Genomic DNA, 57,671 nt, shown 5'->3' with positions numbered 1-57,671 from the left:
TAAGTGAACTGCTCGTGCTAATTCCTAAACCTTGTTGAGCCTTTCCTCTTTTAGTCGTGATTAAAACAACACCATTTGCCGCTCTGGAACCATAAAGGGCAGCAGATCCTGCTCCCTTTAAAATAAATATTGAAGCAATATTTTCTGGATCAATTTCAGCACCACCATTTCCCCAGTCCACTTCTTGTAATGATCCGTTGTTTACTAAATCGCTGGTGATTTGTTCGTTACTGATAGGTACGCCATCAACCACAAATAATGGTTGATTAGTGCCAGTTAAAGAATTTTCACCTCTGATTATAATTCTGGAAGAGGACCCCACTCCTGAGGAACCATTGGTAATTTGGACACCAGAAACTTGACCTGCCATACTGTTAACAAGATTTGTCATGGGTACATCTGTTAGCTGCTTGCTGTCTATTTTTCCTATTGATGAGGCTAAAGACTGCTTCTCTCTTTCAATCCCTAATGCAGTTACAACCACTTCATCGAGCTGCTCCAGATCTTCAGTCAACATGATGTTAGCAGGGATATTTCCATTTCGAATATCTATCTGCAAATCCTCAAAGCCTAAGAATTGAATGTTCAGTAAGAAGTTCTCAGACGGTGTTTTCAGTTGAAAACTACCATCTTTTAAAGTGACTGCAAATCTTTCAGTACCCATTTCATTTACAACTGCCCCGGGAATAGGCTCTCCTCTTGAGTCGATGACTACAGAAGAATAAGTATTGCTATTTTGAGCAGATAGATGGAAACTCAGCAAATAGCATAAGATTAGTATTAATTTCTTCATTGTATAGTGTTTGGTTTTTAATATTTAGTCAGCATCATGACGCCTCTTTCCACTAGTGCTTTCCTTTCTTCCAGTGTTTGACTGATCGGTAGTTGAGCTAATCCTAAGATTCTTCGCATCATTTCCACAGCCATGAATTTCATCATTAATACATCATCGAAGGGCGCTTTTTCTTTGTAGAAATCCATTGCTTTCTGGATAATAGGGTAGGGTTGTTTTGCCAAATATAAATGTGCCATACATACTCCTATTTCAAATTCCTTAGGACCAAAAAAGCAAAATTCAGGATCGATGATTTTTAAGCCTGATTTGGTATTGAGCCAGCTTCCCGGAAAGTAGTCTCCATGTAGTAAGTGCTTGCCATCAGATAAATACAGATCACCAAGCTGCTTGAGTGCTAAATGAAGTGCTTCATTACGAATTATACTTTGTTTCACAGCTTCCAATCCTGGCATAACATCATCCAAATTCATCCCGTTATCTTTCATAAAAGGGAATTTGAAGATATGCTCATGATTAAGCTGCCGCATTTCCTTATTCTGAATGGTTTTCGAGCTACTGTCAGTTGTAAAATGGGTGTGTAAATCGGCTATGAAGTGCATGATTTCTTTGAGCTCGGTTTCAGATAAGTTCTTACCCTCCTGATATAAAAAAGAGTAATCACTACTCTCGCCCAGATCTTCCATCAGGATGATATGGTTTTCTTCATCGACCGCTATAATTTCAGGAGTTCTACGACTTAAATCGGGGTTCTTTCTAATAATTTCATAGAATTCAGATTCTCTTAGAACCCGTTCTGCTGGAGCGGGTACTTGTGGAAACTTTTCAACAAAATCACGACTTTGTTTTATGATGAAAGAGTGGTCATTTGAAGTTCTACATCTTAAGGTAAAGTTCATATTCCCTTCACCAGGCTTTTCAACTGAAGCTACTTTTTCATTTTCTTCTAACCATTTTTTATCGCTTAAATAACTATCGATGGTTTCTAATTGATTGTCAAGTTTAATCATAGTGCTAGCTTTTTTTGGTTAAAGAATCCATTAATTTTTCATGATAGTCTGATACCACATCATGGCAGTATTTTACAGGAAATGATCCCTCACTACGACACAGCAGGTAGTTCTTGAATACTAACTTGTCATTGTCCTTTACTGTATCGTCTGGATGAATTTCTAATTGTGCTTTTAGGTCTTCACTGATAATATCTTCGGGTGATATGATGTAGTGGCTCGCCAAAACATCAAAAGGATTAAAACCACTAGCGCCTTGATTGATCCATTGTGCTAACCATGGCTGAGAATGCTCTGCTAGCCATTTATTTCCGGCCTCGCCATTATCTAGTTTTTTTAGATCATCTGATCCAATCCATACTTTGCTTGAAATTTCGAAAGGACATAAAGTGACAGGGACACCTGCTTCAAACATGATGTTAAAAGCTTGATTATCTAAATCGAAATTTAAATCCCTTGCATGATTTCCTTGATTGCCAATTTTGAAATAATCAGTTGGTTTTCTTCTTCCAGCCACTAGAACTACTTCTTTAATTTGGTTTTTCAATTCAGGATATTGCAAAAGTAATATTCCCACATTGGTAGCTGGACCGATAGCTAAAATGGTCAATTGAGTTTCTTTCAAGGCTGTTGCCAAAGCTTCCACAGCATCATTGGTTTCTACCTTGCTAAGATCAATTGCTGTCCCAGCTCCTTTGTAAACAGGGATTTCATTCTTAGCAAATTCTTTACTCATTTGCTGACAAAGTCTGTAGGCGTCATCAATTAGAGTATTTCCAAATACTGCACTTATCCCCTTTATATGGATATTTTCAGCTTTAAATAATTGTAACAGTGCGTATCCGTCATCCACATCGCAATATCCTTCTCTGATGTGTCTTTTCATGCCTACAGAGAGGTCGGTATCAATCCAAATATTTTTCGTTTCCATATATTTTTGATTTAAATTATGTCTTGTTCTTTTGGGATTAGATTTTCCCAAAAGCCGATTTCATTTTGCACACCAGTTGAAGGGTCTGCTATAAATTCTTCTTTATTTTTATATAATTTGAGTTTTCCACTTTGCATAAAGGCAATTTCATCCCCCATTAGTATAGCTTCTTTCAAATCGTGGGTGACAAAAAGTGAGGTGATCTTAAATTTATGTGCTATGTCTTTAAATAATTGTTGCATTCTTTGCCGAGTGCCGGCATCTAGGCTACCAAAAGGCTCATCTAATAGAAGCAAAGCAGGGTTGATGATGATGGCTCTTCCAAAGGAAACCCTTTGTCTTTGCCCCCCTGAAAGCTGATGAGGCATTTTTTGGCCATGATTTTCCAATTCCAAAAGCTCCAGCATTTCCTTGACCTTGCTTTGAATATGCTCTTCTTTTTGTTTTTTTATTCGAAGACCAAATGCAATATTTTCGAATACATTTAAGTGTGGGAAAAGTAAATCTTCTTGGTAGAGGTAAACGATATTTCTCTTCTCAGCTTCCAATTCGCTGATATCATTCCCATCCAAAATTATATTACCACTGTCTGCCTTAAGCAAGCCACCAATTATTTTAAGCATGCTGGTTTTTCCACAACCAGATTTACCCAAAATGCTTAAGGTTTTTTGCGGAGCTAGCGAAAAATTCAGATCCTTTACGATCTGCTCTTTGCCAAAGCTTTTATTAATATGTTGAATTTCTAAAAACATCAGGTCAGTTTATTAAATACATATTTCTTGTTGATATACATCAGAACTAATGGCGGTAAAATCAATAAGCAGCAGCTTAAAGCACCATAGAAGTAGTTGGCCTCGCGGATGAATAAAAATACTTTGATGGTGAGGGTTTGCACTTTGCCAACTCCAATTACAGATGTTAAACCATATTCAAACCAAGAAATCAGGAATGTTTGAAAGAAGCAGACCAAGAGCATTCCTTTGGCCAATGGAAATAAAACTTTCGTGAAACTATACAGTCTATTTCCACCTAGTGTCGAGACTAAATCTTCCATATTTTTTGTTTTTTGCCCCCAAAAACTATTAAAGAAAATCAGTGCATAAGGAAAGCTAATCATGAATTGAGCTACAATCACGCCCGTCATTTGACCGAAAATCCCAAGCTTGAGGAAGAAATAACTTAAGCATGCCCCAAAAACAACAGGGGAGATAATGTAAGGGAAATAGCTTAATAAGGTGAAGGTGTTCTTTCTAGGATGATAGGCAATATTCCGGCTGATAATAAAACCACTAAGAGTGGCAGTAAATCCTACGGAAACAGAAATGATGATAGATTGTAGAAAGCTCCACAATAAGCCTGTTTCTGAAATCAATAAGGCCTTCCAGTTTTTTAACCCGAAATACTCAGGCATAACATTTGGGAATGACCATTCTGCAGAAAGAGACAGCCAAAGTAGATACACAAAGGGAAACAGTATCAGCAATACCATGATCGATAAGAAGAAAGGCTTTAAACTAATACGCATTGTTTCTCAGTTTTTTTCGTGAAAAAATGAATATAGTCGCTGACATAATGACTACTGTGTAGACCACCGCCATTACATAACCTTCTGAGGTTTTAGTAAGGTCAAATTGTTTTAATTCTCGTAAAATCAGCACCGATAGCATTTGAGGAGATTCTTGACCTAAAATTAGCGGTACTTCATAAGCGCCTAATAAGAAAATGAAGTACAGCACAATTAAAACCCAAGACTTTTTGAGCATAATCGGTAAGCTCACTTTGAGTGCTATTTGTTTTTTGTTTGCTCCCAGTGCTCTGGATAATTGGCTTAGCTCTTCTATTCTTTCATCTTTATATATATTTAAATAAAGCAGAATGAAGAAAGGAGTTAGCAGACTAATGAAAGTAATGATGATGCCAATGGCCCAATTATCATTCACTAAATCAGGAAATTGCTGTGCTGTTTCAATCCAATTGAGCTGATAGCTTAATCTTGCAAAAAATCCTGATTGAGCGAATAATTGATAAGTAAAAAATGCGGAAACGATACCGGGAACTGCCAAGGGCATATAAATAATAAAAGATAAGTACTTATTATTGAAGCCTTCTTTGAATTTCAAAACTACCCATAGTGCCAAACTAACGGATAGAAATACACCTACTGCAGCAATAATTCCACTGTATAAAAAGGAGGTTCCTAGAGTGCCTGATGTAAAAACCTCTTTCCAAAACGATAAAGTAAAGCCTTCATTAACTACCCCAATGATCCCGAAAGAATAGAGCAAAGCATAGCCAAATGCGAGCGTAAATGGTAGTACAGCAAATACCACGAATAGCACAAAACCGATATGTTTTCCCTTATTTTTCAATCACGTAGGTTCTAAAATCTTCGTAAATATTAAGCATATACTCTGGAGCTGGCTCTTTTATAGCATTCTCAGATAATTCGTCCAAAGAAGGGCCGTATTGCCTTGCAGTAATTTTTTCAAATTTGTCTTTGTACTCGGTAGGAAGCTTTGAAATATCCAATACTGGATTGGCATTCATACCTGAAGGTTCCGCTCTCTTCAATTGAGCTTCGGGTGAAATCAGGAAATTAATGACTTGCATAGCCCCCGCTTTATTGGTCGCGTTATAGGTGATCCCTAAATAATTAGAGTTTAGGATAGTTCCGTTTTTCCAGGCATAACCTTTTGTACTTTCTGGAAATAATCCTTGTAAAACTTTTTCTTCAATTCCACCTTCACTGAATCCATAAGTGAGCAGTATTTCTCCAGATGAAAACATCTGATCCATTTTGCTGTGTTCTTTGGGAAATGTCTGTCCTTCTTTCCAGAAGTATTTTCGATTTCGATTGATGTATTCCCAAAGTTGAGTGGAAAGCGTATCATATTTCTGTTGATCAAATTCACCATCCAATCCATCAGGACTGCCGCTCAATTCGGCCATATAGCATTTTAACAAGGTCATGCCTGAGAAATCATTGGATATAGTGAAAGTGCCAGGATTTACTTTTACAAATGTTTCTAGTTCAGCAAGTGTCTTAGGTGGGGCAGGGGTTTTAATAGAATCATAAACAAAAGCAAATTGATTGATCCCCCATGGGCATTCCATCCCGTTTATTTCTTGCTGAAAATCTATCCCGATAAATGGATTATTAAAGTCAATATATTGTGAATTAGGAAGTTTCTCTGTGAATGGACCCCAAAGTCCTTCTATTTTTCTAAGTTGAAAGAATGTTTCTCCATTAATCCAAACCATATCTACTTGTCCCTTTTCAGAACCCGCTTGCTTTTCACCCATCATCAATTGCACGATTTCCGGCCCTTGACCGCTGCTAATATTCAGTGTGATGTTGTGCTTTTCTTTTAAAGTAGGTTTTACATAATTGTTGATATAATCATTGACGATCGGGCTTCCTTGCCACATCATAAAATTGACAGTGGTACCATTGGCCTGTTGTTCTATTTCTTGCCACGAAGCTTGCTTCCAGTTTCTGGATTCTTTAGGGTTTTCACAACTCATCAAAAATAGGGTAATAGCAAACAGCAAAAAGAATAAAAATCTTTGCATCATAATTTTGTATCGTGTTTTAATAATTAATAGGAACAAGCAAACTCGTGAGTTGTGGATCTTTCATTCTCCAAGAGATGCTATAAAAAGAAGCGGTAAATTTATGTTATTGGGGGTGCTCGTAAAGGGGAGTCTTTGAAAATATAAAAGTTGTGCGATTTTATTTGAAATTCAATTGCTATTCCTTTAAATCCTTGAAGCAGTTGAGCAATTAATTTCAAGAACGACTTTGTAAATGATTTCTGCCTGGATAAGAATCGGATATCGTGAAAAGAATTGATATCTCTATATTGGTTTAATTCTACTAGTTCGGTCGTTTCTTCACAGAGTTGCGAAAGCTCCTCATAAAGTGTATTTTTTTGCCAATTTAGTTTTTCAAATTGTGACTTATCGAAAGATTTTTTCTGAATAGCTATCAAATAAGCGCCCCCTCTTGTATCTGGGCCTAAAGCTGATTTGCCACTTTGGAGAGATTGAGATAATTCAATCCAATTAATGTTTTGTAGGTCAGGACAATCATTACCAACGGAAATTACTTGTTCATAGCCCAAATCAAACATTGCCTGATAGGCATTTGCAATTCTTTCTCCAAAGGAATTCCCTATTTGCTTTGCTTCGTTGAAATGATAAACAGGAATTCCAGATGATTGAATAGCAGTACTAGCCCTCGTAATCAGCATTTCAGCAAGCATTTGATTTTTGGATTGCTCCTTAAACCATGATTTTTGCTTTGCCTCCTCGGCTTTATTTCGGCTGAAGAAAATGAGCGCTATGTTGTTCTGCTTTTTCAAATTGTAGCAATGATAAATCCAAAGTTATAAATGTATTGTCAAACTAACGACTTTTAAGACAATAGCGGATTTACAAATTGTCAATTTTATCAAATAACTTGAAATAATTACAATTGTTTTAGTTTTTGAATGCTCAATCCAATGTTGATTATCTGTTCAATTGTTTGACTTTATTTCAAATGAAAATCTAAATAGAAATACGAGGTTATTGAATTTCCATTCTATTGGGAAGTTATTTAAAATTGTTTACGAATGTTTCGTATTTGTTTAATAATTGTAGAAGTTTCCGAATAAAATACTTCACAAAAAGGATTATTTTTCCACATTTGTCGATTTATTTGTTAATTTCTATGAGTACTTATGAATTACTTCTAATTTTATGAACGAAACATTAGATTTGCTCGTTTAGCAAGTCAATTATTGAATTAACTATGCAAGAAGTATCAGCAACAAAAATCACTGACAACAACTTTTTCCCAACACTGAAAAAGAAGGTTGACGCCTATTTCAAACAAAACGATTTGAAAACCTGGGGTAACAGCAAACTTTATACTAAAGCCACTATTTTATTGGTTTCTTTTGCTACCCTTTACAGCTTAATTGTATTTGTAAGCATGCCAGTATGGCTTTCTATTACATTGTGTGCAATATTTGGTTTGAATTTAGCCGCAATTGGTTTCAATGTTATGCACGATGGAGCTCATGGTAGTTTCTCTAATAATAAGCATGTAAATTATATGATGGGACTTACCTTAAACTTAATGGGGGGCGTAGTTTTCATTTGGAAAAATAAACACAATAAGAATCACCACTCTTTCACTAATATCGAAGGAATGGATGATGATATTAATATTGGTCCTTTTATTAGAGTATCAACCCATCAAAAGAAAAGATGGTATCATAAATTTCAACATGTTTATGCATATCCTCTTTATGCTACTTCGTACGCATTTTGGGTTTTCTTTCAAGACTTTAAGAAGTATTTCACAAGAAAAGTTGCCAATACAGAATTAGCAAAAATGAGTGCAAAAGAGCATATCATCTTTTGGGCTACAAAATTAGCGTATATCACAACATTCTTTGTACTGCCAATCTTAATGAAAGGAGTTTTAGCAACTGTACTTGGATATCTAATCGTATCAGTTGTAACTGGCTGGACTATTGGGGTGGTATTTCAATTAGCTCACGTAGTTGAATCTACTGATTTCCATGATGCACCTGTTGAAGGAGAAAAAATCATTCCTACAGAATGGGCTATTCATCAAATCAGAACTACTGCTAATTTCGGAACAAAAAGTAAAGTTTTAAATTGGTATACAGGCGGTTTGAATTTCCAAGTTGAACACCACTTATTCCCAAGAATTAGCCATGTGCACTACCCGGCAATCAATAAGTTAGTGAAAGAAACTTGTGAGCAATTCAATATTGCTTATAATGAATTTCCATCCATGATGGCCGCTATGGGGTCGCATACAAGGCACTTAAAATTAATTGGGCAAACTGCTTAATTATTAAAAAGCATTAAATTAAAAGCAACAGACCGGAAGGTTTGTTGCTTTTTTTGTTTTAGGAATAAAAACTATTCCGTTTAGTAGTCGTATCTAGTCAAAAATCTTAAACTATGAAAAAATTAACATTCACATTGTCTCTTTTAGTCGTATCGGCTTTTTTGTTTTTTCAATTCACCCCAAAGAATGACAACAGTCAATTTCTTAAAACTAATTTAAGGATTGTAATTCAAGATGATTTAGGGAATATTCAAGAAGGTGCAACAGTGACACTTTATGGAAATAATGACGATTACAGAAAGAGTGAAAATCCTGTAGCAGAGTCTCAAGTTACCGACAAGAAGGGAAGGGTCACTTTCAAAGATTTAGAGCCAAAAGTTTATCATATCCATGCTGAAAAAGGCAAAATGAATAATAATAATTTAGGAGTTCAAACAGACACCCTGGAAGGCGGTAAGTTAAATAAAGTGGCTATTGTGATTCAATAGGGTATGACTTCAAAAGCCTGTCAGGTTTTACCATTGATTTTAAAACCTGACAGCCAATACCTCTTAATTACAGAGAAGAAAAATTGCTGACTAGATGATCTATTTAAGCATCGGAACTGGATGTTGCATTATGATAGATTAGTTATAATGCTCAAAGGCGTGATAAAACAGTCTAAATGAGAATAAAATGAGTGCTACTCCTACTATTTTATTCATAATATTTAATTTCCTGGGCGTCACCCATGCCCTTAAGCGGTGAGAAAGCGCCACTTTGGAAAAATCAGTAATTAATAAAGTGGCAATAATTCCAGTAAAAAATACAATAATTTCAGCTTGATCATATTGATAACTTTTGGTGACTAGTGTCATTACGCCAAGCCAATAAAGTAGTACGAAGGGGTTAATGCCATTTAAGATAAAGCCTTTTGCAAATTGCTTGAAGAAATTAGATCTTTGTGTATTGACTTGTTGTTCCTCTAGTTTTACACTCTTTTTCCTAAGACTCATTATTCCTGTAATCAAGATAATAAATCCGCCTGCAGCACCCATCCAAAAAGAAACAACATCATTATTTTCAAAAAGCTTCACACTAAAATACATTAGGAAAATGTAAGCGGTATCAGCAATAGCTATACCTAAAGCCATGTAAATTCCCGCCTTGAATCCTTTGATAATGCTATTTTGGATCAATGCAAAAAAAACTGGCCCTAACATTACGGCCAGTAACAATCCGAACAATACACCATTGGTGATAACTGAAATCATATTTTATTGAATGCTTTTTTCGGCTAAATACGATAACCAATCTTTTTGCTTATCGCCTTTTAATACTCGGGGAAATTTATTCTGGCCGCCCACTTTTCCGTTTCTTTCCATAAATTCAATAAATACATCATTGGGTAGCACTTTAACACTTATATCTTTCAAGGCAGCAATTCTTTCTACTTTGTAATCATCATTTAAGTCTTTCAATCTAGCATCTAATTTGTCTTTCAAAATAGCTTCATCAACTTCTGTATTATCTGTTCCAACATACCAATCATGTCCGAATAAAGATCCATGCTTAACGCCTAAGACAGTAAATTCTTTTAAATCAAATCCTAAGTCATTAGAGACATCTAATAATGCATGGTTCATATTATCAACTGATAAATGCTCACCGCAAAGGCTTAAAAAATGCTTGGTTCTACCCGTTATTATGATTTCTGAATCCGCCTTAGAAACAAACTTTATCGTATCACCTATGAGATATCTCCAGGCACCGGAGCAAGTTGTAATCAGAAGTGCATACTCAACGTCTTCCTCTACATCATCTATCATTAGGGTTTTTGGATTCCCTAACATATTGCCGTCTTCGTCAAAGTTATCACCTGGAAATGGGATAAATTCATAGAATATCCCGTTGTTTAAAACCAATTTCATACTATCAGCTCCTTGAGACCCTTGAAAAGCAATAAATCCTTCAGAAGCCAGGTAGGTTTCTATGTAATTAATATCTCTTCCCAAAAGTCTTTCAAATCCTTTTTTATAAGGCTCGAAAGCGACTCCACCATGAACATAAATTTCAAAATTGGGCCAAATTTCATGGATATTATTAAGATTATAGTGCTTAATGATTTTTTCTATTAATATCGTTATCCATGCAGGAACACCAGCTATAATGGTGATATTCCAATCCTTTGCCTTTAATGTCATTTGCTCCAGTTTGTCTTCCCAATCTTTCTTTCGAGAAATAGCTTTTCCCGGCTTATAAAAGCGCTGAAACCAAAAAGGAATCCTAGAAGTAGTAATTCCACTCAAATCTCCTTCAGCATAATTTCCGTTATCTTGCAGATCAGTACTTCCTCCAACCATTAGTGTACCTCCCTCAAATACTGAAGAAGGCAAGCCTTCATATCGTGATAGAGACAAGATCTGACGGACACTGGTTTTTTGGATGGCTTTCACCATCTCTAAAGATACTGGAATGTGTTTTGAGGAGGATCCTGAAGTTCCTGAGCTTAAAGCAAAATATTTAATGGCCCCATGCCAAGTTACATCCTTTTCGCCCTCAAGGCATTTGTGCCACCAGTTTTTGAACATTTTATCGTAGTCGTGAACTGGTACTTGGTTCTTGTAGTCTTCATAAAAACTTTTATTGTCATGTTTTTTTAAAGATTGCAGAATCCCAGAAAAATTATGAGCCTTACCAAACTGCGTATTTCGAGCGGCAATGATTAATTTGCGAAATTCAGTTTTTTGTAATTCAAATGCAGGAGTGAAATCCTGATCCAAACTCTCTCGAATACGTATGCCTTGTTTTATAAGATTACCTAAGAGTGTCATTTATGATATGGTTGATATTCAAAAATTAAAATTTAAGTGAATGAAAAATCTTAAACTTTTACCTTTGATTTTAATTATTAAAAAATAGTTCAGAAGGCAAATATATAACATTCAAAATACATAAAAATAAATTTATGTTAAAGTGATTTTTTTATTTACTTTAATCAGATCCTAAAAAAAGAGTTTTCATGAGTATAGCAGATAAATTAAAAACAGTTAAAGAATCCTTGGGGAATTGCCAACTGGTTGCAGTAAGTAAGACAAAGCCCAATGAAGATTTGATTCAAGCTTATGAAGCTGGACAAAGAGCTTTAGGTGAAAATAAAGTTCAGGAATTGACCGATAAAGCTGAAGCCTTACCGAAAGATATTGAATGGCACATGATTGGGCATTTGCAGAGAAATAAAGTGAAATATATTGCTCCATTCGTGCATTTGATCCATTCAGTGGACAGTGTTCGTTTGCTAAAAGAAATTAATAAACAAGGTAGAAAAATTGATAGGGTTATTCCTGTACTGCTGCAAATTCATATTGCGGAGGAAGAAAATAAGTATGGCTTAGATGAAGAGGAGCTGCATGAATTATTATCATCGGAAGCCTTTAATGAAATGAATCATGTAGATGTGCAGGGTTTAATGGGTATGGCAACTTTTACAGACGATAAAGATAAAATTAGGCGAGAATTCAAAAGTCTGAAAAAGTTGTTTGACAAAACTGCGAAAGACTACAATGATGAAAAACTGAACCTAAAGGAATTATCGATGGGAATGAGTGGGGACTATGAAATTGCCATTGAAGAAGGTAGTACGATGGTGAGAATAGGTAGTAAAATTTTTGGGGAAAGGTAATATTGGGAATTCCATTTATTTCCCATAGTAAAAAGTGAGATTAGAATTTTACTATTACTATGTAGTTTTTCAGTAGAATACTCCCTCTACTATCTTTAAAAACCGTTAAATTTTAAAATCTCCAAAGGACCTTAAAACATGGAGATGGCTATAGAATCTAGCCATTAAGTATCAAAATTTAAACAACTTTCTTCTATCTTTGCAGACTAAAATAGTAGAAAGGCGATTCCAAAATATATTAGCAAAAAATGATGCATTTAAGCGAACAGGAAATTGAAAGAAGAAAAGGTAGGGAAGAACTACAGAAATTGGGGATCAATCCTTATCCCGCAGAAACATTTGATATTAATGTGACCGCTAAAGATATCAAACAAAACTATGATAGCGATAAGCTGAATTATAAAAACATTAGCATTGCTGGGCGTTTGATGAGCAAGAGAATCATGGGAAAAGCGTCTTTTGCTGAGATTCAAGATAGTACGGGTAGAATTCAAGTGTATGTGAACAGAGATGAAATCTGTCCAGATGAAGATAAGACATTTTATAATACCGTTTTCAAGAAATTATTAGATATCGGTGATATCATAGGTATCAAGGGCTATGTTTTTACCACGCAAGTCGGTGAAATTTCAATACACGTAAAAGAATTTTTTGTATTGAGCAAGTCTTTACGTCCATTGCCTATCACTAAAGAAACTACTGACGAGCAAGGAAATGTAAAAAGACACGATGCTTTTACAGATTCGGAGCAAAGATACCGTCAGCGTTATGTGGATATGATTGTGAATCCTGAAGTTAGAGATACTTTCAGGAAAAGGACTCAATTGGTAAACTCTATGCGCTATTTTTTAGGCGATAAGGGATACCTAGAAGTTGAGACTCCTATTTTGCAACCACTTTATGGTGGAGCAGCAGCACGGCCATTTAAAACTCATCATAATACCTTAGATATGACTTTATATCTAAGAATTGCCAATGAATTATACCTAAAAAGATTAATTGTTGGTGGATATGATGGCGTATTCGAATTTGCAAAAGATTTCAGAAATGAAGGAATGTCCCGTTTTCATAATCCCGAATTTACACAAGTTGAGTTGTACGTTGCTTACAAAGACTATGAGTGGATGATGAATTTGGTAGAAGAAATGGTGGAGAAAGTAGCCATGGATATTCACGGAACCACAGAAGTAAAAGTAGGTGAGAACATAATTAATTTCCAAAGGCCATGGAAAAGATACACCATGTATGAAGCCATTGAGCATTTTACTGGTATTGATATCTCGGAAATGAATGAGGAGGAGTTGAGGAAAACGGCCGAAAAGCTGCATGTTCCAATTGATGACTCTATGGGTAAAGGGAAGTTGATCGATGAGATTTTTGGTGAGAAATGTGAAGCGCAATTAATTCAGCCAACTTTCATAACAGATTACCCGATTGAAATGTCTCCCCTGGCTAAAAAACACCCAACTAAAGAAGGTTTAGTGGAAAGGTTTGAAGCCATTTGTAATGGAAAAGAAATTTGTAATGCATTCTCCGAGTTGAATGATCCAATTGATCAGCGCCAACGATTTGAAGAGCAATTAGAATTAGGTAAAAGGGGAGATGATGAGGCTATGATGCTGGATGAGGACTTCTTGCGTGCGCTGGAGTATGGTATGCCACCAACAGCAGGTTTGGGTATCGGAATTGATCGTCTAAGTATGATTATGACCAATAGCAACTCTATACAAGATGTTTTATTCTTCCCTCAAATGAAGCCAGAGAAAAAAGCTAAAGTAGCAACAGAAGCTGATTTTGTTGAAGCAGGAGTTCCTAAAGAATGGGCTCCAGTAGTGATGGAAGCAGGAATCAAAACGGTAGAAGAACTAAAAGAAATGAAGCATACTAAATTACATCATCAAATTTCAGGCTTGAAAAAGAAAATGAAGCTCGATATTCCGAGCGTAAGCCCTGAGGATGTAAAAGTGTGGACTAGCTAAGCACCACCTAGGTTGGCACTAGGGAGCAGGCCGCTTTTAGCTTTTTTGAGAAAAAAGGAAAATTGACATTTGAAAGTAGAGAAAAGAGCCGGTTTATCTGGCTCTTTTTGTTTTCTAAAATAGATATTATTACAACCAGAATGAGTTTTTTAGTGTCTATGTTTTATGAAAAACATCCTACTCTTTGTTGCTACAATCATTGTGGTCTTTGGTTGTTCAGAATCTAACATCAACCCTGCAGCGGTAAATATTCGTTTGGTGAATAAAAGTGATTTTAATTTCCAGAACATTGTCGTGAATACCTCAACTGGAAACGTTGATTTCGGAGATTTGAAAAGTGGCAAATCCTCTGACTATAAAGTATTTGATACGGCCTATCGATATGCTTATGTTAAGTTAGAAATTAAGGGAAACACTCTTACAATTCAACCGTTTGATTATGTTGGAGAAACTCCCTTAAAGAACGGTAAATATTCCTATGAGCTGTATACTGACAATCCAAATGAAGAGTTTGGGTCATTAGCAATTGAACTTGTTGAAGAATAAAACATAAGATTATCTTTTTGGCTTAAAAATCGTTATTTTACAAACTAGTATCTAACTAAAAGCCTTATGAAAAATATATTTGTATCGATCGATTTTAAAGAGCAGGAGCAACTATTATTAGATAAGGCATTTGAACTTGCGAAAGCTTTTGATGCTAAAATCTGGTTGGTACACATAGCTGCACCAGAGCCTGATTTTGTAGGGTATGGAGTTGGTCCACAATATGTGAGGGCAATGCGTGCTTCCGAGCTTAGAGAAGAACATCATTTGCTTCAAAAGTACTCACAGAAACTGATTAAAAAAGGAGTAGAATCGGAGGCTTTATTAGTTCAAGGAGCTACGGTAGAAATGATTATTAAAGAAGCCAAGAAATTAGATGCGGATTTAATTATTACGGGGCACCATGATCACAACTTTTTGTACAAGGCATTTATGGAAAGTGTTTCTAATGGATTAATAAAAAAATCAAAGATACCCTTACTACTGGTTCCATTGATTTAGATCTTAGCCTAAGGGAATTATGAGGTTTTGTGCAGTGGAATACGCACAGAGAACAATGTTCCCTTACCCTTAGTACTTTCTACAGACATTTTGCCTCCTATATTTGTAAGCAACTCATTTGAAATTCTTAAACCCAAACCAGACCCTGAATGCTCTGTTCCACTCTCTTGCGATAATGATTTTAAAGAAAGTATCTTTTCTAAATCAGACTTTTTCATGCCAATACCTTCGTCTTTTACCGTGATATTTAAACGATCAGATGATTCCTCCGAAATAATTTTTATTTCGGTATTCTTATCAGAAAATTTTATAGCATTGGAAACAAGATTGTTTAGTATTATAAAAAGTAACTCTTTATCCGAGTAAAACATTAATTCCTCGTTAATATTTGTCTTTATCTTTATTTGTTTTTTTTGTAATTCGCTACTATGATAACTTTTAATTTCATTAACAAACTCACCTAATTGAATCACTTGCCTTTGAACTTCGTAGCCTTCAAGTTGAGTTTTAATCCATGCTATCGTATTGTTGATAGCCAGTTTTGATTTTTTTAATTTTTCAAGAAGTGTTTTTGAATGCTCTGAAGCTTCTTCAGGAGTCAAGTATTTCTTGATTAGCATATTTAGCATGCTTTCCAAAGTGTTCATTGGCGTTTTAAAATCATGAATAACTGCCGAAAAAATCTTGTCTTTGATTTTATTTAGATTATTTAATTCATCTCTTTGGATGGCTAATTGAGAATTGGCTGTATTAATCGTTTGATTACTTTCCTGTAATCTTCGATTCAGTCTTTTGGTGTTCCTATAAAACAAGAAAATTGAAATAAATAAAAGAAAAAGTAAGACTGCAGTGATGATACCTAATGTGGTGTAGTATTTTTGCTTCTCCGCCTCCTTTTCTTTTTCCGTAATTTGAATTTCCGCTTGCCTCATCCTGAATCTATTCAGTTGACTAAGGTTTTCACTGGGCTGAATTCTCTTTTGAAGTAATACCAATTGCTCTAGATAGTGATAAGCGCTATCTTTTTGATCCGATCTCTTCCACAGTTCGTACAAAAGTTTCGCACTGTTTTCAGCTATCTTTAAGTGTTCATCGAAAATTGCGAGTTGGAAAGCCTTTCTTCCAAATTCACGCGCACTCACATATTGTTGAGTCATAAATTTTGAGCTAGCTATGCCATACAAACAATTAGATTCGATATATGGATTTAGTAATCCTTCTTTTCTTCCAAGTTCCAACACCCTTTCAAACTCTCGTTCCGCTTCACTATAGTTTTTCTGCTTAAGTTGAATTTCTGCCTTAGTTGATAACGCATGAAGCAATGTGCTACGATCCTGTTCTTCTGTTGACATTTTGATAGAGATTTCAGCATATTTAAGTGCTGAATCATTCATTTGTAGTTCTAGATAGGAACCTGCTAAATTGTTGTATAATTCTCCTAAAAGGTCAAACTTAAGGTTCTCTTTCGCAATTCTTATCGCTTTTAATGTGTTTTTGGCACTTATATCATAGTCCCCTAACAGATAATAACACCCCCCAATAATATTCATTGCTAATATCTGTTGGTTTGGCATGCCATTGGCGGCAAAGATTTTTGCAGCTTCGTCAAGGTATTTTACTGCCTGGACCAATTGATTAGAGTTGTGATAGATAGTCCCCAACTGCAAGTATATTTTACCCTTGCAAGAAACGCTTAGACTTTTCCCTAATCCCTCTTGCAATAGGGCTATTGCTGTTTCAGAATTTCCTTCTTGAGCTTTTTCAAGTGCCAGTGATAGGATATCTTCCGTTTTTGAGCTACACTTTTTATTATCCAATTCCTGACAGTGAGTATAAAAACTAGCTGCTGCAAATAAAAAAAATAAGCAGATGGTACTCTTCATTCAGTCTCGTTAAATGATTCTATTTAATTTAATAAGATTACTCTTTAAAAGCAATATGTTTCAATTTTGAGATCCATTTAGGCCTAGATTAAAGATGGTTTATACAATATTGAAATATGCATAAAACATTAATAATAAAGAACTGTGAATCTTATGATTTGTTCACCGTGGGATGTCCTTTGAAAGCGAACGTTCAATTCTGCAGGCGTTATGACATAGACTTGCTTTCATTGTAGTTTGGTAGCCAGGATCACTGCATCGGTCTACAGATCTAATCTTGATTGAGTGGACTGAAACCAGAAACATCAGATTGAAGAATGACGTTAACTAAGTATGAAAATTGTGTTTATTGTAATAGCAGTACTTGTTTTAGTCTTTATTTTCGTACAGGTATTTGCAATATATAGTCAAAAAGGTATTGAAACCTATGATTATGAAGTGGTTCGTAAGTTCGAGAACTTTGAGATCCGCTCTTATGAAAAGAGTCTTTTCACATCTGTAAAGCTTCCAGGTAGTAGTTATAAGAAAATGTCTAGCAAAGGATTTTCAATGCTTGCAGCATACATCTTTGGAGGAAATGACAGTAATGAAAAAATTGCTATGACCTCTCCTGTAAGTATGTCGTTGGAGGACTCTATGACTATGGGTTTTTTGGTTCCTCAAAAGTATGAGAAAGAAGATTTGCCAAAACCCAATCAGTCAAATATTGAAATTAAAGAACAAGCTCAGAGAAGAATGGCAGCCATCACTTTTGGAGGATGGGCTGATGATAGCAAAATTGAAAAGAATAAAAAGAAGCTGATTGCGTCATTGGAAGAAAATGGTATAACTTACACTAATAAGTTCTATATGTTTGGTTACAATGCTCCATATGAGCTTTTTAATCGGAAGAATGAAATTGTGGTAGAATTACCAGAAGAGAAATAAATGCATGTTTTGCCCGAACTGCTAAATCCTTTCTTCGTTATCTTGAATGCTTTACCTATATGATGTTATTTGACCAACCTTTTGATGCTGGTAAAAATCTACTTCCTTTTGATGGCACCGTGAATTACCATGGTAGAATCTTCAGTGATAATGAATCTTCCCTTTTCTACCATAAGCTCTTTGATGAAATAGAATGGGAGCACGATAAAGCCATTATTTTTGGAAAAGAAATTATCACCAAACGAAAAGTAGCTTGGTACGGAGAGAAACCTTTTTCCTATACTTATTCTAAAGTTACAAAATATGCGAAACTCTGGACACCTGCTCTCCAAGAAATAAAGCAGGAAGTGGAGAAGCGATCAGGAGAAACCTATAATTCTTGCTTATTGAATTTATATCACTCCGGTGAGGAGGGGATGGCCTGGCACAGCGATGGAGAAAAAGACTTGAAGAAAAATGGTGCTATTGCTTCTGTCAGCTTTGGAGCCGAACGGAAATTTGCCTTTAAACATAAAGATTCAAAAGAGAAAGTAGAAATTTGGCTTGAGGACGGAAGCCTTTTGGTCATGAAAGGCACAACTCAATTACATTGGCTACATCGATTGCCACCGACCAAAAAAGTACTGACTCCTAGGGTGAACCTCACTTTTCGCACTATTGAGGATTAATAAATTATTTGTATTACAACCACTAATTACTTTGCAGGGTCTATTTCAAAAACATTTTCATGCTTAGAAAACTCTTATTAATACTTGTTGGTGGGTTTGCAATCCAATTCCTACTTTCTTGTGAGAAATGTGGGCCAATCCCTACATTTGAGATGTTTTACACCGGTTTAAGTTTAAGGACTGGTGCTGAAATAGATAGTCGATTGAATTTGGATGAAGATACTATTCGAACAGAGAATTTCAGACTTGAAATCTATTTAGAGCACGAGCAAGTCGCACTTTCAGAACAAAGATCATCCTTTCATTTCGGTTTTAACAAGGCAAATGCTTTAGATTGTCCCACTCCGCTTTATAATTATTCTGACAAATTAAAAGATTTAAACATCCTGATGATTAATCAAGAGGATAGGAACCAAATGATAGATGTAACTACTAATTTTGGAAGCAATTTTAATTCTGAGATAATTAGTGTAAAAGATTTAATAGAAATACAGAATGAATATCAAGACCAGTTTTCTTTAGATTTATTGCTAGTAGATTATGATAGTATCTATGAAAAGGCAAGCTTTCAAGTAACTGCAACTTTGGAATCTGGTGAAACTTTTACAGAAGAAACAGAAGAAATTATTTTTGTAGACTGAGTAATTCTCTATATTTCACCAAGATTTATCATTACATGATAGCAAATGAAAACGAAATACCCCTCTAAAGTATCTTACGGATTGTTACTATTTATTTTCGTGATCTTTTTCGCTCCATTTTTAGTTAATGGTAGTACAACAGAATGGAGTCAGACGGTAATAATTGCGCTTGCGTTTATGATCGTGATGTATGTCTTTATATTGTATATTTTTATGCAAACCGTGTATACTATTGCAAATAAAACATTAAATATTAGAATGGGATTTATCACATTTAGGGCAATTAAGATTGACGAAATAAAGAAAATCTCAAAAACTAATAGCGTCTTTTCCTCGCCAGCTCCCTCTTTTGATCGAATTGAAATAGAGCATGGTGAATTCGGTAGTGTTATCATTTCTCCAAAGGATAAAACCTCACTATCAAAAGCTCTGGTGCAACTTAATCCTAAGATTGAGAACAGGCTAGAGGAATCCTAAAAATATCGATATACATTTGTATGGATCAAATTAATCTCCCATAACAGTAATCGTAATTCTTCTCCCACTCGCATGATTTCGGTGCTCGCAAAGATAGATACCTTGCCAAGTTCCTGTTAGAAGTTTGCCCTCTTGAATCGGTACACTTACTGAACTGCCTAAAAGAGAAGCTTTGATGTGAGCAGGCATATCATCTGCGCCTTCTTGAGTATGTTGGTAATAATCCATGTTCTCGGGCACCATCTTATTGAAATGTCGCTCAAAATCTCCTCTAACGGTGGGATCAGCATTTTCATTCAAAGTAAGCCCAGCAGAAGTGTGATGAATAAAGACATGGGCGATGCCAGCTTTTATATTTTTTAGTTGAGGCATATTTTCTTCAATTTCTCTTTCTATCAGATGAAAGCCTCGAGGGTACGGGCGAAGTGTAAATGTTTTTTGTAATGTATTCATTTCGGTGTTTGCTTTAGTAACAAGAAAGATCTAAAGTTTAATAATGGAAATAAATGAAAATTATAGACAACACTGCAGTTTAAAGACGAAAAGAGTAACCTTTGGTTTATTTGTACTCTAATCACCTGAAATAAGTAATTGTTGATTCTGAAAAGCCTGTGCCAACAGTTATTGATTGACCGTAGCTATTACACGGATGGGAAAGGAATATTATACTTGCTTTAGGCAAACTATTGAAAAAATCGTCCCTTTCTTCATTTCACTTTGTAGATGCAAATCGCACCTATTTTTGATTAACAATTCTTTTACCATTGAAAGACCAATACCTGAGCCTAATTCCCCTGCTGTCCCGTAGTTGGGTTGCATGCTGTGCCGCTTTTAATTGCATCTATTTGTTCGCTTGATATTCCAATCCCCTCATCTTCAACAGTCACAAATAAGTTTTTAGTGTCTTGATATTGATTAATAGTGACGGTAGCGCCAATATTTGAGAACTTAATTGCATTCTGAATTAAATTTCTGAGCGCTATCTTAAAATGGTCGGGATCCATTTTCAATTTTAAGCATTCACCTTTAATTTCCACTTTAATTTCTTTTTGATTGGCAAGTGAACTGCTACCTTCAATCATTTCTTTAATTATTTTATCTGAGTCAAATTCTATTATATTAGCTTCAATATCTTCCATATTAGCCTTTGCCCAGCGAAATAAATCATCTATAGTCTCTTTAATGGGAGTAAATTCACTTTTTAGCTTTTCAATGAATTCAGCAAAGTTTTCGGAAGTAATGATTTGATATCTTGTACTATTTAAGATTCCTTCAAACGTATTTAATGGACTTCTGATGTCATGCGTAACGATAGAAAATACTCTATCCTTTGACTGATTTACTTCTTCCAGTTTTTGCCTTATATTTTCTAGCTCGCTGATATCATTAATGTATCCAGCTACAGCAATTACATCGCCATTAGCATTTTTTATGGGGTTTGCTCTTCCAAAACCTACAAAAGAACTGTCATTTGGTAATAGAAAGGACTTTTTGGTTTTAATGGATTCTCCTGTTCTCACTGCTTCTTTAACTACATCGCTTTGCCAATTGGCAATATCTTGAGGAAATACTTCTTGCGCACGCTTTCCTTGAATCTGTTCTTTTTTCAGATTCAAAGCCTTTTCATAATGCCGATTCACCACTTTGTATGTCCCATCCGGATTGAATAAAGCAACGAAAAGGGAGACATTATCAATTAAATTGTAAAGCGTTTTTTCAGATTCATCTAAAGCTTTCACAGAACTTGTAAACGCGCGATAAAAATAGACGAGGAAAGAATATAGTAAAATTGCAAGAACTGTGGTGTTTTGTATTAAGATATAGAAGGATAGGTCTAACACCTGACTACTATACTGAGCCTTAAGGAATTTTAAGTAAATGATGATGCCAAATAGAACCCAATAGCGATAATGTTGAGAGGGACCACTGAAAATTAAGATAGATAAAGCCATAAAGGCAAATAAAATATTTTCAGTGTCAGTATATAATTGATTACGATAAGCATTAACTGCCAGGCCGATAATGAGGAGAGATCCAACACTTACTAGGTAGCTTCTGCCTTGAGGATGTTTATGATAGTAGCTAAATATGAAGGTGACTGCAAATAGCACACCTGCCGTAAATATGAAGACCGATTGAACCAGTAAACCCTCGAAAATAGTTAATATTCCAATTACCAAGCAAGTAGCTGTAGAAAAGAAAGCTACAGAATTAATCAGCTTAATTCGATTGATTTCCAGCTTATCTAATTCTGGCTGCATCCCCAGATTTATCAAATAGTTATAATACTCCCCCATTTTGTATTATTAATAGATGATTTGCATTTTTTAAATATACAAAAAAAATACTTACGGTATTTTTTAGCAATGCATCTTTCGATGAAGCGTGGAAAAAAATTAGTGACAGACCGATGCCTTGGGTGAGGCATAGACTACAAAATATTTGCAGGAAGTAGTTTTTTAAAGTAAATTCTCTAGACTGTCTCCATCATTAATCACCAAATTGTTGTTAATAATAATAGGAATCCATCTTTCTCCCAGTTAATTTTTGACCTTTCGCAATAATAAAAACTAATAAACCTACTGCGGTTGCAAGGATAGAAATACTGGATAAGTTAGATTTAATGGGGATTGCTGTAGGAGTGATTTCATTTTCATTGATAATTATATTTAACTGGTTGTTAGTTGCAGTACTGACAATGAATTCTTGATTTGCAAGCCCCAGTTTACTGATAATAAAAATAAATTTGTCACTATTTATGTGAGTGAAACTTTCATTTTTTAGATACACTTGCTCGATATGGTCAGGAAGCCCACCAAGTTTGAAGGCTACAGTGGTCGTTTTATCAACCATTACTTTTCCTTCTAAAAGTATAGGTTTGATTCCTCCATTAATAGTCAAGTGTATACTTTCTTTGATATGCTTAAGTAGTACCTGTTTAAATTCCTCAATACTAGTATAGTTAGTTGCACGCTCTTGAAACTCTAATTCATATTGGAAGGCGGTAATAGATGCGTTTAGATTAATTATCCATTCGCCAGTCACATTTTCAATAAGTGAAAATGAAGATTTCTTGGGCTCGTTCGCGCTTAGTTTAAAAGTTGAAAATATTATCAGTACGAGCGATAGGGCTTTAATTAAATGTTGCATGTCTTTTTATTTTTCTCTTTAGACGCAACTGCTTTAGTTCTCCCTCGCAGCATTATAATCTATACGTCATAATTATTTTTTTATAGACACCGTGGGATGTTTTCTTTTTCCCGTCTCATTTTCAATTAAATGGAACCCACGAGGGTATGGGCTGAGTTGAAAAGTCTTCTGTTTGCATGGCATATTTGATAGTCTTAAAAGATTAAGTAAAACCAATTTTAATTATTCATTGCAAAACATATTTTTATACTCTTTATAAATTCTTCTGAGAAATCAACATTGATTTTTTGGGTTGAGATTGAATATTTTGAGTTGAAGATACATTTCCAATACTTGTTTCTAGCATTAGTATGCTGATGATTTGCAATTGTGTCTTCTGAATTAGGTTGCTTTAGTTTTCAGCCTAGCACGGCTCAAGTGTGTAACTTAAGTTACTTAGTGCAAATTGTGAAATTGCTACTTTTAATAATCTGGAGTTCAATAGTCTGGAGTTTATCTATATATTGTTAGTTGTAGCGATCTATTTTTTTGGTTTATTCTGAAGTTGCGCTTAAACGTTTATTTTACTGGATATAAAAATATAATAATTTTGAAAAGAAGAGATTTTGTTAAAAAAGCAACCTTAAGTTCGTTTGCTACCATTATAGGAGCAGATATTGTATTTGGTTCTAATATAATTGAAGGTTATAAGCCAGTAGCACTTCAAGATCCTGATCCATTTAAAATGTTCAATAAAAGCAACGAGATGGTTGTTTTAAATGATAAACCTTGGAATATTGAAGCTCAGGCTCATTTATTAGATGACAAAGTAACACCTGAATCGAAAATGTTCATTAGAAATAATGGATTGGTTCCAGAGGATATAGATGCAAGTACTTGGACGCTGACCATTGACGGTGAGTCTGTGAAAGAAAAAAAGACGTACACGCTTGCTGAGCTGAAATCTAAATTTCAAAAACACACTTATCAGTTAACATTAGAGTGTGGAGGAAACGGAAGAAGTGAGTTTAATCCTCCGGCAAAAGGAAATCAATGGACCGTAGGTGCAGTGCATTGCGCTAATTGGACAGGTGTCCGTTTGAAGGATGTGCTAGAAGATGCTGGAATAAAGGATGATGCAGTCTACATTGGCTTCCACGCTGCAGATATGCATTTGAGCAGAAATCCTAGTAAAGAACCTATATCCAGAGGAGCACCAATGGCAAAGGCACTTCAAAATGAAACATTATTAGCATTTGAAATGAACGGAAAAGATATCCCATTAGTACATGGATATCCGTTGCGTTTAGTTGCAGGGGGATGGCCTGCTTCTGTTTCAGGCAAATGGGTTAATAGAATAAGCATTAGAGATCAGGTACATGATGGTACAAAAATGTTGGGGCAGGCATATCGGGTACCTTGTGAGCCTGTTGCCCCTGGGGAAAAGGTGAAAGATGAAGATATGTGTATCATCGAATCTATGCCGGTGAAATCTTTAATTACCAACCCTAAAACTGGAGTAATGATTGATGAGGGAAATTCTTTACAGATTAGAGGACACGCTTGGGCTGGAGAGTTAGCCGTTTCTGAAATGGAATATTCCATAGATTTTGGCTCAACCTGGAAAGAATGTGCAATTGAAAAACCTGTAAATCGATTAGCATGGCAACAATTTTCTGCCACAGTTGAATTTCCGAAAAAAGGGTATTATGAAGTTTGGGCAAGAGCAACAGATGAAAGAGGTCAATCGCAGCCAATGCTTTTACCTGGTTGGAATCCTAAGGGTTATTTAAATAATGCTTGTCACAGAATTGCAGTTAAAGTGAAATAATTTATGAAGGACGAAGAATTGTTTAAAAAAGTTAAAAGATTATACCACTTAACACTTACGGGCCTTAGTTTTATTGTAGTGATGGGTGTTTTTATAACTATTTTATATCAAAACCCTAATATTTTTACTTTTGAAGAAGAAGCGCCTGCTGTGGCAGTTGTTCAAGAAACAGATCAAGATCTAATTAAAGACGGTATTCACGTTCGAACCGGCTTAATTGATGCACCAGGTTTGATGTTAGTGGTCAATAACTGTACTGGATGCCATTCTTCTAAGTTAGTAACTGCAAATAGGATGAACGAGGAGCGTTGGAATGCAACAATAAAATGGATGCAGGAAACACAAGGATTATGGGATTTAGGGGAAAATCAAGAAGCTATTGTTGAATACTTAGTTTCAAATTATCCTGTTTCAGATAAAGGAAGACGCGAGAATTTAGCAAATATAGAATGGTATCAATTGGAGAATTAAAATAGTGTTTTCAGTGTTATTTCTCTCCGTTTGTAGAGATGGTAAACCTAATACACGGTGGACCAATGAGTAAAGCATTGAAAATACCCAAAGTGAATCCTTCATAGAATTTTAGCAAAACTATTTCGATAAACAAGTGGTCTTTAAATATACTCAAGCACTGCTAATGAAGAACACGGAAAAAAGGAATAGTAGTAGCATGAAATAATGTAAAATGCTTTGATTGAGGCATGCTGTAAATATAAAATGAGATAAGGGTTTAGGTTGAAAATGCGAATTAAATAAAGTAGATGTTGTATTGATTGATTAAAATAAAATGAGGATTAGTGATTAATTCCTTTTCCATAGAGGCACGTTTATTTCATTTACATGCTTTAAAAAAAATAAAATATAAAGACTAAAAAAATATTACTGTTCTTAGACATAATGGCGTATCCTAAATGATTTACCTTATGAACAAGACAATATTCAAACTTAACAACTTAGTAATTTTAATAATCTAGTTATGGAGAAATATATAGATGCGTTTGTGAATTCATTTATGGGTACTTTGGATTGGACTTGGAAGTCGATCTTATTCGAGGTGCCATGGTATACCAATTATTTTTGGGGTCTTATTGTGATTTCCCTTGTAGTGTGGGGCTTGGAGATAGCTTTTCCTTGGAGAAAAAATCAATCCATTATTAGGAAAGATTTCTGGTTAGACGCTTCTTATATGTTCTTTAATTTCTTTGTTTTTGCGATTGTTATAAGTGGTTTTTACAGAATTTTACAACTTGGATTCGAAGACCTAGGGATATCCGAAAGTTCACTTGCGCTATTTGAACCAGCAGGTTGGCCGATGTGGGCACAACTTCTTATCTTTTTTGTGGTTCTAGATTTCGTGCAATGGTTCACTCATGTCTTATTACATAAATACCCGTTTTTGTGGAAATTCCATAAGGTTCATCATAGTGTGAAGGAAATGGGATTTGCTGCACATTTACGCTATCATTGGATGGAAAATATATTATACAAACCTCTAAAGACTTTCGGGGTGATGATATTATTTGGCTTTGAGCCAGCGCAAGCATATATTGTCCACTTTGCAGCTATAACGATCGGACACCTTAACCATGCGAATATAAAGCTAACATGGGGTCCTTTGAAGTACATTTTTAATAATCCTGTGATGCATTTATATCATCATGCTTATACATTGCCGGAAGGAAAATACGGTGTAAATTTTGGTATAAGTTTGAGTCTGTGGGATTATATTTTCAAAACAAACTATGTTCCTGAAGATAGCGGTACAATAGATTTAGGTTTTCCTGGAGTAGAGGAATTCCCAAAAGATTTTGTTCATCAGAATACTTACGGATTTAAAAAAGGTCAAAATTAATCAGTAACCGAAAATTATCATACCTCTATTTTTTTCCTGTGTTGGGATGGATATTTGAATTTCTGTAGGATATCCATCCCATCTTGGATTTGAACCTCCCCTTTTATTGCGACAAGGTATTAATAATACTACAAGGCCTGAATTTCCAAGGAAATTTTTGATTTATGGGTATGGGCAGGAGTGATGTGAGCCAGAGAAGAAGTGACTTGACCGGTCAGCAGATTTCCTAGATTTTCTCATAGTAATGCTTTTGACTTTCTCTTTCATTAAGAAAAACAAAAGGAAAAGTGCCACAAGATTTAATTTTGGATAGAAAAACTCCCGCTCCATCTAAAACCTCAAGTTCCAGGATTTGACATTCTTGCATGTGATTAAATTGCAAAAATCACATCTTCATTTACTCTTAGCTTTTTTAATACCCTAATTGTTTAGCAAGAAAACTGTACTACCTTGTCTATTAATAGGATGATGTGGGCTCTTGCTTGTAAATGAGAGTGCCAATTGTCGTTTACCGAAAACAGGGGGAGATTCCAGTATATGGTGGTATTGTAGATTTTGGTTTATTTGCTATTAACGAATTCCATAATAATGTGTACCTACGAATTTTTAAGACTTAAAAAAGCATCGGTAATTAACCGCCAATAGCTATCATACTCCTGTTTTGTCCGTGTTGGGCCGGGTCTTTAAATTTCTCTAGGGTATCCATCCCGCCTCGGCTTTTAAACTTTCCTTGTATTGCTTTCTCAATTAAGGGGGTTATAGATTCACCTCCCCTTAAAGTAGAAAGCAGGTCTGTTTCGTTAGCCGAAAATAGACAGTTTTTAATTTGACCATTTGCTGTTAGCCGTATGCGATTACATGAATCACAGAAAGGATTCGTAACTGTACTAATAATTGCAAATGTGCCCTTGTAACCTTTAATCTGATAATTTCTCGAGGTATCATTGGGTCGGTCTGCAATGCGCTTTATTGCTTCTCTCTCGAATACATTTTCTACACAATTTAGTATCGCTTGCTGCGAAACTAGTTTGGACATATTCCATCGGTTGCCATCAAAAGGCATAAACTCAATAAATCGAATGTGGAGTAAATGCTTTTCTGAAAGTTTTATGAAATCAATAATTTCATCATCATTGACTCCCTTCATCAGCACACAATTGATTTTTACATTAAATCCATGCTCTAGCAGTTGAAAAATGTTTGAATAAACCTTTTCAAAGTAATCTCTCCGCGTAATTTGCTTAAAACGTTCTGGAATTAATGTGTCAAGACTAATATTTATATTTTGGATACCTAATTTTTTAAAATCTTCAATATGTCTGTCTGTAGTAACTGCATTTGTGCTTATCGCAAGTTCTACGGGTAATGAAGCCAATTTCTTTAGTATGTCCCTGGCATCTTTTCTCACCAAGGGTTCTCCACCTGTCAAACGTATTTTTGTTACACCAGCCTTTACAAATGTGCTGGCTATGGAATATATCTCATCTGCGTTCATTAAGTGCGACTTGGGAGAAAGCGGTATGCCGTCTGCAGGCATACAATAGTTACATCTCAAATTGCATCGCTCTGTAAGCGAGATACGTAAATAAGTGTGTTTCCTTCCAAAACTATCTTCTAGCATATATTTTCCTTTAAATCGTTAGTCATGCCTAGCACCTTGGGCAACTTTAAAAATGTGAAGGGCGGCAGGAAAGATTGCATCCATAGATTCTGTTGCCCCTTTTGTTGATCCTGGCAATGCAAGCACTAGCGTGTTGCCTATCATTCCAGCTGTGCTTCTTGAAAGCATCGCGTAAGGAGTGCGTGATTGTCCATAACTGCGTATAGCTTCTTCTATTCCAGGGACGGAGCGTTGCAATAATGGTTGTAAGCTTTCTGGAGTCACATCTCTAGGGGAAAGTCCTGTACCACCAGTAAATATTATTAAATCTAGTCCGCTTGATTGGTAAGTATTTGTCTTTTCCTGGATAAGGTCTTTTTCATCGGGTATTACCTGATAGTCTGTAATAGTAACACCTACTGCTTCTAATTTGGCAATGATTGCTTTACCTGCTTTATCCTCTTTCTTGCCTGCTGCAATTGTATCGGAACAAACTACAACGGCAGCTTTAATAGCAGGCTCTAGGTCTTTTTTAAAATCACTTTTACCACCGCGCTTTTCCAGCAATTTTATCTGCTGTATTTCTATACCCTTATCTATTGGCTTCAGCATATCATACATGTTAAGCGCTACTATACTTGCACCGTGCATTGCTTCTACCTCTACACCAGTTTTATAAATCGTCTTAACTGTAAAGACTATAGTAATCTCTAATCCGTTTAGTGCGTATTCTATGCCAGTGAATTCTATTGGCATGGGGTGGCAGTCAGGAAGTAACTCAGGTGTTTTTTTTACAGCCAAGAGACCAGCCGCTTTGCTCATAGCAAAAACATTTCCCTTAGGGACCAGGTCATCATTAATGGCATTGATTGTCTCTTGTTTACTCACCTTCACTGTTGCCTGAGCCGTTGCAATACGTAGTGTGCTGCTTTTATGCGTGATATCTACCATTTTAATTGTTCACTTTCCATTGATGTGTTCCGTTTTCAAATAGTTCTTTTCCAAATACAGGAGCTTCTTGCTTGATCGCTTCTACAATTTCTTCCAAAGCTTCAAAAACAATTTTCCTGTGTGGGGCAGAGACAAATACAAAAAGACAAACCTCTCCAACGTTTACAATACCTAAGCTATGGTAGATATGCATACAGGTGATATTGTGTTTTTCAAATATGGCCTCTCGTATATCATGAAAGGTTTTATTAGCCATTTCTTCATAAGCACTATAATCAATGGCCTTAACAGTCTTTTTATCTATTGTATCTGCACGGACTTGCCCTAAAAAAATATTATGAGCACCAATGCTCGTTTTAGATTGGTGTTTTGCAATTGAATTTGCAATAAATTCTGGTGTTATAGCTCCTTGAACAAATACATTTTTTGGTTTACTCATTATATTAATTGTTTTATATGGTCTGCTTTCTCGAAAGTTTAATATGTTCCCATTGCATTGTTTTTATATCAAATAAGCCAACAGTGCCAGATAATGGGTTGCCTAATCCTGTGATGATTTTGATCGTTTCTGTTGCTTGCATCAGCCCAATAATGCCAGGCAGTACAGGTAGAATGCCACTCTCATTGCAATCTTTAATTTTTGATATTGGAGGATTTGGAAAAAGACATCTGTAGGTAGGTCCATTATTCAGATTAAAGACAGACACTTGACCTTGATACTTATATACAGCCCCATAGACAAAAGGCTTTTGCATCTCTAGGCAGGTATCATTTATTAAATAGCGGCTTGAAATCATATCTGTTGCATCAATGATAATGTCATAATCATTTATGATAGTTTTTGCATTTTCAGTAGATAACATTACGTCATACTTCTTAATGATACAATTTGGATTAATTCTCTCTAATTGTCTTTTTGCTACATCTACTTTGGGCACACCTACATCATCTATCGAATATAAGATCTGCCTATGTAGATTGGAAGCAGAAACCTTGTCAAAATCTACAATACCAATTGTACCTACACCTGAAGAAGCTAGGTACTGCATAGCAGGACACCCCAATCCTCCGGCTCCTACCACTAATACTTTTGCAGTACTTATCTTTTCCTGTCCTTCTATTCCTATCTCAGGAAGTAGGATTTGTCTTATGTATCTTTCGTTATCGATCACTTTGTTTTAGCCTCCCGCAAATGGTGGTAATAATGCGAGTTCTACATCTTTCGAGATTTCTGTTTCCCTATCCACGATCTTATGATCGAGAGCTACATTAAATTCTTGAGAGACTAAAGCAGGATAGGAGTTGTTTAACTGACTGATTACAGCTTCTACACTACTTTTCTCTACATCAAGATATTCATTTGTCTTGTTGGTCGCTTCTGCAATTTGACCGAAATATTTAATATGTATTTTATGCTTCATTTTACTTCTTATTAAAAGGGTGATGATCAATGAAATCAGCGGTCTGATTTTGTAAATGCTCAAATTGACTAATCATTGTTTTTGCATATGGTGTGAGTTTCATGCCACCACCAGTATTTCCTCCCGTTGTGGTGATCGTCATTTCTTCTTCTCCTGCATCATTGACACTTTTAATGAGATCCCACGCTTTCTTGTAAGATATATTTAAGTGCTTAGCGGCCTTGCTCAAAGAGCCAAGTTCGTCTACTGCCTTTAACAGTTTAATACGACCATTGCCTAAAAAGGAATATTCATCTGCTTCAATCCATAATTTGAATTTTATCTGATAGCTCATAATTTATTGAGGTAATAAAAGTACATTAACTTCGCTTCCTTTATTTATTGTTTGTTCACCTTCTGGCAAATAAACTAATGCGTTTGCTACCGCAAAAGACCGAAGCATTGACGATGCTTGACCATCTAATATTTCAACCTTTTCTGCTGTTGCAAGCGCTTTAAGAAATTGCGCTCTAGTTCCATTTGAAGTAAAACTGTTGACAGCGGTAAGCCTCTGACTAAGTACATCAGACCTTTCCTTTCCCGAATACCTGGTAATTGCCAAAGCCACATATACGTAAAAACAACTTAGTGCTGAAGCAGGATTACCAGGCAGAGCAAAAGCAAAACGATCATTCTTTTTACCAAAGTACAGCGGTTTACCAGGCTTTTGTTTGACTTTATAGAAGACTTCATCAACACCTATGGCTGCAAGGGCATCGCCCACAAAATCATAATCACCCACTGAAATACCACCGGAGACGATTGTAAAGTCGTAATTGTTGAGCATTTTATTTAAAATCGTTTCCGTTTCATGGTACTCATCAGTTACTTTTTGAATTATAACTTCCTGAATACCCAAGCTGGCTAGTGCATTTTTAAGCATTATAGCATTACTCTCATATACTTTACCATCCGACAGGGGCGTGCCTATTTCTACTAATTCATTACCTGTTACTACTATAGCAACGGTTGGTTTTTTGTAGGTAAGTACTTGCGTTATGCCCAGACCGGCCAAATAACCTAAAGTGCTTGGAAAGAGTGTTGTTTGCTTAGGGAGTGCGAGCGTGTCCTTTTTAATTTGCTCGCCAATCGGGCGAATATTGCTTCCTGAAGTAATTTCACCTTCAATTCTGATCGTATTTTTTTCTTTGGTTATAAGTTCTTGCTTCACAACTGTATCTGCTGTTGTTGGAACTTGAGCTCCCGTAAAAATACGAACAGCTTCTCCAGCAGAAAGATCAATTGATGGTACATCACCTGCCTTTATTTCGCCTCTAACAGTATAAGTATCCGTATCGCTTAAATGCAAAGCGTAACCGTCCATGGCTGATTGTCTAAAGGGAGGAAGGTTTATAGGTGCAGCAATATCTTCAGCCAGTACATATCCCTTTGCTTTTTCAATGGAGATCATCTCCGTTTTAGAAGTGCATTGTACGTTTTCTTTAATTAGCGATATGGCTTTTTCTACAGTAATCAAAATTTCCGTTATATTCACATAAATATAACGGTTTGAATTAGAAGTTGCCTCATATATTTTTAAAAAACACTATGATTTTAAGCTTAACGAGTATAATATTTTTATGTATTCTTTTCTTCGTGATAGCAGTATTATATGGTTCAGTCGGCTTTGGCGGTGGTTCTAGCTATTTAGCGATTCTTGCCTTATTGGCTGTTTCATTTTTTACAATGAGGTCATTAGCTTTGGTATGCAATATTATTGTCGTGGTTGGAAGTACCTATTGGTTTATAAAAAAAGGGCATTTTAAAATAGCTGATTTCTTTCCATTTGTAATCACTAGTGTACCTATGGCCTTTGCTGGAGCCTCGTTTAAACTAGAAGAGCAAGTGTTTTTTGTGATACTGGGTGGCGTGTTAATAATTGCTGCGATTTTCCTGATTTGGCAAGCCAAAAACTATTCAGGCTTTGAGCGAGAAGTAACTAAGAAGTATCCTGCTTTCATACACTATATATTGGGTGCTGGTATAGGATTTGTGTCTGGTATGGTTGGCATTGGGGGTGGTATTTTTCTTGCACCTATTTTATATTACTTAAAATGGGGGACATCTGTTAAAATAGCTGCACTGTCGAGTTTTTTCATTTTAGTTAATTCAATCTCTGGCTTAGGAGGACTTTTCTACTCTCAAACTTTTAATGCACCTGTTTCTATGCTTATAGCTCTTGGTTTAGCTGTTTTGACAGGAGGGCAAGTAGGTGTTCGATTAAGTTTTAAAAAGCTTTCACCTAGCGGGATGAAAGTAATAACTGCAGTGTTAGTGTTCATAATAGGAGTGAGGGTGCTTTTGGTAAATGCACTCAACATACTTTAATGAATAGTTTAGCATTGAATCTCTTATGAAACCATCTTGCAGTGCGCTCACTATTGCCCGTCATGGGATTTCTATATTTTCATTAGTTGATAGTATTTTCAATCTGTTATTTTTGCCCTCCCCCGTATCAAAGGATTTCCCCTTCTCACTAAATAACTATTGCATTTACTTTTTTGGCAATAGTTTTCAAATATTAGCCACCACATGATTTTAATAACAAATATTTTCAAGTAAAGAAACCTGCACATATCCCATTATATGTAGCATTAGTTACAGTGTGATTCCTGAGATTTCTTTTTCTTGTAGTTTATAATGGTCGAAATGTGTAAAATTTCTGACCGTGACTTTATTTAATGAATTTTAAAAAACAAATAAGTAGAGTAACAATGGTTTTGGTGCTTTTGACTGTACTAGATACTCTCAGTTCTTACGGTCAGGCAAAAAAACCGACTTGGATTGAAAAGAATCCTAATTTCAAGATCGATCCGTTTATGATGGTACAGCTTTGGGGTGTTCAGACAATAGGCATGAGAGCAGATTTGGATGGAGATGGCACTTTTGAGGATGTAGAAAATCGCTTCAATATCCACTTAAGGCGTGCTCGATTAGGTTTTAGAGCTAATCCATACTCTTGGCTCAACTTCACTTTAGTTACATTTTATGATGGTGTAGGTAAAGATGAGCTTAATGCAAGTTTTGGTCCTAGTGAAGTACATGATGTAGGATTTGGTATTTGGGATGCCTTTTTCCATGCGAAATTATCAGATAGTGAGAGCCTAATCATAACGGGGGGTTATTTTAGACCGCAACTAGGTAGGGAAAGTATTACTTCAAGCTTTGCCACCACTTCCGGAGACAAGGCTATTCAGCAAAATTATATTAGATTTCACTTGACAGGTATTGGGTCTGGGCGAACACCAGGTATCAATGTCGGGGGTCTTCTATTCAATGACACGGAAGGTTTTCAGATCAATTACAATGCGGGAATTTTTAATCCTGTAGTAACAACCGATCTACCTGGTGGACAAAATTCAGTCGGTACTTCTGCAGCTCCTCTATTCGTGGGCCGGACAGTGTTTAATTTCGGTGATCCTGAAATGAGTAAATATACAATAGGATATAAGTCCAATTATTACAATGAACGATATGGTCTTTCAATAGGTCTCGGTGGTAGCTATCAGGGCGAAACAGGTCTCTTTGATCTAAACACTTCTCTTAGTGCCGACTTCCTTTTAAACTGGGGTCCATTAAACATTGATGGGGACTGGCATTTACTCAGCCGCGAAGGAGGAGATAAGGGTGTTGGTGGTCTGAATGTGTACAACGCTAACACAGGCCATATTAGGGCTTCATATAACATACTTGTAGACGGAAAAATTTTAGAGCCGACAGTAATGTGGATGCAATACAATGGTGCTGAAGAGGCGATGGCACAAAAAGAAGCACACGCAGTAGGATCTTTTTCTGGAAGCAATGATACTTATAATGTAGGTTTTAATTTTTACCAGAATACACACAGACTTAAATGGATCGCCCATTATGTAATTCAGCAAGGTACACCTGGAAGAAATCAGTGGACTGGACAGCAAGGGCTTTCAATCCAACGAGGAAATTACTTTGTAATCGGCTTAAACGCCATATTTTAAAAAAGAAAGTTTAATCAGTAGCAAAACCAAAATAAAATGAATTCATCGATAAAATATCTAATAACGCTTTTTGCCCTGATGATCATCGTGGCATGTGGAAACCAAAAATCTTCGCAGGAAGATAGTTCAGCTCAAAAAGAAGCTCCAAAAATTGATTATTATAATGATGCTTACCTTGTAGAGGCAACTGATGTAAAACAAATGATTGAAAATAGTGCAACCTTTACTTTAATTGAAGTATCCAAATTAGAAGATTACGAATCAAGCCATGTCCCGGGTGCGCTTAATATTTGGAGATCTGAATACGAAAATCGAGAAGACTACGATTATGGAGGGATGATAGCCACTAAAGAAAAAATGGAAACTTTATTAACTCGTCTTGGTGCTTCTTCCGATCACGAGATTATTATATATGATACGAAGGGTAATGTAGATGCACTGCGCTTCGTTTTTATTTTGAGAAGATATGGTCACGATAAAGTACGCATTATCAACGGTGGAAAGAACGGCTGGACTGATGCAGGTTTTTCGCTTGATACTACACCGGTACAGTTAGTAAGCATTACTACTCCTTTTGTATTTGATTCAACAAAGGAATCTATAGCGCATTATGCGTCCAAAGAGGAAGTAATAGCTGCCTTAGATGATCCGAATGTTATCTTGTTGGACGTCAGAACTTTGGATGAATACACTGGAAAGATGCTAAAAAATGGAGCAGCAAAAGCTGGAAGACTTCCAAAAAGTATTCATATTGATTGGGCAAATACCATAGATTACGATGAATCATTTCGTTTCAAAGAAGCGGCTGATCTCATGTATTTGTACGAATCAAAAGGTGTAACAAAAGATAAAAAGATTATAGCCTACTGTCACACTGGAGTTAGGTCAGCGCATACTCAGTTTGTCCTGAGTGAGCTTTTAGGATACAAAAATGTCAAAAATTATGATGGATCATGGACAGAATGGAGTCATGACGATAATCTTCCTTTCGAAATCGATCCGAAAGAAGAATTGGTTGGTACCCCAACAATCGATTAAGGAAAACAAATGATCTATTTGAGGGTGTCGAAGTCTAATTCGATACCTTTTTTTGGCATTTATCTAGTCTTAAAATACCCTGAAAAAGAACAAAATTAACATTATTTTCCAGACCACTTACTCCTTAGGTAGTTTATAATGTTCTGTTTGTAATAGGTGTGCGGTATCGCTAATTCGAATATTAAAAAGCAAGCTGTCAACGCTAATGCAAGCATTTTCTCTACGTCTATAAGTGATAGTCACTGTTTATATTACGTGTTTTCGTAGAGAATACCTAAGACTTGACCATCGAACTATGATTAGTTCAGTAGCTCTACAAGCAAACATATTTATAGCACATTATGAGTGCTGAATAGACAGTAAGATCAGTTTTTCATATGAATTTCTCTCTAACTTCAGATCCCAAAAGATTAATGATAGCACTTCATACTCCTTGCTGTTAGATCTTGATACAGAAGCTGGCACGGGAAATATAATGCTAGAAATTCAAATATTGAAAGCAAGGTAAAGGTTCTCTCTATTGCTAAAAATGAGTGCGAAAAAAATCATTAATGGGATCGAACCATACTGCATAGGTCGAACCATAGTAAAGTAATTTTAGGACGATACACTCTTTTCTTCTTTGGACGCTACGCATTTTCTTCTCCCTCGCAATAGATCCATATTGCTATAAAATTATTTTTTTCGAGGGTGGCGAGGGATGTTTTCTTTTTTCGCGTCTAACCATTGAATCAAATAAATAATAGAATGAAAACGATAAAATTTTTAGCAGTAGTAGCATTCTTCACCCTTAGTTTCAGTGCCTTTTCACAAGGGCCCAGAGGGGGTAGACCCGGGGGAGGACCAGAGGAAATGATCAAAAGAGAGAAGCAAGCTTTGTATGAGAAGGTTGAAGATCTAAGCAGCGATCAAAAGCTCTTATTAGATGGTATTTATGAGGAGTTTCAAGTGACGCTGGAGGAAACCATGGAAGAGTTAAGAAGTTCTGGAGACCGAGAGAGTAGAAGAGAAAAAATGGAAGCCATTAGAACAGAAAAAGACACACTTGTTAAGGATGTCTTAAGCGAAGAACAATATAAAATCTATGAAAGTATTTCTCAATCAAGAGCCAAGAGAAAGAGCAGAGATTCAGAGATGGAAACTGAAGACCAATGAAAAAGAAGCTGTTATTTGTAGTAATTTTACTATCAATTAATGCCATAAATTTAAATGCTCAAAGTCAGGCACAGACAATCTCTGTGTCTGGCTTATTGCAGGATAATTCAGATGGTTTGCCGCTTGTCGGTGCCTCAGTATTATTGGTGAATGTAAAAGATTCAGCACGCTCCAAATATGCTGTAGCTGATGCAGAAGGAAGATTTCAAATGAACGAATTGGAGCAGGCCTTTTATAAATTAAGAATATCCTATGTGGGTTATAAGACTTTCGCTAAAATTATTAGAATATCATTACCTGATACTGATCTAGGACTTATCAAATTGGAACCAGATGTCACCTCTTTGAATGAGGTTGTAGTAAAGGGAAAAGTGGTAGCGGTTCAGCAGATAGGAGATACAACTCAATTTAACGCTTTAGCTTATAAAACCAATCCAGATGCATCGGCCAAAGACTTAGTAAGCAAAATGCCTGGAATTGTTATTAGCAGTGATGGGGTCACTGCAAATGGTGAAAGTGTACAACAGGTCTTACTGGATGGAAAGAGATTTTTTGGACAAGATCCTTTACTCTCTCTCAATACTATTCCAGCTGATATAGTGGATAAAATACAAGTTTATGATGAGGAAAGCGACCAAGCTAGGCTAACCGGTTTTGATGACGGTAATACCACCAAAACCATGAATGTGGTTACCAAAGAAGACAAGAGAAATGGTCAATTTGGAAAACTATATGCTGGATATGGAGAAAATGGATTGTACAAAGCTGGAGCCACTCTTAATTTCTTCGATGGAGATCAACGAATAACTTTCTTGGGAATGTCAAATAATATCAATCAGCAGAATTTTGGAAGTGAGGATCTCATTGGAGTCAGCGCTGGTGGAAACAGAGGTGGAGCGCGCAGAGGAGGAGATCAGACCTTCATTACTGGGACACAAGATGGAATAACTTCGACTCATTCCTCTGGTCTAAATTTTAGTGATGAATTATCGACAAGAACGACTTTCGAAGGAAGTTACTTTTTTAATAACTCCATCAATAATAATGACGCACTATTGAGTCGAGAAACTTTTCTTACTAATGGATCTCAATTTTATTCTGAAGAGCAACAAACGACTACTAACAACACCAGTCATCGATTGAATTTGAGGCTTAACCATGATTTTAATGAGAATAATAGTTTATTGCTTAGATCCGCAATTAGCTATCAGGATAATGAAAGCAATGAAACTACCTTTGGTAAGACTTTGACCGATGAGGAAGAGCTATTGAATGAAACTTCAAATAGCTACAACAGCTTTAACAATTCTTTGAATTTCACCAATAACCTGATCTTCCAGCATAAATTCGAAAAGGTAGGTAGAACAGTATCCCTTGATCTAAATACTAAATATCAACCGACCACACGTGAAAGTTTATATGAGGATTTAGTACTTGATTCACTGATTGATTACAATACTGAAGAATATGAATTGTCAACAGGAGCAACAGTCACTTATACTGAGCCTGTGGGGTTGACGGGCCAATTAGCAGCTAGCTACGCCTTTAATAATTCAGTGAGGAATATCGACACAGAAACCTTTTTTGTGGAAGAGGACGCTTCAGCTAAAGTGTTTAGTAGTGAATTGTCAAATACGATGGAAAGTGTTTACCAAACCCATTTACCAGGTATTAGCTATTCAAATAATAAATATGGTAATATCTTTGATATCGGGCTTTCCTATCAATATGCTGCTTTAAAAAATAGCAACTTATTGTCTCTAACTAATGAGCGGTCAAATCAAGCTTTTGGTAACTTTTTACCTTCATTGCTTACCCGCTTTCAATTAGGTGAGGACGGTAACTTCTTTCTAAGATATGCAGCCACTACCACAGTTCCCAGTGCTAGCCAACTTCAGACGGTAATAGATAATAGTAATCCTTTGTTCTTATCAGCTGGTAATCCTAATCTAGATTTGTCATACAATCATAATTTAGATTTCCGACTTCAAAAGAATTATTTTGACATAAACGCCACGCTATCAAATAGAACGAGTATAAAAACCAGCAATAATTATATTGGGAATAGTACAGCCATCATTGCAGAAGATTCTGTCTCTGCTGGAGGAGTTGTTTTGACAAAAGGTGCTCAGATTACAAGTCCAACCAACTTCGATGGTTATTGGTCAGTCCGAAATAATACAACCTACGGAGTGCTCATTTCTCCTATTAAAAATAACTTGAATCTATCGGCAGGGCTTGGATATGTTAATTTACCAGGATTGACCAATGGGGTAAGTAATACAGCTGAGACGTATTCTGCTGATTTAAAGGTGGGCTTAGTGAGTAATATTAGTGAAAATATAGATTATAATGTCTATTATCAGGTCGCAGGAAGTCGTGTTCTAAACTCCTTACAATCCAAAACAAACAATCAATATTACACACAGACTGTTGGGTCAACGGTCAATTTGATATTTCCAAAGGGATTTGTATTTCGAAATGAAGCTTCTTACCAGAAATACACAGGAATAAATAATAGTTTTGATACAAATTACACACTGTGGAATATGGGCCTTGCAAAAAAGTTTTTGAAAGACGACAGAGGAGAATTAGAATTATCTGTTTTTGATTTACTAGGTCAAAATCAAAGTTTTAATCAAGAAGTGACTTCCCAATATCTGGAAGAAAGCCAAACGCAAGTTCTTCAACGCTATTTTATGCTAACATTTACCTATCAACTTCGGAATTTTAGATAATGGTGTTCAGATAAGAGATTAATCATGTACAAAATTACAACAAGCAAATTTTTACTTTACTTGTCCATTGAAAATATTTTTAGGAATGAAAAATTAAAGGGTCAGATATGGTTTGCCACTCATATAGCTTAAAAGTGTATTTGTTGCAGTTTATAGCAGTTTACAGATTATTTATAACTGGAATCTCAAAATATTCGTCAGTATAAGGATTAGAAAATGGCTCACTAAAAACTCTAGATAACAAAAAAATAAAGATGGAATACAATAGAATGGTAATTTCGGAATATGGGGCACCAGATGTCTTGAAGAAGGTTACAGAAAAGGAGCTCCCGATTCCTCAAGCTGGCGAAGTAAGAGTTAAGGTACTGACTACCAGTGCCTGCTTTACGGATACATTAATTCGTAGAGGTATTTATCCAGCGGTTAGAAATAAACCACCTTTTTCACCAGGCTACGATTTGGTTGGTGTGATAGATGCTTTGGGGGAAGGAGTAGAAAATGTAACTGTGGGACAAAAAGTAGCGGATTTGACCGTTATTGGAGCCTACACTGAATACATTTGCCTGAAGGCAGAATCTATTGTAGTTGTCCCCGAAGAATTAGATAATGCAGAAGCCGTAAGTATGGTTTTATCTTACCTAACTGCATATCAAATGCTGCACAGATTTACTAAGTTGAAAAATGGAGACACTGTTTTAATTCATGCTACTTCAGGAGCTGTAGGTACCGCACTAATACAATTAGGCAAACTCATGAATTTGAAGATGTACGGCACTGCTTCTAAAGGTAAAAATGAGTTAGTAGAAAAAATGGGGGCAATTCCCATTGACTATAAAAATGAAGACTTCGAAGCGATAATCAAGGAGAAAGAACCGAATGGTATCGATGCTGTATTTGACCCAATTGGTGGAAGTTATTTTCCGAAATCTTTAAGACTTTTGAAGAAGAAAGGAACCTTAGTCGCCTATGGTTACCAAAGTTCGGCAGACGGGAATGGGGGTAATGTAATCCTCGATTTTTTCAAGGTCCTGTTTTGGAATTTGCTTCCTACAAAGCCCAATGCTAAATTTTATGTGATCACTTCGGAGAGAAAAAAACACCCTGATTGGTTTCAGGAAGATTTAAAAGCTTTATTCACGCTTTTGACGGAAAAACAAATCAAACCACTTATCGGAAAGATTATGAAATTAGAAGAGGCAGCAGAAGCCCATAAACTGGTCGAGAATTACATGGTTGAGGGAAAGATTGTTTTGAAAGTTAATAAGTGACAAATGTCGCTTTGTTGTAAAAATGTTGAGCTATACATTGTAAATTATGAATCCATAAGCTGGATTTTTTAAACCTATGATTAACGAAAAAAACTGTTTAGAAGCTATTGCAAAAGGAAGTGAAGAAGCTTTGGAACAGTTGTATAATGAGTATGCTGACCGGGTTTACAATACTTTAATTAGCTATACCAAAAATTCGGAAGATGCAGAAGAACTGCTCCAAGATGTGTTTGTGACCCTTTACAATTCTGTAGCAAATTTTGAGCATAACTCTGCTGTTAGTACATGGATTTACCGCATAGCTGTGAATAAGGCATTAGATTTTATACGGAAGAGAAATAGTAAAAAGCGCTTTGGAATTTTCACTTCTCTTTATTCAAAAGAATCTGGTGAAATGAAATATGATTCCATTGAATTTGTGCATCCTGGCATACAAATGGAAAACAAAGAAGATGCAGCTTTTTTATTTAAAGCAATAGAGTCACTGCCTGAAAACCAGAAAACTGCATTCATTCTAACTCAAATTGAAGGCTTACCACAGAAAAAGGTGGGAGAAATAATGGAGCAAAGTAGGAAATCAGTAGAGTCTTTAGTGCAAAGGGCTAAAGCAAATTTAAAAGTAGAACTAAAAAAATTCTTCCCAGAGCGAGGGAAAAAATAAAATTTTACGTCAAAATGGATATGAAGTCTGAAGATCGAATAAATAGGGCATTAAAGAGTGTTGAAAACATTGAAAGAGCTAAAGCTCCAGAAGATGGGTTTCAAAAAATTCAAGCGAAGATTGCCGCTCAGAAAAATGTAAGCAAGAATACAAAGGGGGTTTTAGGAACGTCCATGTTAAAAATGGCAGCGATGATTGCCATTATCCTGAGTTTTAATATCTGGGCAGCTTCTAACTATTTAGGAAAAGATAATGTACACCTGGATAGCTCAGCATATTCACAAATAACCACTGACTATAACTTATACGAAAATGAACAATAAAATATATAAAATCGGATTTTTGGTATTATTGGTGATTAACATCGCCATGCTAGTACTTTTTGTACTGAAACCAGACAGAAGCAGATCTAAAGAGGGGATGAAGGAAAAAATAGCTATGCAGCTTGATTTTACGGACGATCAAAAATCTTCTTTTGGAGAAATGGTTGATAAGCACAGAAATGCAATTAGAACGCTTAACGATCAAGAGCGTAAATTAACTGATCAATACTTTAGTCAATTGCAGTCATCTTCATCAGCTACAGAAAATATGGCCAAGCAAGAAGAAACTTTTCAAAAAATTATGGATGTAAAATCTAAGAAGTTAAGTACCACTTACCTTCATCTAGACGATGTGAAATCGCTTTGCAATGATGAGCAGCTTGAGAAATTTGATGCATTTCTGAAGCAAGTCATACCTCGTTTGACAGGTGCCCCTGATCGTGATAGCAGAATGGAGAGAAGGATTCGTTGACAAAAAAAACCGTAATGCATGAGGTTTAATGCTATTTGCTTTTATTGTAATCAAAAAAGCAATCCCGCCAGATTGAAGCGCGCTGAACTTTGAAACAACTACATAATGTACAAGTCCTTATTAGTACTAAGCTTTTGGAGCCTCTGAATTCATTTACGCAGTTATTTTGAAATTGAGTATTGATAAACTGAAAACTTGCTAAGTAGTATTACAACTGTTTTTTACCTTGGTTTTTGAAGATTTCAATCGTTGTTTGGTGTGGTTTACTCGGGGGGGTAAATTTTTATTTGCTCAAGTAATAAGGAAATCGCCTATTGGTGGACTGCTATCCTGTAGAGCATCTTTACATATACTTTAGTATTTACATCTTAAGAAGGGGTCCCAAAATCCGATATGAATCTAGATTTTCCAGACAAATTTTTTACAGCCTAGCTTTTAAGGATTATATTAATAATGTGTATGCATTTGATATCTTCGTTGATATTCATTCCTGTTTGTTTTATAGGTGATACACCTAAATTTGTATTTCAGTAGTTCACATAATCTTAATTCTTAAAGAGTGTGGTTTTTTGTGGTAATCAAAAATAGAATTACCATGAAAAACAAATTATTACTTACAATTATCCTACTTCTTACTTGGGTAGGAGCACAAGCCCACTCAGGTGGGGTATGGATAGCCAATGATGGATGTGGTCATTGGTACGCCATTGTATTTCACTATCATAACAATAGTAGTGGAGGGTCTGTTTCTGGCTCTGCAAAAGCTGGACTTTATATTGACTACGACCAGGATGGTGTATTCAACGTGAATGGACAAACATACGCCTATACCAATGCTGCCGGTTTTACGACTAGCGATGGAGACTTTCAGAGATTTACTGATTGGATTAACCTTTCTGATAAGTCAATGTCAGCTAATGCATTTGCAAATAATGCAGCTACTCAAACTGAGGTGCTAAATTGGCTCAATGCTAATAAAAACTTTGGAAAAAATTACTCTTTAACTGTAGCCATAGATGCGGGAAACTATTCTAGTACATGGTACGAAGCATTAGTCGCACCAATTAAGCCCTTATCGCCTGGAGTTTATAAAACATCGACTTCAACCTCCTCAATGGTGGAAACTCCTGTTGGTTATACTAACCCATTTAACTTAAAATATACTCCTACTAATTTCACTGGAACTCTAACAACTCAGAGCACCTGTGGAGAGACTTTACAAATTGAAGCAAGTTTAACACAGACTTGTGTTGAAGAATATGGTTTGGTTTATTCCTTGACTAACCAATTACCTTCAGTAGGGGATGCAGACGCAACAAAACAAGTATTATGGAATGGTGTCGCCACTGATTTTACCAATGAGGCACTTGACTATACCGTAAATGTAGATGCAGCAGATGAATTTAAAGATCATTACCTAAGAACATACTATTTACAAAATGTGTCGGGGACTTATTTTTATGTTTATTCACCATTGATTACTGCCATGCCTTTGGATCCCGACTTAGATTGTGACGGTGATGGAATATCAAATGGCCAAGAGTTAGATACATCTGATACTAATAAAGATACTGATGGTGATGAAATACCTGATTACCGAGATCAAGATTCCAATAATGATGGGACTTCCGATAGTGAAGATACAGGAGCTCCCGATTGTGATGAGGATGGTGTTAAGGATTTTCAAGATTTAAATAATGATCCAGAGATTCAGTCACAGCCTTCCAATGCTTCTGCGTGTGACCTCAGCAACGCAACTTTCAGTGTAACTGCTACGGGAGGAGGATTATCCTATCAGTGGCAAGTGAATGAAGGGTCGGGTTTTGTGGATTTAGTAAATGATGACACTTACAGTAATACATCAAGCAGTACATTGAATATCTCTGCGGCCACCGTGGGTATGGATGGCTTCCTCTACAGATGTGTTATTAATTCTTCTTCATGTAATACTTCTTCAACTTCCGAGAATGCAAGCTTAACCATCAATTTTGCTAGTGCGCCTGTATCAACGGATATCACATATAATCTTGATGAAACAGCTGCCGCTTTAAGCACACATATTACAGGTCAAAATTTGACTTACTATGATGCTGAAAACGGAGGTACTGGTGTTGTTCATGAAATAACTCCTTCTACAAATAATGTTGGAGTTAGCGAATACTGGGTAAGTCAGACTGTTGATGGATGTGAATCCGCAAGGTCTAAAGTAACTGTAACTGTGGAATTTCCCTATGCATTAGGAGGTTCTGCTAGCGCAAAAAGCAGCTTGTTTGCTCTCAATAGTAAAGTTGATGAGTCTGTCACAATCACTGGTAGTGGTGATATAACAGACCCAAAAGTTTATGTTAACACGGGCTATCAAACTGGTGACAAGCTGCAATCAGGAATTGATTTGCCTTCAGGTATTTCAGCTAACTTTGACGCTAATAGCGGTAGTTTGAATTTCACCGGAACTGCTAGTGCAGCAGTTTGGCAAGAAATATTTAGAAATGTGATGTTCTCTTCTACTTCTTCAAATACGGATGACAGAACAATTGCATTTATTTTAGAGAATAGTATCAGCCTAAAAGTAAATGGCAAAGATCACTATTATCAATATATATCAGGTAGCAAAACGTGGGCTCAGGCAAAGACAGAAGCGGAAGCTATGACATTCTTAGGATTGCCGGGATACTTAGCGACAGTCACTTCGCAAAATGAAAATGACTTTATTGAAAATAAATTAGCTAGTGATGGGTGGATTGCAGGATCAGATGACCACAATTTCATAAATGCTGCAGTTGGTTCCACATTGTATGCAAGTCAAGCTAGTGCAGAAGGGAAATGGTATTGGGTGAGTGGACCAGAAAAGGGAGTAGCTATTTCAAACGGCAACGCTTCTCCAGTAGCAGTAGGGGATGCTTTTATTAATTGGAATCCAGGGGAACCAAATAATTCTTCGGGCGAACACTATATGCAATTATATTCCACGCAAAATGGAAAGTGGAATGATCTGCCTGGTGGATATAGCCTTAATGGCTTTGTGGTAGAATATGGAGGATACGAAGATGAAGAGTCGCCAAGTATCCTGCATAGCAGAGTTTTTTCATTTGACCAAGATGCAGATATTTCTATTACTGTAAATGACATTGATGAAAATAGTACAGCTGGTACAGTCTTAGATCAATTACATGTTTCCGGAATCGATGAGGACATGAATATTACTTTCGCATTGACCAGTGGCGAGGGTGATACTGACAACAATCTATTTTCAATAGTTGATGGCGAATTAGTTAGCAGCAGCAGTTTCGACTATGAAAGCAAATCAAGTTTAAGCATAAAAGTAAAAGCTTCAGATGAACTTGGAGGCAGTTTTGAAAAAGTATTAGTTATTTCGGTCAATAATCTTAATGATAATGCACCAATAATCGCTGCTAATCAGTCATTTGATATTGATGAGAATAGTGCAGAAAACACGGTAGTAGGAACTGTTTCAGTAAGCGATGCAGACGGCAGCACTACTTATGAAAACTGGACGATCACATCAGGCAATACGAACGAAGCCTTCCAAATAGATGAAAATACGGGCGAAATCTCAGTAAAGTCTACTGACTTGGATTATGAAGCAGTAGGTAATTACACTTTGACGGTAACTGTTCAAGATGGAGGGAACACTTCTGAAGCAGTTGAATTATCAATTGACATCAATAATTTGAATGACAATGCACCGGTAGTAGCTGAAAATCAGTCATTTGATATTGATGAGAATAGTGCAGAAAACACGGTAGTAGGAACTGTTTCGGTAAGCGATGCAGACGGCAGCATTACTTATGAGAACTGGACGATTACTGCTGGGAATACAAATGAGGCTTTCCAGATTGATGCCAATACAGGCGAGCTATCAGTAAAAACTAACGACTTGGACTATGAGGCAGAGGGTGCTTACACTCTTACAATAACAGTTCAAGATGGAGCTAATACTTCAGCAGCAGTTGATTTGACCATTGACATTAATAATCTTAATGATAATGCACCAGTAATTGCTGCAAATCAATCATTTAATATTGATGAGAACAATGCTCAAAATACGGTAGTGGGTACAGTTGCAGTAAGCGATGCAGACGGAGCAACTACTTACGAGAATTGGACTATTACGGCTGGAAATACGAACGAAGCCTTCCAAATTGATACCAATACCGGAGAAATCTCAGTAAAGACTACAGACTTGGATTATGAAGCAGTAGGTGCTTATACCTTAACTTTGACAGTTCAGGATGGAGCGAACACTTCTTCTGCGGTTGATTTGAGCATAGACATCAATAATTTAAATGACATTGCACCAGTAATTGCTGTAAATCAGTCATTCAATCTCGATGAGAATAGCACTCAGAATTCAGTAGTAGGAACAGTTGCGGTAAGCGATGCAGATGGCAGTACTACTTATGAAAACTGGACGATCACAGCAGGCAATACGAACGAAGCATTCCAGATTGATGCTAATACAGGCGAGATTTCAGTACAAACTACTGATTTGGATTATGAAGCAGTAGCTGCTTATTCTTTAACAGTATCAGTTGAAGACGGAGTAAATACTGCAGCAGCAGTGGATTTGACAATAGGGATCAATAACCTGAATGATAATGCACCGGTAATCGCTGCTAATCAGTCATTCGATATAGATGAAAATAGTGCTCAAAATACAGTAGTAGGTGCTGTTGCGGTAAGCGATGCAGATGGCACGACTACTTATGAAAACTGGACCATCACAGCGGGCAATACCAACGAAGCCTTCCAGATTGATGCCAATACCGGTGAGCTATCCGTAAAAACTACTGACTTGGATTTTGAAGCAGTGGGAGCTTATACTTTGACGGTAACAGTTCAAGATGGAGCAAATACTTCTGAAGCAGTAGAATTGACCCTTGAAGTGAACAATCAAAATGACAATGCCCCGATAATCTCTGCTAATCAGTCATTCGATATAGATGAAAATAGTGCTCAAAATACAGTAGTAGGTTCTGTTTCGGTAAGCGATGCAGACGGCACGACTACTTACGAAAACTGGATCATCACAGCAGGTAACACCAACGAAGCCTTCCAGATTGATGCAAGTACTGGAGAAATCTCAGTAAAGACTACTGACTTGGATTATGAAGCAGTGGGTAATTACACTTTGACGCTAACAGTTCAAGATGGAGCGAATACATCAGCAGCAGTTGAATTATCAATTGACATCAATAATTTGAATGATAATGCACCGATAATCGCATCTAATCAATCATTCGATATAGATGAAAATAGTGCTCAAAATACAGTAGTAGGTTCTGTTTCAGTAAGCGATGCAGACGGAACGACTACTTATGAAAACTGGATCATCACAGCGGGTAACACCAACGAAGCCTTCCAGATTGATGCAAGTACTGGAGAAATCTCAGTAAAGACTACTGACTTGGATTATGAAGCAGTGGGTAATTACACTTTGACGCTAACAGTTCAAGATGGAGCGAATACATCAGCAGCAGTTGAATTATCAATTGACATCAATAATTTGAATGATAATGCACCGATAATCGCAGCAAATCAGTCATTCGATATTGATGAAAACAGTGCTGAGAATTCGGTAGTAGGATCAGTTTCTGTAAACGATGCAGACGGTAGCACTACTTATGAGAACTGGACGATTACAGCTGGCAATACGAATGAGGCTTTCCAGATTGATACCAATACCGGTGAGCTATCAGTAAAAGCTACTGACTTGGATTATGAAGCAGTAGGTTCTTATACTTTGACCTTAACAGTTCAAGATGGAGCGAACACTTCAGCAGCAGGAAATGTACTAGTTAAAATCAATAACTTGAATGATAATGCACCAGTAATCACAGCGAATCAAAGCTTTAGCATAAATGAAAATTCAGTAGAAAATAGCTTAGTGGGTACTGTAAAAGCCACAGATGCGGATGGTACCCAACAACAATTTACATGGAATCTAATTAGTGAAGAAAATGAAAAGGCTTTTGCTATTGATGCAAACAATGGAATTATCAAAGTATTGAATTCTTCTTTGCTTGATGCAGAAAGAAAGACTCAATTTGTAGCAGAGGTAATCGCTAGTGATGGTGTTCATCAATTCAGTTCTGAAATAACCATCAATGTTTTAAATATCAATGACAACGAACCTGGAATTGCTGAAAATCAAAGCTTCACAATTGAAGAGAATTTATCTGATGAGACTAATATAGGTCAAATAGTGGCTTCAGATGCAGACGCGGCATCCGTACTTGGGAATTGGGAAATTTTGAGCGGCAATACTGATGATGCATTCGAATTAGATCCAAACACGGGGGTTTTGAGTGTAAATAATAGTGCTGCATTGGATTTTGAAACTAGAAGTACTTACACATTAAATGTGAAAGTAACCGATGGTGAACTAGAAAGTAATGTAGCAGTAATTGCTATTCAAATAACAGATTTGAATGATTTAGCGCCTATAATTGAAAATAATATAAGTTTCTCTATTGCAGAAAATGAGCCAATAGGAACTGAGTTAGGAATGATTAGAGCTACTGATAAGGATGGTAATACTGAACTGACCAATTGGACAATAATTTCAGGTAACGATCAAAATGCATTTAGCATAAATGAGAATACTGGTTTGCTTCTAGTTAATAATTCCGGTGCGCTAGATTATGAAAAAGTAAATCAGTTCACTTTAGGAATTACTGTTTCGGATGGAATAAATACTAGTAATGTAAGCGAGATTAGTGTTGCAATTGAAAATGTCAATGATAATGCACCATCATCATTAAGTTTAAGCAATACTCAACTACATGAAGAAGACGCAAGCGGAACAGAAGTAGGGTATTTCACCACTGCTGATGCAGATGTAATTGATAATTTTACCTATCAACTGGTGAGCGGAGAAGGGGATGATGATAATGATTATTTTCAAATAATTGATGATGAATTATTCACAAATAAACCATTGGATTTCGATTATAATAGCAGGCTGAAAATACGAGTAAGAACAGAAGATAGTGGTGGCAATGCATTTGAAGCTAATTTCAGCATCACCGTGACGGCTAATATGGAAATCGAACTAAGTATTCCAACGGCTTTCACACCCAATGGCGATGGAAGCAATGATACTTGGGAAATCGATAGAATGGGCAATTACCCTAAGAGTACTATTAGAATTTATAATAGTGATGGAATTGAGGTGTTCAAAAATACTGGATACACCCAACAGTGGGATGGCTACTATAATGGAAAATTAATGTCTATTGGTAATTATTACTACATCATTCAACTTAATGATAGCACTGGTAAGGTTTATAAGGGCAGTGTAATGATCATTAAATAATCACTTTAAATGAAGATGTGAAATCAATATGGAAATTCAGCTTCGATTTTGAAATACAATCGAAGTTGAATTTCTAACAAAGATTCCATATCACCATAAAAATATAAATAAGATAATCATGAAAAAAATCATCATATTAATCGTAATAAATGCTTTATCAATTGGATTGATAAAGGCACAAACAAACCCTCTGTTGGGTCAATACATTCAAAATTTACCTGCTTATAACCCTTCATTGGCGGGGGTGAATGACTTTCTGGATATTAATGCTGGTTTTCGCCAACAATGGGTTGGTTTTCAAAAAGCGCCACAAACTAATTATCTGAGTGCTTATAGTACCTTGAAGTTTGATGGAGACAAAGAAAGAAGCGAATTTGCACAATCCTTAAAGCATGGAGTCGGAGGATTTGTGATTTTACAAAATCAGGGCTACTACAGACAATCTGAGGTGTCCTTTACCTATGCTGTTCATGTTCCTGTGTTTAAAGGAACTTATTTTTCCTTGGGTTTGTCGCCAAGTTTTTACAATAATCAAATTGATTTATCGGATTTATGGGTGAAAGATCAGTCCTCAGACGAAACTTACCAATCGGTAATGGAAAATGGGTATTCCAATACGTTTTTACACACTAATTTTGGGATTTCTTTGTACTCACCTGATTATTATGTTTCCTATAGTTTAATGGAAGCCTCCGAATTACAACTGAGTGGTAATGAAGAAACCAAAAATAATATCAGTAACGGCAGGCATCATATTATGGGAGGTTATCGATTTCAAATTAATAAAGACTTTGACATCATTCCCAATACGTTTGTCAGGCTTGATCAAGCAAGACCTGCTTTTTACGAACTGGGAGTCCGTTCTCAATATCAAGGAAATCTTTGGGCTGGGCTTTCCTACAGAAATGATAATACTTTGGTTAACATGTTGGGTATTCATTTTAAAGAAAAATACAAAATAGGATATGCCTTCGAATATAAATGGGGAGAGGTTTCTCAATACAACAGTGGTTCACATGAAGTTGTGCTAGGAATAAGATTGTTTGACCAGAACAAGCCAGGTATAAGTATGTGGTAATACTTATTTTTGATAAATCAGAAAAGCCGGACACAATGTATTCGGTTTTTCTTGGTTTAATTATTTGAGCGGAGCAATGAGTACACTTTCACCATAAAAATAAATCGAATTCAGCTAAATCACCTAATGAAGAGGTGAAAGTATACCTGACTTTTCAAAATTTCCGATGATTTATAACTTAAATTCAAGATGTTTACAGGAACCGGTTAATATCAGGATCTTATTGTGATCCTAGTAAAATGGTTCTAATTAAACTTTTAAAACATTGTATTTTAGAAATAATAATTATTTGCGGCTTTCCTATTTTCTCTTTTTAAACATTTTAGTTTTTTGCTTTAAAATTCGTACTTTATATTCTAGCGACTGAAAGCTAGGTCTGAGAAGTGGCCACGCTAGTCAGAATTATAACTGTGGATCCTTAAGAATTAACTGTTTATTAAAGATGAAAAAGCCTGATTACAGCAATTTTTTCTATTTTAATCCGCTTCCCTCATTGACGTATGATGTGGATGATCTTCATATTCTTGATGTTAATAAGGCAGCCATTGATCATTATGGATATTCACAAAAAGAATTCCTTGCACTTACTATAAAAGACCTACGACCGCCAGAAGAAGTTCCCAAGCTTATCAAGGCCCTTTTAAATACAAAAAGAGTAGAAGGAAATATCTATATCGGCATATTTACTCACATCAAAAAGGATGGCACGCTTATTCAAATGGAAGTCAACGGGCACAAGCTTGATTTCAACGATCGTCAATGTATGCTAGTGGTTTGTCAGGATGTAACCGAGCAAAAGCAGAAGGAACAGCAAAAAGAATTATTGGCGGATATCAGTTTGGATTTTTCCTCTGCAAGTGACCTGTTTTCTGCTTCAAATGCCTTATGCAAAACCATGTGTGAATATGGTCAGTTTGACTTTGCGGAATTATGGCTGCCTAATATTGAAAATACCCTTGTTCAATTAATTGCCAAAACCTCTGCATCTCCTCAAGCAAATGACTTCTATAAATTAAGTGACAATGTTAGGTCATTTAGACTTGGAGAAGGACTGCCTGGCGCAGTATGGGAAAAAAGATCAACATTGTTATGGAACGGTATCAACAAGAAATCTCAATTTTCACAACAAAAGGCAGCAGAAAAAGCAGGCATACAAACTGCATTGGGTATTCCTCTAAGATTAAACGATCAAATTGTAGGAGTGCTTCTGATAGGGACTCAGAACAAAGCGAATTATTTGAAAAAATACATCCAGCTTTTTGAAGAACTTGAACATTTTATAGGATCAGAAATAAACCGTAAGAGGCTGGAAAATGAATTAAGCCATTTATATGATGCAATTCCTGATATAGTGAGCGTAGGAGATTTTAAAGGACGATTCTTACGCATTAACCAAGCAGGTTGTGAGCTCTTAGGGTATGAAGAAGAAGAGATCCTTTATCAGAGCTTAGAGAAATTTATTTACCCAGATGATTTGCATAAAGCCTATAAAGAATTGGAGCGACTAGAAGCAGGCGAGAGTAATTTTGGATTTGATGTACGCTTTTTAACAAAATCAGGCGAATTGATATGGTTGAGCTGGTGCTGCAAAGCAAATGTTGATGAAGGGCTGATTTATTCTTCAGCTAAGAATATTACTCAAGAGAAAAAGTTAAGCCAGCTCAATAAACAAGCAAGTGATCTGGCCAAAGTTGGAAGCTGGGAATATGATTTCATCGAAGATGATCTTTTTTGGTCGGAAGAGGTACACCGGTTGCACAAAACGGATCCAAATTCTTTTAACCCAACTATTGAACGCGCAATTGATTTTTATAGGGAAGAACATAAATCATTTGTTGAAGATCAAATTTACAAAAGTATCAATGAAGGAGTTTACTTAGATTATGAAGCTGCTATAATATCAACTAGAAACGAAGAACGATGGATCAGGGTAATAGCTAGCCCCGAGTACATTGAAGGAAAATGCGTGAAGTTGATTGGCAGTTTTCAGGATATCACTGATCGCAAGGAAGCAGAATTAGGAGTAGTTAGAAGTGAAGAAAAGTTCAGGACTATTTTTGATATTGCTACCTTGGGAATAGCACAAGTTGATCCTTTAACAGGAAAAATCAGCTTAGCTAATTCCTATTACGAAGCTATTACTGGTTATAACGTTGATGAGCTCTTGAATATGTCTTTTGTGGAACTTACGCACCCAGATGACAGGGAGAAGGATTGGGAATTATTCAGTAAAGCAGCTCATGGAGAAGGGGAATATAGAAATGAAAAGCGTTATGTAAAAAAAGACGGGACTATTGTTTGGGTCCGCCTACACGTAGCCTTCATTAGAGATGAAAAAGGGAAGCCCCTTAAAACGGTAGCAATTTGCGAAGACATCACTGACCGCAAGGAAGCTGAAAGCCGACTGCAAAATTTATCGGACAATATACCTGGCGTAGTCTATCAATACTTTATTCACCCCGCTGGCAAACATGAATTTAAATATGTGAGTAGGGGAGCAGAGAAAATTTGGTCCTATAGTCCTGAAGCAGTCACAAAAGACCTTGATTTGGTCTGGAATCAAGTAAAAGATGGAGGTGATTTTCAGGCAGTAAAAAAAAGCATCACAGACTCAATAGATAATCAATCGAAGTGGTCTATGAGATATAGAATTATTAGGCCCGATGGCGAAAAGCGCATTATCCAGGGTCTAGGAACCCCTGAGTTTTTCGGAGACGGAACAGTGGTATATAATTCTGTAGCGCTGGACATTACGGAAGAAGTAAAAAACGAAGAACTATTGGAGCTGGCAACTGATTTGGCCAGAATTGGTAGCTGGGAAATTGATATGGTGCATGATAAATTATACTGGTCAGACACCGTTTACGAGTTGCACGAGATAGATCCTGATTCCTTTGAGCATGATCTTCAAGAAAGCATCAATTTCTATAGGAAAGATTTTCGTCAGTTGGTGAATGAAAGAATAACGAAAGCGATAGAGACCGGTAAAGGTTTCGATTTTGAAGCGGTAATTATTACAGCTAAAAAACAGGAACGTTGGGTGCGGGTCATCGGGAATGCGGAATTCATAGATGGAAAATGTCAGCGTGTGTACGGAAGTTTTCAGGACATTCATGAGCGGAAAATCACAGAGGCACAAAAGAATAGTTTATTGGAAACTTTGGAAAATAGCTTGAATGAAATTTATATGTTTGAGCCTACATCACTACAGTTTAGTTATGTCAACAGAGGAGCCTTACTAAATATCGGCTATTCAGAACGCGAAATGAAGTCACTTACTCCCATTGATCTGAAGCCAGAGTTTACAGAAGCATCTTTTGTTAAGTTGGTTGCACCTCTGATCAATAATGAAAAAGAGAAAATTGTTTTTTTCACAAACCACAAAAGAAAAAATGGAAGCCTTTATCCTGTTGAAGTACATCTACAATTAGTGACAGAAACCTACAAAAAAACATTTTTAGCAATTATACTTGATATAACAGAGAGAAGAAAAGCTGAAGAAAAACTTATTGAACTAAATGATTCTTTAAAGAAATATACTAATGAATTAGAATTGACTAATCAGGAGTTAGAGCAATTTGCTTATATCGCTTCTCATGATTTACAAGAGCCTTTAAGAATGGTAACTAGTTTCATGGATTTATTAAAGAGAAAATATGAAGATCAGCTAGATGATAAAGCACTTCAATATATTGGTTTTGCTACTGATGGAGCTAAGCGTATGAAAACGATCATATTGGACTTATTGGATTACTCTAGGGCTGGGAAATTGAATATGTCTCAAGTGAAGGTCAGCACGAAAAAAATTGTAGATGACTACAAAATATTAAGAAAAAAGGCAATCAGCGAAAAAAATGTTAGGCTGGAGGTTTATAATTTACCTACTGTAAAGTCTTATCCAGCACCCTTGACCCAAACGATCCATTGCTTACTTGATAATGCCATTAAATATTCAAGAAAGGGAGTACGTCCAATTATAAAAATTGATGCCGAAGAACTTGACGGTTTTTGGCAATTTAAAGTGGAAGACAACGGAATAGGAATTGAACCTAAGTTTTTTGAAAAGATTTTTATTATTTTTCAAAGGCTTCATAATAGAGATGAATTCTCTGGTTCTGGTATAGGTTTGGCTATTGCTAAGAAACATGTAGAATCCTGGGGAGGAACTATTCGATTAGAATCAACTAGAGGGGAAGGCTCTACATTTTACTTTACTATACCAAAAGCTTGATGAGAAATATTTGGCAAAAATATAAGGATACTATTAGAAGGAATTGTTCTCTAAGCAATGTAGAATCTGGAGACAGTGTAAATTATTGGCGAAACACCTTGTTTTCCACCACCATGATTTTTGTACTGCCTCTTTGTTTCGTTGCGTTAGTCCCGTCTTTGTTTTTAATCACATTTGAAAATAAAGAGTATATAACATTACTGCATTTTGTCACTATTGGCCTTATGCTATTTATTGCATTTGCGCCAAGCGTTAAAGTAAAGGTGAGGAAATTGATTTTTTCTTTAACCGTATATGCTTTTGCCGCCATGTTAAATTTTTTTACCTCGCCTTCTTCAGGTTCGGTTTTGATTTACTTCTATGCAGCATGTGTTTTCTCTATCATTATCTTTGACAATAAGTATGCTTATTGGTGGAGTCATCTCGTATTGTTAATATCGGTAATGTTTGGTCTTATTATACATTTCGAGTTTTGGGATTTTGAGTATAATGTTGATATGAGTTCTGTCAATGAATGGGTTGCCGTTAGTTCTAATGTTATTTTCGTTTGCTACCTGTCATCAGCGCTCATTCCTAAAATTTTCATTGGATTAGAAAACCATATCAATGAGCAGAACAGACTAAGGAATGAACTTGAGAAAAGTCAGGATGCATTACAGCTTAAGAATGCTGAACTTGAGGAATATGTATTTGTGGCATCCCACGACCTGCAGGAGCCTTTAAGGCTGGTATCTAGTTTTATGGATAAACTGAATACCAAATATCAAGGTCAGTTGGATGAAAAGGCACTCCAATATATCCATTTTGCTTCAGAAGGGGCAACACGGATGAAGCAGATTATCCTGGATTTGTTGGATTATTCAAGAGCAGGCAGAACAACTGAATCTCTTGAAAAGGTTGATGTGAATCAATTAGTCTCAGATTTTATAGACTTAAGAGCAAAAGTTATCTCTGAAAAATCGGTAACTATTGCTGCAGATGAATTGCCAGTTTTGCATGTCAGAAAAGATGGGTTTACTCAGGTACTGCACTTGCTACTAGACAATGCCATTAAATACTCAAAAGAAGGAACAGCTCCTCAGCTCGAAATTGATGCAACAGAAAAAATAGAGGGATGGCGCTTTTCAATTAAAGATAATGGTATTGGAATTGACCCTAAGTTTTTCGATAAAATATTTCTAATATTTCAACAACTGCATAACCGTAATGAATATGGAGGTACAGGTGTCGGCTTATCTCTTGCCAAGAAACATGTAGAATCTTGGGGAGGTAAGATATGGGTTGAATCTAAAAAAGGTAGGGGCGCAATTTTTTATTTTACTGTGCCAAAGTAATTTATTATCTGTAATTTTACGTCTGTTAATCATCCACCTTCATAGAATTGGCACGAAGCCAAATTTTTGCTTATCTTGAATATGCTCATTCGAGCAACTTTTTATATTCATTGACAAAAGGTGCTGCCATTTTATGAAATGTAACATTGTAATTTTAGATCAATATGAAACCAGCTAATATTTTGTTAGTAGAAGATAATGAAGGGGATATAATTCTTACTTTAGAAGCATTTGAAGAAAGCAAAATTAAAACAGAAATCAATGTTGTTAAAAATGGCGAGCAAGCTTTAGATTATGTTTTTCAAAGAGGAGAATACTCCAATGCGGCAAGGCCCGATTTAATTCTTCTTGATATCAATATTCCCATTTATAATGGCCATGAGGTTTTAAAGAGCATAAAAGAGAATAAAGATTTGAAAAAAATACCTGTGGTAATGTTAACTACTTCTTCCAATCCCAAGGATATTGATAAGGCTTATGAAAACCACAGCAATAGTTACGTCAAAAAGCCTTTAGACATGGACGATTTTTTAAAAGCAATACTTCGAATAGAGGAATTCTGGCTTCAATTATCGACCCGTTCCTCTTCATAATAGGAATGGAGATAAAGAAATACCTGATAAAATTGCTACCTCAATTATAGATGGTAATGAAGGGGATATTGTTCTGTTGAGTCTTTCCTGTATGAGAAATTTCAACAGATAGTTACTAAACTCAGGAAGGACAACAAAGATATGAAAACTGCTTAGGATGGTTGGTGCTCATTACTGGTAATATTTCTTTTTGAATTCTTTTGTGTGAAGTAATAACTCTTGCGTCCTTACACAAAGATAATTGATTAACTTTCCGATTCCTGCGAGTATCTATTTCTTCACTGAAATAATCATAAAATAAATCAGAATGATGTTTTACTTCCGTGACACTAAAAATATCAACAATACGCAGTAAGCCCTCTTGATTAGTTCACGAATTTCTCTATTAAATAAATCTGTCTTCTGCAATTAATCCTACGAGCATTAATCCTGTAAGGAATATCAGATCTAAAACCAGTATGAATTGGAAGTTCGTTCGCAGTATCAAGGGAATCTATGGGCCGGGCTGACCTGAAATTATAAAACATTTGTTAGGAGTACATCTTAAGGGGAAATACGAAATAGACTAAGTATTTGAATATATATTGGGAGAAGTTTCTCAATACAATAATGTTTTATTGATATTACTTGAAAACAAATAGAATAAAAAACCCCTTAAAACTGAATTTAAGGGGTTTTTGTGAGTATTTAAACTCTAATAGTCGGGGTGGCAGGATTCGAACCTACGACCTCCTCGTCCCAAACGAGGCGCGATA

48 protein-coding genes (1 of these 48 running past the window's edge) are annotated in these 57,671 nt (G+C 36.0%); 27 read left to right on the top strand and 21 right to left on the bottom strand.

Annotated features, from left to right (window positions below; genetic code table 11):
• From AAC601_RS15130 to AAC601_RS15095, 8 genes are all read right to left on the bottom strand, one after another.
• Positions 1-793, bottom strand: partial view of a SusC/RagA family TonB-linked outer membrane protein gene (locus tag AAC601_RS15130; protein ID WP_340153705.1) — the beginning only. The gene continues 2,426 nt to the left of window position 1, outside the view; 793 of the gene's 3,219 nt are visible here — the first part of the coding sequence; its start codon is at positions 791-793; its stop codon lies off the left edge, out of view.
• A gap of 17 nt (positions 794-810) precedes the next feature.
• Positions 811-1,803: a phosphotransferase gene (locus AAC601_RS15125; protein WP_303270403.1), complete on the bottom strand. Its 993-nt coding sequence runs from the start codon at positions 1,801-1,803 to the stop codon at positions 811-813.
• A 4-nt stretch (positions 1,804-1,807) separates the two neighbouring features.
• Positions 1,808-2,734, bottom strand: coding sequence for a nucleoside hydrolase (locus tag AAC601_RS15120; RefSeq protein WP_303270402.1), 927 nt, complete (start codon positions 2,732-2,734; stop codon positions 1,808-1,810).
• Positions 2,735-2,745: 11 nt separating this feature from the next.
• Positions 2,746-3,486, bottom strand: a complete 741-nt coding sequence (locus AAC601_RS15115; protein WP_303270401.1) for an ABC transporter ATP-binding protein — start codon at positions 3,484-3,486, stop codon at positions 2,746-2,748.
• The gene (locus AAC601_RS15110) at positions 3,486-4,259 is read right to left on the bottom strand and encodes an ABC transporter permease subunit (protein ID WP_303270400.1); all 774 of its coding nucleotides are present in this window, start codon (positions 4,257-4,259) and stop codon (positions 3,486-3,488) included. The genes AAC601_RS15115 and AAC601_RS15110 overlap by 1 nt, the downstream gene beginning before the upstream one ends.
• Entirely contained in the window at positions 4,249-5,103 is an 855-nt protein-coding gene (locus AAC601_RS15105) for an ABC transporter permease subunit (protein ID WP_303270399.1), read from the bottom strand. The genes AAC601_RS15110 and AAC601_RS15105 overlap by 11 nt, the downstream gene beginning before the upstream one ends.
• A complete protein-coding gene (locus tag AAC601_RS15100; protein ID WP_340153704.1) occupies positions 5,093-6,310 on the bottom strand; it encodes an ABC transporter substrate-binding protein in 1,218 nt (405 codons plus the stop codon). Before AAC601_RS15100 ends, AAC601_RS15105 begins: the two co-directional genes overlap by 11 nt.
• Before the next feature lie 98 nt (positions 6,311-6,408).
• Positions 6,409-7,098 carry a DUF2064 domain-containing protein gene (locus AAC601_RS15095; RefSeq protein ID WP_340153703.1) on the bottom strand — a complete coding sequence of 230 codons (690 nt, stop codon included), beginning with the start codon at positions 7,096-7,098 and terminating at the stop codon, positions 6,409-6,411.
• Positions 7,099-7,529: 431 nt separating this feature from the next.
• Between AAC601_RS15095 and AAC601_RS15090 the strand changes: the two genes are divergently transcribed.
• Positions 7,530-8,606 carry an acyl-CoA desaturase gene (locus AAC601_RS15090; RefSeq protein WP_303270396.1) on the top strand — a complete coding sequence of 359 codons (1,077 nt, stop codon included), beginning with the start codon at positions 7,530-7,532 and terminating at the stop codon, positions 8,604-8,606.
• Positions 8,607-8,719: 113 nt separating this feature from the next.
• The gene (locus AAC601_RS15085; protein WP_303270395.1) at positions 8,720-9,094 is read left to right on the top strand and encodes a carboxypeptidase regulatory-like domain-containing protein; all 375 of its coding nucleotides are present in this window, start codon (positions 8,720-8,722) and stop codon (positions 9,092-9,094) included.
• Between the two features lie 138 nt (positions 9,095-9,232).
• Here the strand turns inward: AAC601_RS15085 and AAC601_RS15080 are convergent, their stop codons facing one another.
• Together AAC601_RS15080 and AAC601_RS15075 are read right to left on the bottom strand one after the other, a co-directional pair.
• Entirely contained in the window at positions 9,233-9,859 is a 627-nt protein-coding gene (locus AAC601_RS15080; RefSeq protein ID WP_303270394.1) for a LysE family transporter, read from the bottom strand.
• Between the two features lie 3 nt (positions 9,860-9,862).
• Entirely contained in the window at positions 9,863-11,419 is a 1,557-nt protein-coding gene (locus tag AAC601_RS15075; RefSeq protein ID WP_340153702.1) for a GH3 auxin-responsive promoter family protein, read from the bottom strand.
• Between the two features lie 188 nt (positions 11,420-11,607).
• Between AAC601_RS15075 and AAC601_RS15070 the strand changes: the two genes are divergently transcribed.
• The 4 genes from AAC601_RS15070 (at position 11,608) to AAC601_RS15055 (ending at position 15,293) form a co-directional block, all read left to right on the top strand.
• A complete protein-coding gene (locus AAC601_RS15070) occupies positions 11,608-12,267 on the top strand; it encodes a YggS family pyridoxal phosphate-dependent enzyme (RefSeq protein WP_303270392.1) in 660 nt (219 codons plus the stop codon).
• A gap of 251 nt (positions 12,268-12,518) precedes the next feature.
• On the top strand, positions 12,519-14,246 hold the full coding sequence (gene lysS / locus AAC601_RS15065) for a lysine--tRNA ligase (protein ID WP_303272083.1): 1,728 nt from the start codon (positions 12,519-12,521) through the stop codon (positions 14,244-14,246).
• A gap of 165 nt (positions 14,247-14,411) precedes the next feature.
• Positions 14,412-14,792: a hypothetical protein gene (locus AAC601_RS15060; protein ID WP_303270391.1), complete on the top strand. Its 381-nt coding sequence runs from the start codon at positions 14,412-14,414 to the stop codon at positions 14,790-14,792.
• Positions 14,793-14,858: 66 nt separating this feature from the next.
• Positions 14,859-15,293 (top strand): universal stress protein, encoded by a 435-nt coding sequence (locus AAC601_RS15055; RefSeq protein ID WP_303270390.1) that lies wholly within the window; start codon positions 14,859-14,861, stop codon positions 15,291-15,293.
• A gap of 17 nt (positions 15,294-15,310) precedes the next feature.
• Here AAC601_RS15055 and AAC601_RS15050 read toward each other — a convergent pair whose 3' ends face one another.
• Positions 15,311-17,176, bottom strand: coding sequence for an ATP-binding protein (locus tag AAC601_RS15050; RefSeq protein ID WP_303270389.1), 1,866 nt, complete (start codon positions 17,174-17,176; stop codon positions 15,311-15,313).
• A gap of 333 nt (positions 17,177-17,509) precedes the next feature.
• Here AAC601_RS15050 and AAC601_RS15045 point away from each other — a divergent pair, with 333 nt between their 5' ends.
• Genes AAC601_RS15045 through AAC601_RS15030 form a run of 4 tightly spaced genes read left to right on the top strand, consistent with a single transcriptional unit; the run spans position 17,510 to position 19,889 of the window.
• Complete coding sequence (locus AAC601_RS15045; protein WP_303270388.1) at positions 17,510-18,103, top strand: heme-binding protein; 594 nt, start codon at positions 17,510-17,512, stop codon at positions 18,101-18,103.
• Positions 18,104-18,162: 59 nt separating this feature from the next.
• The gene (locus AAC601_RS15040) at positions 18,163-18,771 is read left to right on the top strand and encodes an alpha-ketoglutarate-dependent dioxygenase AlkB (RefSeq protein ID WP_303270387.1); all 609 of its coding nucleotides are present in this window, start codon (positions 18,163-18,165) and stop codon (positions 18,769-18,771) included.
• 59 nt (positions 18,772-18,830) lie between these two features.
• The gene (locus tag AAC601_RS15035) at positions 18,831-19,412 is read left to right on the top strand and encodes a hypothetical protein (protein WP_303270386.1); all 582 of its coding nucleotides are present in this window, start codon (positions 18,831-18,833) and stop codon (positions 19,410-19,412) included.
• Between the two features lie 45 nt (positions 19,413-19,457).
• The gene (locus tag AAC601_RS15030) at positions 19,458-19,889 is read left to right on the top strand and encodes a PH domain-containing protein (RefSeq protein WP_303270385.1); all 432 of its coding nucleotides are present in this window, start codon (positions 19,458-19,460) and stop codon (positions 19,887-19,889) included.
• 30 nt (positions 19,890-19,919) lie between these two features.
• On the opposite strand, the gene AAC601_RS15025 is transcribed toward AAC601_RS15030, so the two are convergent.
• The 3 genes from AAC601_RS15025 to AAC601_RS15015 all read right to left on the bottom strand — a co-directional run bounded on the left by AAC601_RS15025 (position 19,920) and on the right by AAC601_RS15015 (position 23,039).
• Entirely contained in the window at positions 19,920-20,342 is a 423-nt protein-coding gene (locus AAC601_RS15025) for a secondary thiamine-phosphate synthase enzyme YjbQ (RefSeq protein WP_303270384.1), read from the bottom strand.
• Between the two features lie 332 nt (positions 20,343-20,674).
• Positions 20,675-22,150, bottom strand: coding sequence for a PAS domain-containing sensor histidine kinase (locus AAC601_RS15020; protein ID WP_340153701.1), 1,476 nt, complete (start codon positions 22,148-22,150; stop codon positions 20,675-20,677).
• A gap of 247 nt (positions 22,151-22,397) precedes the next feature.
• The gene (locus tag AAC601_RS15015) at positions 22,398-23,039 is read right to left on the bottom strand and encodes a hypothetical protein (protein WP_340153700.1); all 642 of its coding nucleotides are present in this window, start codon (positions 23,037-23,039) and stop codon (positions 22,398-22,400) included.
• Between the two features lie 589 nt (positions 23,040-23,628).
• On the opposite strand from AAC601_RS15015, the gene AAC601_RS15010 reads away from it, so the two are divergent.
• The 3 genes from AAC601_RS15010 (at position 23,629) to AAC601_RS15000 (ending at position 26,701) form a co-directional block, all read left to right on the top strand.
• Entirely contained in the window at positions 23,629-24,849 is a 1,221-nt protein-coding gene (locus AAC601_RS15010; protein ID WP_340153699.1) for a sulfite oxidase, read from the top strand.
• A gap of 3 nt (positions 24,850-24,852) precedes the next feature.
• Entirely contained in the window at positions 24,853-25,320 is a 468-nt protein-coding gene (locus AAC601_RS15005; RefSeq protein WP_340153698.1) for a hypothetical protein, read from the top strand.
• Between the two features lie 505 nt (positions 25,321-25,825).
• Positions 25,826-26,701, top strand: a complete 876-nt coding sequence (locus AAC601_RS15000) for a sterol desaturase family protein (RefSeq protein WP_340153697.1) — start codon at positions 25,826-25,828, stop codon at positions 26,699-26,701.
• 631 nt (positions 26,702-27,332) lie between these two features.
• On the opposite strand, the gene moaA is transcribed toward AAC601_RS15000, so the two are convergent.
• From moaA to glp, 7 genes are read right to left on the bottom strand one after another with little or no spacing between them, the layout of a single operon-like run.
• A complete protein-coding gene (gene moaA / locus AAC601_RS14995) occupies positions 27,333-28,322 on the bottom strand; it encodes a GTP 3',8-cyclase MoaA (RefSeq protein ID WP_303270378.1) in 990 nt (329 codons plus the stop codon).
• Between the two features lie 18 nt (positions 28,323-28,340).
• Positions 28,341-29,252: a bifunctional molybdenum cofactor biosynthesis protein MoaC/MoaB gene (gene moaCB / locus AAC601_RS14990; protein WP_340153696.1), complete on the bottom strand. Its 912-nt coding sequence runs from the start codon at positions 29,250-29,252 to the stop codon at positions 28,341-28,343.
• Between the two features lies 1 nt (position 29,253).
• Entirely contained in the window at positions 29,254-29,691 is a 438-nt protein-coding gene (locus tag AAC601_RS14985; protein WP_340153695.1) for a molybdenum cofactor biosynthesis protein MoaE, read from the bottom strand.
• Between the two features lie 13 nt (positions 29,692-29,704).
• Positions 29,705-30,424, bottom strand: a complete 720-nt coding sequence (locus AAC601_RS14980) for a HesA/MoeB/ThiF family protein (protein ID WP_340153694.1) — start codon at positions 30,422-30,424, stop codon at positions 29,705-29,707.
• A gap of 6 nt (positions 30,425-30,430) precedes the next feature.
• Positions 30,431-30,673: a MoaD/ThiS family protein gene (locus AAC601_RS14975; protein WP_303270374.1), complete on the bottom strand. Its 243-nt coding sequence runs from the start codon at positions 30,671-30,673 to the stop codon at positions 30,431-30,433.
• A gap of 1 nt (position 30,674) precedes the next feature.
• A complete protein-coding gene (locus AAC601_RS14970; RefSeq protein WP_303270373.1) occupies positions 30,675-31,007 on the bottom strand; it encodes a LysR family transcriptional regulator in 333 nt (110 codons plus the stop codon).
• Positions 31,008-31,010: 3 nt separating this feature from the next.
• Complete coding sequence (gene glp / locus AAC601_RS14965; RefSeq protein WP_340153693.1) at positions 31,011-32,207, bottom strand: gephyrin-like molybdotransferase Glp; 1,197 nt, start codon at positions 32,205-32,207, stop codon at positions 31,011-31,013.
• 53 nt (positions 32,208-32,260) lie between these two features.
• Here glp and AAC601_RS14960 point away from each other — a divergent pair, with 53 nt between their 5' ends.
• From AAC601_RS14960 to AAC601_RS14895, 14 genes are all read left to right on the top strand, one after another.
• A complete protein-coding gene (locus AAC601_RS14960; protein WP_303270371.1) occupies positions 32,261-33,040 on the top strand; it encodes a sulfite exporter TauE/SafE family protein in 780 nt (259 codons plus the stop codon).
• A 353-nt stretch (positions 33,041-33,393) separates the two neighbouring features.
• Positions 33,394-34,686 carry a hypothetical protein gene (locus tag AAC601_RS14955; protein ID WP_340153692.1) on the top strand — a complete coding sequence of 431 codons (1,293 nt, stop codon included), beginning with the start codon at positions 33,394-33,396 and terminating at the stop codon, positions 34,684-34,686.
• Positions 34,687-34,722: 36 nt separating this feature from the next.
• A complete protein-coding gene (locus AAC601_RS14950) occupies positions 34,723-35,724 on the top strand; it encodes a sulfurtransferase (RefSeq protein ID WP_303270369.1) in 1,002 nt (333 codons plus the stop codon).
• Between the two features lie 747 nt (positions 35,725-36,471).
• On the top strand, positions 36,472-36,879 hold the full coding sequence (locus AAC601_RS14945) for a hypothetical protein (RefSeq protein WP_340153691.1): 408 nt from the start codon (positions 36,472-36,474) through the stop codon (positions 36,877-36,879).
• Positions 36,876-39,617 (top strand): TonB-dependent receptor, encoded by a 2,742-nt coding sequence (locus tag AAC601_RS14940; protein ID WP_340153690.1) that lies wholly within the window; start codon positions 36,876-36,878, stop codon positions 39,615-39,617. Before AAC601_RS14945 ends, AAC601_RS14940 begins: the two co-directional genes overlap by 4 nt.
• Positions 39,618-39,871: 254 nt before the next feature.
• On the top strand, positions 39,872-40,885 hold the full coding sequence (locus AAC601_RS14935) for a medium chain dehydrogenase/reductase family protein (RefSeq protein ID WP_340153689.1): 1,014 nt from the start codon (positions 39,872-39,874) through the stop codon (positions 40,883-40,885).
• Between the two features lie 76 nt (positions 40,886-40,961).
• Complete coding sequence (locus AAC601_RS14930; RefSeq protein ID WP_303270364.1) at positions 40,962-41,546, top strand: RNA polymerase sigma factor; 585 nt, start codon at positions 40,962-40,964, stop codon at positions 41,544-41,546.
• Between the two features lie 14 nt (positions 41,547-41,560).
• The gene (locus AAC601_RS14925; protein WP_340153688.1) at positions 41,561-41,869 is read left to right on the top strand and encodes a hypothetical protein; all 309 of its coding nucleotides are present in this window, start codon (positions 41,561-41,563) and stop codon (positions 41,867-41,869) included.
• A complete protein-coding gene (locus AAC601_RS14920) occupies positions 41,859-42,341 on the top strand; it encodes a hypothetical protein (protein WP_340153687.1) in 483 nt (160 codons plus the stop codon). The genes AAC601_RS14925 and AAC601_RS14920 overlap by 11 nt, the downstream gene beginning before the upstream one ends.
• A gap of 595 nt (positions 42,342-42,936) precedes the next feature.
• A complete protein-coding gene (locus tag AAC601_RS14915) occupies positions 42,937-49,680 on the top strand; it encodes a cadherin domain-containing protein (protein ID WP_340153686.1) in 6,744 nt (2,247 codons plus the stop codon).
• 118 nt (positions 49,681-49,798) lie between these two features.
• Positions 49,799-50,758: a PorP/SprF family type IX secretion system membrane protein gene (locus AAC601_RS14910; RefSeq protein WP_340153685.1), complete on the top strand. Its 960-nt coding sequence runs from the start codon at positions 49,799-49,801 to the stop codon at positions 50,756-50,758.
• Between the two features lie 442 nt (positions 50,759-51,200).
• Positions 51,201-54,989, top strand: coding sequence for a PAS domain S-box protein (locus AAC601_RS14905; RefSeq protein WP_340153684.1), 3,789 nt, complete (start codon positions 51,201-51,203; stop codon positions 54,987-54,989).
• The gene (locus AAC601_RS14900; RefSeq protein WP_340153683.1) at positions 54,989-56,323 is read left to right on the top strand and encodes an ATP-binding protein; all 1,335 of its coding nucleotides are present in this window, start codon (positions 54,989-54,991) and stop codon (positions 56,321-56,323) included. Before AAC601_RS14905 ends, AAC601_RS14900 begins: the two co-directional genes overlap by 1 nt.
• A 164-nt stretch (positions 56,324-56,487) precedes the next feature.
• Entirely contained in the window at positions 56,488-56,916 is a 429-nt protein-coding gene (locus tag AAC601_RS14895; RefSeq protein ID WP_303270357.1) for a response regulator, read from the top strand.
• Positions 56,917-57,671 lie beyond the last annotated feature (755 nt).

The sequence above is a fragment of the uncultured Marivirga sp. genome, from assembly GCF_963974845.1.
Classification (GTDB): Bacteria; Bacteroidota; Bacteroidia; order Cytophagales; family Cyclobacteriaceae; genus Marivirga; species Marivirga harenae.
This window is presented reverse-complemented; position numbering and strand designations above follow the sequence as displayed.

Coding starts and splice junctions, on each gene's coding strand:
- AAC601_RS15125 (WP_303270403.1), bottom strand. CDS start 1,803: ATGATTAAACTTGACAATCAATTAGAAACCATCGATAGTTATTTAAGC.
- AAC601_RS15120 (WP_303270402.1), bottom strand. CDS start 2,734: ATGGAAACGAAAAATATTTGGATTGATACCGACCTCTCTGTAGGCATG.
- AAC601_RS15115 (WP_303270401.1), bottom strand. CDS start 3,486: ATGTTTTTAGAAATTCAACATATTAATAAAAGCTTTGGCAAAGAGCAG.
- AAC601_RS15110 (WP_303270400.1), bottom strand. CDS start 4,259: ATGCGTATTAGTTTAAAGCCTTTCTTCTTATCGATCATGGTATTGCTG.
- AAC601_RS15100 (WP_340153704.1), bottom strand. CDS start 6,310: ATGATGCAAAGATTTTTATTCTTTTTGCTGTTTGCTATTACCCTATTT.
- AAC601_RS15090 (WP_303270396.1), top strand. CDS start 7,530: ATGCAAGAAGTATCAGCAACAAAAATCACTGACAACAACTTTTTCCCA.
- AAC601_RS15085 (WP_303270395.1), top strand. CDS start 8,720: ATGAAAAAATTAACATTCACATTGTCTCTTTTAGTCGTATCGGCTTTT.
- AAC601_RS15080 (WP_303270394.1), bottom strand. CDS start 9,859: ATGATTTCAGTTATCACCAATGGTGTATTGTTCGGATTGTTACTGGCC.
- AAC601_RS15075 (WP_340153702.1), bottom strand. CDS start 11,419: ATGACACTCTTAGGTAATCTTATAAAACAAGGCATACGTATTCGAGAG.
- AAC601_RS15070 (WP_303270392.1), top strand. CDS start 11,608: ATGAGTATAGCAGATAAATTAAAAACAGTTAAAGAATCCTTGGGGAAT.
- lysS (WP_303272083.1), top strand. CDS start 12,519: ATGCATTTAAGCGAACAGGAAATTGAAAGAAGAAAAGGTAGGGAAGAA.
- AAC601_RS15060 (WP_303270391.1), top strand. CDS start 14,412: ATGAAAAACATCCTACTCTTTGTTGCTACAATCATTGTGGTCTTTGGT.
- AAC601_RS15055 (WP_303270390.1), top strand. CDS start 14,859: ATGAAAAATATATTTGTATCGATCGATTTTAAAGAGCAGGAGCAACTA.
- AAC601_RS15050 (WP_303270389.1), bottom strand. CDS start 17,176: ATGAAGAGTACCATCTGCTTATTTTTTTTATTTGCAGCAGCTAGTTTT.
- AAC601_RS15045 (WP_303270388.1), top strand. CDS start 17,510: ATGAAAATTGTGTTTATTGTAATAGCAGTACTTGTTTTAGTCTTTATT.
- AAC601_RS15040 (WP_303270387.1), top strand. CDS start 18,163: ATGATGTTATTTGACCAACCTTTTGATGCTGGTAAAAATCTACTTCCT.
- AAC601_RS15035 (WP_303270386.1), top strand. CDS start 18,831: ATGCTTAGAAAACTCTTATTAATACTTGTTGGTGGGTTTGCAATCCAA.
- AAC601_RS15030 (WP_303270385.1), top strand. CDS start 19,458: ATGAAAACGAAATACCCCTCTAAAGTATCTTACGGATTGTTACTATTT.
- AAC601_RS15025 (WP_303270384.1), bottom strand. CDS start 20,342: ATGAATACATTACAAAAAACATTTACACTTCGCCCGTACCCTCGAGGC.
- AAC601_RS15020 (WP_340153701.1), bottom strand. CDS start 22,150: ATGCAGCCAGAATTAGATAAGCTGGAAATCAATCGAATTAAGCTGATT.
- AAC601_RS15015 (WP_340153700.1), bottom strand. CDS start 23,039: ATGCAACATTTAATTAAAGCCCTATCGCTCGTACTGATAATATTTTCA.
- AAC601_RS15005 (WP_340153698.1), top strand. CDS start 24,853: ATGAAGGACGAAGAATTGTTTAAAAAAGTTAAAAGATTATACCACTTA.
- AAC601_RS15000 (WP_340153697.1), top strand. CDS start 25,826: ATGGAGAAATATATAGATGCGTTTGTGAATTCATTTATGGGTACTTTG.
- moaA (WP_303270378.1), bottom strand. CDS start 28,322: ATGCTAGAAGATAGTTTTGGAAGGAAACACACTTATTTACGTATCTCG.
- moaCB (WP_340153696.1), bottom strand. CDS start 29,252: ATGGTAGATATCACGCATAAAAGCAGCACACTACGTATTGCAACGGCT.
- AAC601_RS14985 (WP_340153695.1), bottom strand. CDS start 29,691: ATGAGTAAACCAAAAAATGTATTTGTTCAAGGAGCTATAACACCAGAA.
- AAC601_RS14975 (WP_303270374.1), bottom strand. CDS start 30,673: ATGAAGCATAAAATACATATTAAATATTTCGGTCAAATTGCAGAAGCG.
- AAC601_RS14970 (WP_303270373.1), bottom strand. CDS start 31,007: ATGAGCTATCAGATAAAATTCAAATTATGGATTGAAGCAGATGAATAT.
- AAC601_RS14960 (WP_303270371.1), top strand. CDS start 32,261: ATGATTTTAAGCTTAACGAGTATAATATTTTTATGTATTCTTTTCTTC.
- AAC601_RS14955 (WP_340153692.1), top strand. CDS start 33,394: ATGAATTTTAAAAAACAAATAAGTAGAGTAACAATGGTTTTGGTGCTT.
- AAC601_RS14950 (WP_303270369.1), top strand. CDS start 34,723: ATGAATTCATCGATAAAATATCTAATAACGCTTTTTGCCCTGATGATC.
- AAC601_RS14945 (WP_340153691.1), top strand. CDS start 36,472: ATGAAAACGATAAAATTTTTAGCAGTAGTAGCATTCTTCACCCTTAGT.
- AAC601_RS14940 (WP_340153690.1), top strand. CDS start 36,876: ATGAAAAAGAAGCTGTTATTTGTAGTAATTTTACTATCAATTAATGCC.
- AAC601_RS14935 (WP_340153689.1), top strand. CDS start 39,872: ATGGAATACAATAGAATGGTAATTTCGGAATATGGGGCACCAGATGTC.
- AAC601_RS14930 (WP_303270364.1), top strand. CDS start 40,962: ATGATTAACGAAAAAAACTGTTTAGAAGCTATTGCAAAAGGAAGTGAA.
- AAC601_RS14925 (WP_340153688.1), top strand. CDS start 41,561: ATGGATATGAAGTCTGAAGATCGAATAAATAGGGCATTAAAGAGTGTT.
- AAC601_RS14920 (WP_340153687.1), top strand. CDS start 41,859: ATGAACAATAAAATATATAAAATCGGATTTTTGGTATTATTGGTGATT.
- AAC601_RS14915 (WP_340153686.1), top strand. CDS start 42,937: ATGAAAAACAAATTATTACTTACAATTATCCTACTTCTTACTTGGGTA.
- AAC601_RS14910 (WP_340153685.1), top strand. CDS start 49,799: ATGAAAAAAATCATCATATTAATCGTAATAAATGCTTTATCAATTGGA.
- AAC601_RS14905 (WP_340153684.1), top strand. CDS start 51,201: ATGAAAAAGCCTGATTACAGCAATTTTTTCTATTTTAATCCGCTTCCC.
- AAC601_RS14900 (WP_340153683.1), top strand. CDS start 54,989: ATGAGAAATATTTGGCAAAAATATAAGGATACTATTAGAAGGAATTGT.
- AAC601_RS14895 (WP_303270357.1), top strand. CDS start 56,488: ATGAAACCAGCTAATATTTTGTTAGTAGAAGATAATGAAGGGGATATA.